Annotated in this window: 51 protein-coding genes and 1 pseudogene (2 of these 52 cut by a window edge); 32 read left to right on the forward strand and 20 right to left on the reverse strand. The window is 36.3% G+C overall.

The genetic code is table 11. The annotated features are described in order from the left end of the window. Window positions 1-211 carry the 5' portion of a septation protein SepH gene (gene sepH, locus K9E37_RS00220; RefSeq protein WP_248893315.1) on the reverse strand. The gene continues 998 nt to the left of window position 1, outside the view, so the window shows 211 of its 1,209 coding nt (coding positions 1-211); it begins with the start codon at window positions 209-211; its stop codon lies off the left edge, out of view. A gap of 158 nt (window positions 212-369) precedes the next feature. Here sepH and K9E37_RS00225 point away from each other — a divergent pair, with 158 nt between their 5' ends. The 3 genes from K9E37_RS00225 (at window position 370) to K9E37_RS00235 (ending at window position 3,617) form a co-directional block, all read left to right on the forward strand. Beyond that, on the forward strand, window positions 370-663 hold the full coding sequence (locus K9E37_RS00225; RefSeq protein WP_004111484.1) for a DUF4193 domain-containing protein: 294 nt from the start codon (window positions 370-372) through the stop codon (window positions 661-663). Then, entirely contained in the window at window positions 664-1,143 is a 480-nt protein-coding gene (dut, locus tag K9E37_RS00230) for a dUTP diphosphatase (protein WP_004106773.1), read from the forward strand. A 122-nt stretch (window positions 1,144-1,265) separates the two neighbouring features. Next, window positions 1,266-3,617, forward strand: coding sequence for a RelA/SpoT family protein (locus tag K9E37_RS00235; protein ID WP_012914125.1), 2,352 nt, complete (start codon window positions 1,266-1,268; stop codon window positions 3,615-3,617). Window positions 3,618-3,706: 89 nt separating this feature from the next. On the opposite strand, the gene K9E37_RS00240 is transcribed toward K9E37_RS00235, so the two are convergent. From K9E37_RS00240 to K9E37_RS00295, 12 genes are all read right to left on the reverse strand, one after another. Then, window positions 3,707-3,988, reverse strand: coding sequence for an HU family DNA-binding protein (locus tag K9E37_RS00240; RefSeq protein WP_004119480.1), 282 nt, complete (start codon window positions 3,986-3,988; stop codon window positions 3,707-3,709). 205 nt (window positions 3,989-4,193) lie between these two features. Then, a complete protein-coding gene (locus tag K9E37_RS00245) occupies window positions 4,194-6,629 on the reverse strand; it encodes a lysylphosphatidylglycerol synthase transmembrane domain-containing protein (RefSeq protein ID WP_248893318.1) in 2,436 nt (811 codons plus the stop codon). Between the two features lie 15 nt (window positions 6,630-6,644). Continuing rightward, window positions 6,645-8,087 carry an adenylosuccinate lyase gene (gene purB / locus K9E37_RS00250; protein WP_248893320.1) on the reverse strand — a complete coding sequence of 481 codons (1,443 nt, stop codon included), beginning with the start codon at window positions 8,085-8,087 and terminating at the stop codon, window positions 6,645-6,647. Window positions 8,088-8,149: 62 nt separating this feature from the next. Continuing rightward, the gene (locus K9E37_RS00255) at window positions 8,150-9,757 is read right to left on the reverse strand and encodes an alpha/beta hydrolase (RefSeq protein WP_248893323.1); all 1,608 of its coding nucleotides are present in this window, start codon (window positions 9,755-9,757) and stop codon (window positions 8,150-8,152) included. A gap of 1 nt (window position 9,758) precedes the next feature. Then, window positions 9,759-9,947, reverse strand: a complete 189-nt coding sequence (locus tag K9E37_RS00260) for a hypothetical protein (RefSeq protein ID WP_041160494.1) — start codon at window positions 9,945-9,947, stop codon at window positions 9,759-9,761. A gap of 110 nt (window positions 9,948-10,057) precedes the next feature. Beyond that, complete coding sequence (locus tag K9E37_RS00265) at window positions 10,058-10,648, reverse strand: DUF6466 family protein (protein ID WP_102155209.1); 591 nt, start codon at window positions 10,646-10,648, stop codon at window positions 10,058-10,060. Next, window positions 10,645-11,760 carry a vWA domain-containing protein gene (locus K9E37_RS00270; protein ID WP_004111501.1) on the reverse strand — a complete coding sequence of 372 codons (1,116 nt, stop codon included), beginning with the start codon at window positions 11,758-11,760 and terminating at the stop codon, window positions 10,645-10,647. Before K9E37_RS00270 ends, K9E37_RS00265 begins: the two co-directional genes overlap by 4 nt. Continuing rightward, complete coding sequence (locus K9E37_RS00275; protein WP_116440619.1) at window positions 11,757-12,893, reverse strand: vWA domain-containing protein; 1,137 nt, start codon at window positions 12,891-12,893, stop codon at window positions 11,757-11,759. Before K9E37_RS00275 ends, K9E37_RS00270 begins: the two co-directional genes overlap by 4 nt. After that, entirely contained in the window at window positions 12,893-13,420 is a 528-nt protein-coding gene (locus tag K9E37_RS00280; RefSeq protein WP_116994771.1) for a hypothetical protein, read from the reverse strand. Before K9E37_RS00280 ends, K9E37_RS00275 begins: the two co-directional genes overlap by 1 nt. A gap of 1 nt (window position 13,421) precedes the next feature. Next, window positions 13,422-14,363 carry a DUF58 domain-containing protein gene (locus K9E37_RS00285; RefSeq protein ID WP_248893325.1) on the reverse strand — a complete coding sequence of 314 codons (942 nt, stop codon included), beginning with the start codon at window positions 14,361-14,363 and terminating at the stop codon, window positions 13,422-13,424. Beyond that, window positions 14,360-15,484: an AAA family ATPase gene (locus tag K9E37_RS00290; RefSeq protein ID WP_033888761.1), complete on the reverse strand. Its 1,125-nt coding sequence runs from the start codon at window positions 15,482-15,484 to the stop codon at window positions 14,360-14,362. The genes K9E37_RS00285 and K9E37_RS00290 overlap by 4 nt, the downstream gene beginning before the upstream one ends. A 90-nt stretch (window positions 15,485-15,574) precedes the next feature. Beyond that, window positions 15,575-16,291 (reverse strand): uracil-DNA glycosylase, encoded by a 717-nt coding sequence (locus tag K9E37_RS00295; protein ID WP_004106746.1) that lies wholly within the window; start codon window positions 16,289-16,291, stop codon window positions 15,575-15,577. A 127-nt stretch (window positions 16,292-16,418) separates the two neighbouring features. Between K9E37_RS00295 and K9E37_RS00300 the strand changes: the two genes are divergently transcribed. Together K9E37_RS00300 and groL are read left to right on the forward strand one after the other, a co-directional pair. Continuing rightward, complete coding sequence (locus tag K9E37_RS00300) at window positions 16,419-17,087, forward strand: LytR C-terminal domain-containing protein (protein ID WP_248893327.1); 669 nt, start codon at window positions 16,419-16,421, stop codon at window positions 17,085-17,087. A 200-nt stretch (window positions 17,088-17,287) separates the two neighbouring features. Continuing rightward, window positions 17,288-18,913 carry a chaperonin GroEL gene (groL, locus tag K9E37_RS00305; protein WP_248893329.1) on the forward strand — a complete coding sequence of 542 codons (1,626 nt, stop codon included), beginning with the start codon at window positions 17,288-17,290 and terminating at the stop codon, window positions 18,911-18,913. Between the two features lie 106 nt (window positions 18,914-19,019). Here the strand turns inward: groL and K9E37_RS00310 are convergent, their stop codons facing one another. Continuing rightward, complete coding sequence (locus K9E37_RS00310; RefSeq protein WP_004111519.1) at window positions 19,020-19,313, reverse strand: WXG100 family type VII secretion target; 294 nt, start codon at window positions 19,311-19,313, stop codon at window positions 19,020-19,022. Between the two features lie 52 nt (window positions 19,314-19,365). Between K9E37_RS00310 and K9E37_RS00315 the strand changes: the two genes are divergently transcribed. The 6 genes from K9E37_RS00315 to K9E37_RS00340 all read left to right on the forward strand — a co-directional run bounded on the left by K9E37_RS00315 (window position 19,366) and on the right by K9E37_RS00340 (window position 27,787). Beyond that, complete coding sequence (locus K9E37_RS00315) at window positions 19,366-20,271, forward strand: hypothetical protein (protein ID WP_103014019.1); 906 nt, start codon at window positions 19,366-19,368, stop codon at window positions 20,269-20,271. Between the two features lie 78 nt (window positions 20,272-20,349). Continuing rightward, window positions 20,350-21,090 carry a response regulator transcription factor gene (locus K9E37_RS00320; protein WP_004111521.1) on the forward strand — a complete coding sequence of 247 codons (741 nt, stop codon included), beginning with the start codon at window positions 20,350-20,352 and terminating at the stop codon, window positions 21,088-21,090. Between the two features lie 2 nt (window positions 21,091-21,092). After that, a complete protein-coding gene (locus K9E37_RS00325; protein WP_012914138.1) occupies window positions 21,093-23,039 on the forward strand; it encodes a sensor histidine kinase in 1,947 nt (648 codons plus the stop codon). 191 nt (window positions 23,040-23,230) lie between these two features. Continuing rightward, on the forward strand, window positions 23,231-23,620 hold the full coding sequence (locus K9E37_RS00330; protein WP_012914139.1) for a cold-shock protein: 390 nt from the start codon (window positions 23,231-23,233) through the stop codon (window positions 23,618-23,620). A 17-nt stretch (window positions 23,621-23,637) separates the two neighbouring features. Beyond that, window positions 23,638-25,026 carry a DUF3027 domain-containing protein gene (locus tag K9E37_RS00335; protein WP_033888762.1) on the forward strand — a complete coding sequence of 463 codons (1,389 nt, stop codon included), beginning with the start codon at window positions 23,638-23,640 and terminating at the stop codon, window positions 25,024-25,026. A 151-nt stretch (window positions 25,027-25,177) separates the two neighbouring features. Continuing rightward, entirely contained in the window at window positions 25,178-27,787 is a 2,610-nt protein-coding gene (locus tag K9E37_RS00340; RefSeq protein WP_076002825.1) for an ATP-dependent Clp protease ATP-binding subunit, read from the forward strand. A gap of 92 nt (window positions 27,788-27,879) precedes the next feature. Here the strand turns inward: K9E37_RS00340 and K9E37_RS00345 are convergent, their stop codons facing one another. Both K9E37_RS00345 and K9E37_RS00350 read right to left on the reverse strand, forming a co-directional pair. Next, a complete protein-coding gene (locus K9E37_RS00345; RefSeq protein WP_004111526.1) occupies window positions 27,880-28,563 on the reverse strand; it encodes a DUF4190 domain-containing protein in 684 nt (227 codons plus the stop codon). Window positions 28,564-28,871: 308 nt separating this feature from the next. Continuing rightward, on the reverse strand, window positions 28,872-29,012 hold the full coding sequence (locus K9E37_RS00350; RefSeq protein ID WP_004111528.1) for a type IIL restriction-modification enzyme MmeI: 141 nt from the start codon (window positions 29,010-29,012) through the stop codon (window positions 28,872-28,874). A 419-nt stretch (window positions 29,013-29,431) separates the two neighbouring features. Here K9E37_RS00350 and K9E37_RS00355 point away from each other — a divergent pair, with 419 nt between their 5' ends. From K9E37_RS00355 to K9E37_RS00380, 6 genes are all read left to right on the forward strand, one after another. Next, the gene (locus K9E37_RS00355; protein WP_248893331.1) at window positions 29,432-29,695 is read left to right on the forward strand and encodes a hypothetical protein; all 264 of its coding nucleotides are present in this window, start codon (window positions 29,432-29,434) and stop codon (window positions 29,693-29,695) included. A 659-nt stretch (window positions 29,696-30,354) separates the two neighbouring features. Beyond that, entirely contained in the window at window positions 30,355-30,936 is a 582-nt protein-coding gene (locus K9E37_RS00360) for an ImmA/IrrE family metallo-endopeptidase (protein WP_248893334.1), read from the forward strand. After that, on the forward strand, window positions 30,926-32,077 hold the full coding sequence (locus K9E37_RS00365) for an FRG domain-containing protein (RefSeq protein WP_248893336.1): 1,152 nt from the start codon (window positions 30,926-30,928) through the stop codon (window positions 32,075-32,077). Before K9E37_RS00360 ends, K9E37_RS00365 begins: the two co-directional genes overlap by 11 nt. Window positions 32,078-32,610: 533 nt before the next feature. Then, window positions 32,611-32,838 (forward strand): recombinase family protein, encoded by a 228-nt coding sequence (locus K9E37_RS00370; protein WP_276517888.1) that lies wholly within the window; start codon window positions 32,611-32,613, stop codon window positions 32,836-32,838. A gap of 197 nt (window positions 32,839-33,035) precedes the next feature. Further along, entirely contained in the window at window positions 33,036-34,436 is a 1,401-nt protein-coding gene (locus K9E37_RS00375) for a hypothetical protein (RefSeq protein WP_248893338.1), read from the forward strand. Window positions 34,437-34,735: 299 nt separating this feature from the next. Further along, on the forward strand, window positions 34,736-35,437 hold the full coding sequence (locus K9E37_RS00380; protein ID WP_248893340.1) for a hypothetical protein: 702 nt from the start codon (window positions 34,736-34,738) through the stop codon (window positions 35,435-35,437). Window positions 35,438-35,538: 101 nt separating this feature from the next. Here the strand turns inward: K9E37_RS00380 and K9E37_RS00385 are convergent. Next, a pseudogene (locus K9E37_RS00385) lies at window positions 35,539-35,835 on the reverse strand (hypothetical protein); the annotation flags it as partial. A 188-nt stretch (window positions 35,836-36,023) separates the two neighbouring features. Here K9E37_RS00385 and K9E37_RS00390 point away from each other — a divergent pair. From K9E37_RS00390 to K9E37_RS00410, 5 genes are all read left to right on the forward strand, one after another. Then, on the forward strand, window positions 36,024-36,884 hold the full coding sequence (locus K9E37_RS00390; protein ID WP_012914156.1) for a hypothetical protein: 861 nt from the start codon (window positions 36,024-36,026) through the stop codon (window positions 36,882-36,884). A gap of 457 nt (window positions 36,885-37,341) precedes the next feature. Then, window positions 37,342-38,643, forward strand: a complete 1,302-nt coding sequence (locus K9E37_RS00395; RefSeq protein ID WP_004109077.1) for an ABC transporter permease family protein — start codon at window positions 37,342-37,344, stop codon at window positions 38,641-38,643. A 139-nt stretch (window positions 38,644-38,782) separates the two neighbouring features. Beyond that, on the forward strand, window positions 38,783-38,923 hold the full coding sequence (locus K9E37_RS00400) for a hypothetical protein (protein WP_004109059.1): 141 nt from the start codon (window positions 38,783-38,785) through the stop codon (window positions 38,921-38,923). A 69-nt stretch (window positions 38,924-38,992) separates the two neighbouring features. Continuing rightward, window positions 38,993-39,160, forward strand: a complete 168-nt coding sequence (locus K9E37_RS00405; protein WP_012914158.1) for a hypothetical protein — start codon at window positions 38,993-38,995, stop codon at window positions 39,158-39,160. A gap of 261 nt (window positions 39,161-39,421) precedes the next feature. Beyond that, the gene (locus tag K9E37_RS00410) at window positions 39,422-40,759 is read left to right on the forward strand and encodes an ATP-binding protein (protein ID WP_102155180.1); all 1,338 of its coding nucleotides are present in this window, start codon (window positions 39,422-39,424) and stop codon (window positions 40,757-40,759) included. 267 nt (window positions 40,760-41,026) lie between these two features. Here the strand turns inward: K9E37_RS00410 and K9E37_RS00415 are convergent, their stop codons facing one another. Beyond that, window positions 41,027-41,359, reverse strand: a complete 333-nt coding sequence (locus tag K9E37_RS00415) for a type II toxin-antitoxin system RelE/ParE family toxin (RefSeq protein ID WP_076002872.1) — start codon at window positions 41,357-41,359, stop codon at window positions 41,027-41,029. Next, on the reverse strand, window positions 41,356-41,670 hold the full coding sequence (locus tag K9E37_RS00420) for a type II toxin-antitoxin system RelB/DinJ family antitoxin (protein ID WP_248893342.1): 315 nt from the start codon (window positions 41,668-41,670) through the stop codon (window positions 41,356-41,358). The genes K9E37_RS00415 and K9E37_RS00420 overlap by 4 nt, the downstream gene beginning before the upstream one ends. 464 nt (window positions 41,671-42,134) lie before the next feature. Between K9E37_RS00420 and K9E37_RS00425 the strand changes: the two genes are divergently transcribed. The 8 genes from K9E37_RS00425 to K9E37_RS00460 all read left to right on the forward strand — a co-directional run bounded on the left by K9E37_RS00425 (window position 42,135) and on the right by K9E37_RS00460 (window position 51,267). Then, window positions 42,135-42,893, forward strand: coding sequence for a hypothetical protein (locus tag K9E37_RS00425; protein WP_248893344.1), 759 nt, complete (start codon window positions 42,135-42,137; stop codon window positions 42,891-42,893). An 885-nt stretch (window positions 42,894-43,778) separates the two neighbouring features. Then, window positions 43,779-44,381 (forward strand): hypothetical protein, encoded by a 603-nt coding sequence (locus K9E37_RS00430; protein ID WP_248893346.1) that lies wholly within the window; start codon window positions 43,779-43,781, stop codon window positions 44,379-44,381. 105 nt (window positions 44,382-44,486) lie between these two features. Beyond that, a complete protein-coding gene (locus K9E37_RS00435) occupies window positions 44,487-44,777 on the forward strand; it encodes a hypothetical protein (RefSeq protein WP_248893348.1) in 291 nt (96 codons plus the stop codon). Next, window positions 44,755-48,150 carry an Eco57I restriction-modification methylase domain-containing protein gene (locus K9E37_RS00440; protein ID WP_248893349.1) on the forward strand — a complete coding sequence of 1,132 codons (3,396 nt, stop codon included), beginning with the start codon at window positions 44,755-44,757 and terminating at the stop codon, window positions 48,148-48,150. Before K9E37_RS00435 ends, K9E37_RS00440 begins: the two co-directional genes overlap by 23 nt. Before the next feature lie 171 nt (window positions 48,151-48,321). After that, window positions 48,322-48,849 (forward strand): hypothetical protein, encoded by a 528-nt coding sequence (locus tag K9E37_RS00445; protein WP_248893352.1) that lies wholly within the window; start codon window positions 48,322-48,324, stop codon window positions 48,847-48,849. Window positions 48,850-48,862: 13 nt separating this feature from the next. Next, entirely contained in the window at window positions 48,863-49,417 is a 555-nt protein-coding gene (locus K9E37_RS00450) for an SLATT domain-containing protein (protein WP_174182589.1), read from the forward strand. 18 nt (window positions 49,418-49,435) lie between these two features. Then, window positions 49,436-50,722 carry a nucleotide-binding domain-containing protein gene (locus K9E37_RS00455; protein ID WP_174182588.1) on the forward strand — a complete coding sequence of 429 codons (1,287 nt, stop codon included), beginning with the start codon at window positions 49,436-49,438 and terminating at the stop codon, window positions 50,720-50,722. Between the two features lie 176 nt (window positions 50,723-50,898). Continuing rightward, the gene (locus tag K9E37_RS00460) at window positions 50,899-51,267 is read left to right on the forward strand and encodes a DUF2513 domain-containing protein (RefSeq protein WP_012914167.1); all 369 of its coding nucleotides are present in this window, start codon (window positions 50,899-50,901) and stop codon (window positions 51,265-51,267) included. Between the two features lie 80 nt (window positions 51,268-51,347). Here the strand turns inward: K9E37_RS00460 and K9E37_RS00465 are convergent, their stop codons facing one another. Next, window positions 51,348-52,745 carry an ApeA N-terminal domain 1-containing protein gene (locus K9E37_RS00465; RefSeq protein ID WP_248893354.1) on the reverse strand — a complete coding sequence of 466 codons (1,398 nt, stop codon included), beginning with the start codon at window positions 52,743-52,745 and terminating at the stop codon, window positions 51,348-51,350. 555 nt (window positions 52,746-53,300) lie between these two features. On the opposite strand from K9E37_RS00465, the gene K9E37_RS00470 reads away from it, so the two are divergent. Both K9E37_RS00470 and K9E37_RS00475 read left to right on the forward strand, forming a co-directional pair. Next, window positions 53,301-55,580, forward strand: coding sequence for a KAP family P-loop NTPase fold protein (locus K9E37_RS00470; RefSeq protein ID WP_248893356.1), 2,280 nt, complete (start codon window positions 53,301-53,303; stop codon window positions 55,578-55,580). A 546-nt stretch (window positions 55,581-56,126) separates the two neighbouring features. Further along, window positions 56,127-57,671, forward strand: partial view of a CRISPR-associated helicase/endonuclease Cas3 gene (locus K9E37_RS00475; RefSeq protein ID WP_033888432.1) — the 5' portion only. It continues 1,311 nt past the right edge of the window; only the first 1,545 of its 2,856 coding nucleotides appear in the window; the start codon lies at window positions 56,127-56,129; the stop codon falls past the right edge of the window.

Consider the following 57,671-nt stretch of genomic DNA (forward strand, 5'->3'; position numbering starts at 1 on the left):
ATGTTGCATTAGATTGTATAGAATTTGTGCCAGCATCTGCTGAGTTATGTTCATCGCTGTTTTTACTCGTAATTTTATGTGAACCAGCGATGGCGCGTTCCAGCGTGTCGTCCACTTGAATACGTAACGGCGTGTTTTCACAAATGAAAATCAAATTACCGTCTGCGTCAATATGGTCGAAACTCGCCTCTTTTGGCGGATTTTCAAGCATTATGCACCACTTTCTTCGCTTTTAACAATACTATTTATATACTTTAGTCCATACACTGCATTCTTTACCATTTTATTTAAAATAAAAAATGTGTAATATACGGGGTAGCATTCGTGTATGCTATGCGCGTAAGTAGCTTTAAAAACGAAAGGACCATAATGGCACAGGATTATGATTCTCCTCGTAGCAAAGATGAGGACGAAGAGTCGTTGGAAGCTTTGAGTAAAGGTTCTCAAAATTCAAACAGCGATATTGACGATGATGAAAATGCTATTGCTGAAGACTACGAGTTGCCAGGTGCTGATTTAAGTAACGAAGATGCATCCGTAACTGTTATCCCTATGCAAGGCGATGAATTTATTTGTTCTGAATGCTTCTTAGTTAAGCATCGCAGCCAGTTAGCTGAAACTAATGCTGATGGTCAGCCTGTTTGCAAGGAGTGCGCAGCTTAAATGGCATATGACGAGACCTATACTGGCCCCGAACAGGTTGAGGTATTAATTAAGTATCTCGATGATGAAACATCTACATTACAGCCGCTTTGCTACGCGCATGCAGGTGATGCAGGTGCCGATTTAAGAACTACCCAAGATTTTACTTTGCGTCCTTTCCAGAGAGCGCTTGTTCCTACTGGAGTTGCTATAGCTTTACCTGCAGGTTACGTTGCTTTAGTGCATCCTCGTTCTGGTTTAGCAGCAAAACAGGGTGTGACTGTGCTAAATGCACCTGGAACAGTTGATGCCGGGTATCGTGGTGAAATTAAGGTTCCTCTTATTAATTTAGATCCTGAGAACACAGTGCAATTCCATAAAGGTGATCGTATCGCTCAAATGGTTATACAACGTTATGTAGAAGCACAATTTATTCCCGCATCTAAATTACCTGAATCTGATCGCTCTGATAAAGGTTTTGGCTCCACTGGCGTACAATAATCTTTTTATAAATATCCGACCGGTTTTTAAAACTGAGTCGGATTTATTGTATGTATTTTTTGTTTTGGTAGTGTATTGAGCGAATTGCAGGTAGGATAGTAAAAAGTACCAGGAGGTGCCAAATGGGTGAACTTCAAGAGGATGTAAAAGGATCCAATAGGCTCGGATGTGAAATCAGCGAAGATTCTCAAAATCCATTATTGCCAATATTGAGCATGTGCAAATGGCATCATCCTAATGAGGATATGAGCATTCTTCATAGAGCTTATGATCGTGCTGTAAAGCAGCATACAGGTCAAAGACGCAAATCTGGTGAGCCATACATTATTCATCCTCTTGCTGTAGCTCAAATTCTTGCAGATCTTGGAATGGGACCAATTGTTGTTGCTTCAGGATTATTACACGACACTGTAGAAGATACAGATTACACGCTAGAAGAATGTCGAGCTGAATTTGGCGATACTGTAGCAGGTCTTGTAGATGGTGTTACAAAAATATCCAACATGGAATATGGCGAAAGTGCTCAAGCAGAAACTATTCGTAAGATGGTTGTTGCAATGAGCCGCGATGTGCGAGTGCTTGTAGTAAAGCTTGCGGATCGTTTGCATAATGCTCGTACTTGGAGGTATGTTAAGCCATCAAGTTCACATAAAAAAGCAAGAGAAACTCTTGACGTATATGCGCCTCTTGCTAACCGTTTAGGCATGAATGCAATTAAAACTGAACTTGAAGAGCTGAGTTTTAAAGTATTGTATCCAAAAATTTATAATGAAATTGTTGTTTTAGTTGCTCGTAGAGCAGGTCAGCGTGAAGTTTATTTACGACAAATTCTTGAAGAAATTAATGCAGATCTTGCAGAACAACATGTTAAAGCATCGGTAAAAGGTCGACCAAAAGATTATTTCTCTATTTACCAAAAGATGATCGTTCGAGGTCATGATTTTGCTAATATTTACGATTTAGTTGGTGTGAGAATAATAGTCGATTCTATTCGTGACTGTTATGCAGCATTAGGTGCAGTGCATGCTCGATGGAGCCCTGTTCCAGGACGTTTTAAGGATTACATTGCAACTCCAAAGTTGAATATGTATCAAAGCTTGCATACTACAGTTGTAGGCCCTGGTGGAAAGCCAGTAGAGATTCAAATACGCACATGGGATATGCATAGGCGTGCTGAATTCGGCATCGCAGCTCATTGGAAGTACAAAGCTAATGGTCAGGCTGGTCGCGCTTTAAGTAAGCCTGATAATGATGATTTAAAACGCGAAAATAATATTGATGACAAAAAAGAGCTTAGCGAAGCAGATAATCTTAAGTGGATTCAACAGCTTGCTGATTGGACTAGTGAGACTCCAGATTCAGATGAATTCTTAGGTTCATTAAAACAAGATCTTGGTGCTTCTGAAGTTTATGTTTTTACTCCAAAGGGGAGTATTGTTGCGCTTCCGCAGGATGCAACTCCTGTTGATTTTGCATATTCTGTGCATACTGAAGTTGGTCACCGCATGATGGGTGCGCGTGTAAATGGACGCTTGGTTCCTCTTGATACGAAACTTTCAAACGGTGACACTGTAGAGGTGCTTACTTCAAAGTCGGATACAGCTGGACCATCTCGCGATTGGCTGAGTTTTGTAAAATCTCCTCGTGCTCGAAATAAAATACGTCAATGGTTTAGCAAGGAACGCCGCTCTGAGGCGATTGAAGAGGGCAAGGATGAGCTAACTCGCGCTATGCGTAAACGTAACTTGCCTTTAACTACTTTGATGACGCAGCAGGCATTAATTGGCGTTGCTGATGAATTGAATTTGCCTACTAATGTTGAGTCTTTATATGCGGCTATTGGCGAAGGTCAAGTTTCTACACAGAATGTTATTTCGCGTTTAGTAAAAGATGCGGGCGCTGATGAAGTTGCAGAAGAAGTAGAACAAGAAGCATTGCCTTTACGCCATGTTGAGCGCAGCCATAAGTCTAACGGTGCTTTGGGAGTATCAGTTAAGGGTGTTGGAGACGTTTGGGTCAAGCTTGCAAAATGTTGCATGCCAGTTCCAGGAGATATGATTATTGGTTTTATAACACGAAACCAAGGTGTGTCTGTGCATAGGACTGACTGCCAGAACATGCTCGATTTGCAAAAAACTCAATCAGAGCGCGTTATTCCTGTTCAATGGACTAGCGATAAAGGCTTGTTCTTGGTTAAGGTCCAAGTTGAAGCATTGGATCGACAACATCTTCTTTCGGATGTTACTCGCGTTCTTTCAGATCATGGAGTAAATATTCTTTCCGGAACTATTGCTACAGGCGATGACCGTGTTGCAACAAGTCAATTTACCTTTGAAATGGCAGATCCTCAGCACTTAGCAACTCTACTTGCTGCTATCCGTAAAATTGAAGGCGTTTTTGACGTTTACCGCATTACGGGAGCAAAAGATAGCGCAGAGCCGCGTTTGCGAAAAATGGAACGAGGAAATCTATAAAAGATGGGCACCCCAGCTTTGGAGTGCCCATCTTTGTTTTTGCGCAAATAGTATTTGTTTAATGTAATAAATACGAAAAACGCTTAATTTCAGGCAGTAACAGCCTTCTTCAACAAGGAGCCAGCGGAAATACGTACACCGTAAGAAGCTGGAATCTTGATGGTTTCACCGGTACGCGGGTTGCGGCCAGTGCGCTCAGCACGCTTTACGCGTTCTGCGGAGAACAGACCAGTAAGCTTCAAACCTTCACCGGACTGTAAAGCCTCAACGAACACATCCTGGAATGCGTTGACGGCGGCTTCGGCCTGTGCCTTGGTCAGGTTGGACTTCTGTGCGATCTTAGAAACGAGATCAGACTTGTTGTATGCCATGCAGCATCCTTTGTGTCAGGGGACCTTCTCTTCAAAGGTCACGTTCATACTAGATATTAGTACATTTTCCCTACAAATGTAGCCATTTTTGCAATTTTCTTAATATTTTTTATTTATTTTTTGCTATTTTTTATTTAAAACGTACTTGCATTGAAACAGATACGATATTTGCTAATAAAAATACACAAATGTTTGTAAATCTCACTTATATAAGCTCATTATTGCTGAGCCACTTCATTGCAAACGCGCCTAACGGAATTCTTAACCAGTAGAACATAAGTCTATACAGAAGGGTAGCAGACAAAGCAACTGTTGGAGGAACACCTACAGATGTAAATGCGAAAGTAAGAGAAGCTTCAACAGCACCCAAGCCGCCTGGTGTAGGCACTGCCGATCCAGCTGCATTAGCAAGTAAGAATAGTAAGATTGTTTCCCAAGGATTTGCGTAATATCCAAATGCAAGTAAAGAAATCCAATAACCCAATCCAATGCATGAAACAAGCACAATAGCGCCAAAAGAGCCTGCAATAAGTTGCATAGGATGTGAAATAAGTTCCTTAATTTGACGACCGTAATCAGATAATATTGGCAAATAATGTTTGCGAATTGTTTTACGAGCGGACGGGATAACCATTAAAACACAAACTATAAGTGTGATTATTCCAATGAAAGTAATGAGCATATGGGTAGGAATCATTCCAGAAAGCACATTTTTACCAGTGAAAACGCCTATAGAAAGTAATACTAAAGTTGTCATTAATGCTTGAATAAGCCATACTGCACTAGTAATTGCTGTAGCTTGAGCTGAAGTGTACCCGCTTTTCTTTAATAATTGCATATTTACAAATGCAGGACCAACACCAGCAGGCATAGAAACTGCTGTGAAACCAGTAGCTGCTTGAGATGCAAACAAAACATGTGCAGAAGGTTTTTGATCATCCATGAATGAGCCGAGAGTAATTGCAGATCCAATCCAAGCAAACATGCTGCAAGCAAAGCACATAAATACCATTACATTATCTGCGTGACGCAAGGCAGCAAATACTTCCTGAGGATGCCACTGTGTAGCAATAACAGCGACAGCAACAATCGAAAGAACCAAGCTAACAAAGAAACGTATATTGAAGCGCGCTAAACGCACCGTATCATAATCTTCTTCATCTGTGTGTAAAGCAACTATTTGACTTAACTTATTGCAAAGATTTTGGAAAACTTTTTTATTCCAAGATGGCAAAGATCTCGTGGAAGCAGGAATAGCAGCTTTCTGCATAAAAGGCAATAGTGCAGATAACTTTTCTGCACCCCATGTGTTAATAGCAGCTTTAAGAGCAGTGTCAATATCTGTGCAAGATGCAATAAGCGTTAAAAGCTGAACTTTATCAAGTGCAATATTTGTATCATCGCTGGCAACGTCGCCGTTTTGCCAACCTGCAATAACTGGTGTTCCGTCTTCAAGCCTAGCAATAGTTTCAGGAGTGATGCGTCTATGCGTAATACCGCGAGTGTTAGCAGCATCTACATAACGCATTAATTTTGCTGCATCATCAATAGTTAAAGTGTTCAAATTGCAAGGCAGTAGAGCGTTAGAAGCGTGAAAAACCATTATTGAAGATTTATCACTGTCGCTTACTCCATAAACATTCGCTGTTGGCAAATGCATATTTCGTAAAACAAGAAGCATAGAAAGGTGGTGATGAACAGAATGTCTAGCAGAACGATCTCTACGAGTTGGTATATCTACTAAACGCACCCACTGCCATAATTGATTTAAATAACCTGGTAAATGAACTTGATTATCTAATACTGAAATTACATAACGTATGCCGTGGATGTCTGTTGCATCATACAATCTTGAATTTTCAATTAAATCGTCATCAAGACTTGAACGAAGAACTCCAGTATGATCAGCTTGCTGAGTTCTACGAGTTAATTGAGTAAGATTATCTATGCCAATATTTTTTAAAGCAAGAACAATATCGTCACCCCAAGCACCCTTACTGCGTGTGCCTTTTGCGAAACGAATAAGCGTACCAATTGCTCTTCCTAAGCAACATGATACAAGAATAGCAGAGTAGGAATCCCAAGATGAAAATAGAAGTATTGCTGTAACAATGAATAAAGCATTCCAGCCCCACATTACATGCTTATATTCGCGTCTAGGACCACTAACTGTAAGAAAAGCAACCAGAACAGCATACATGTCTGGAAGCAAATCAGCCCAAGTGTTATTAGACCGCATTTGTAAAGATTCAATCAAAGCTATATTGTGTGTAGAAAATATCGCAATAGATAACAGCCATACTGAACCATAACTTATAAACAGCGTAATAACAGAAATAGCGGTATCAATCCAACGCCTGTCAGAAACCATGTGTGCAATAACTTCTGCAACAACAATAAGAGTAAGACCTTGCTGTATCAGAACAAATGAAAGATTATTAAAAGACAATCCTATAATTTGAGTAGCACTTCGTGCATCAATCTTCATAGCATCAGCCGTTGCTGATAAACACATTGACGACAACAAAGTAAAAACGCCAATTACAACTGATGATATTGCATACAACAAATCAGCCCAACTACGTACTAAGCTAGGCTGAGTATCTTCAATAACAAGATTTGGATTTATGCTAGATTGCATGGCTTTACCGTCTACTTAATCAATAAAGTCCACCAATTGTGAAGCAAATCCAGTGTAAGATTCTGGTGTCATTGCTTGCAAACGAGCTGCAGTATTGGCATCAAAGCTACGAGATTTAATGAATTCTTCTACGTCACTTTGTGAAATATGGTGACCGCGCATTAATTCTTTTACTTGCTCATATGGTCGTTCCATACCAGGTACGCCAGCAATTTCTTCAGCACGCATTGCTGTTTGAATTGGCTCTCCAAGAACTTCCCAATTTTCATCTAATTCTTTTGCCATAAATTCTTTATTAGGATGAATAGACTTCAAACCGCCTAAAAGATTATTCAAAGCAAGAAGAGCATAACCGAAAGCTGAGCCAACATTCCTTTGAGTAGTAGAATCTGTAAGATCACGCTGCCAGCGGCTTTCAGTAAGAGTTGCACATAATGTGTCAAACAGTGAGCAAGAAATCTCAAGATTAGCTTCAGCGTTCTCAAAACGAATAGGATTAACCTTATGAGGCATAGTAGAAGATCCTGTAGCTCCCTTCACAGGAACTTGTACAAAAATACCTCTAGAAATATACATCCATACGTCAACTGCAAGATTATGCAGAATATGGTTTATGTGACTTACAGTGCTATAAAGTTCAGCCTGCCAATCGTGGCTTTCAATTTGAGTCGTTAATGGATTCCATTGAAGACCCATTCTATTTTCAACAAACTCTTGAGATACGCTAATCCAATCAACTTCTGGGAAAGCAGCTAAATGAGCTCCAAAAGTTCCTGTAGCACCATTCAACTTTCCTAAATACTCTTGATTATCAAGATGACGAAGTTGACGACGCAAACGATATGCAAACACTGCCAATTCCTTACCTAAAGTAGTTGGAGTAGCAGGCTGGCCATGAGTTAACGAAAGCATAGATAAATCTCTATATTCGTTAGCATTTTTAACTAAATAATCAACTATCGCTTCTAAATTCGGACGATAAACGTTTAAAACAGCTTGCTTTACGCAACGCGCAATAGAAAGATTATTAATATCTTCACTTGTGCATGAAAAATGTACTAAAGTTTTTAAATTTGAAAGCTCAGTAGCACGACCAAGCTTATTTTCTGCTTCGTCTAACGCATCGTCAATGTAGTATTCAACAGCTTTAACATCGTGATGAGTAATAGCCTCATGCGCAGTATGACGAGCAATTCCTTCAGCATCAAAATTTTCAGGAATAGAACGCAAATATGAGCATTCTTCATCAGTTAAAGGATTAACACCCTTAACAATTGGCTGGAATTGATTAGCTTCATAACCATTTGCGAGAAGAATCATCCACTCAACTTCTACACGCATGCGCTCGCGATTTAACGCAGGTTCGCTTAAATATTCAACGAGTGCGGATGTTTGATTATGATAACGCCCATCGAGAGGAGTCAGAGCTATTGCAGGAGAAATATCGGTAAGCTTCATAGTTTTAAGGTTACATCATGCTGCGAATTAGCTTAATTTTACTCAATAAGAATTTAATTATTTTATTTTTTCATTACTCCTTGCCACAATGTAGTACTTTGCAATTTGCCATTAATAGTATTCTGAAAATGTCGATCTTGCTCGCGCACACTTTTAGATCCGAGTTGAAGAGCATCTTCATAAGCTGCAGTATGGTAATGCAAATCATGAGTTAAAGTTCCTTCTTCTGGAACGTCATTAACGAATATTCCGTCATTATCGAATTTTTTAGTCGAATATTGTTTGCCAGAAAAACGCGTGACTCCAGGAGGTAAAGAACACTTAGATTCTTTAACATGAATTGCATGACCGTGAATAGTCACCCAATTATTTCTACGAGGATTCTCTTTGCCATCTAAAGAAGGCACAATCTCATCGTCCATCTCAATACTAGTAACCCAAGTTTTCTTAGGAATTGGATGATTTGCAATAGGAGATCCAGCAGTAACAACATGCTGTATGTTGTACTGTTTAGAGTAATCGCTTGCAATGCTTGCTGCAACAATACCTCCTTGAGAATGTCCTACTAAAGCAACAGGCTCGTTAGATTTAATTCCAGAACGTTTCATAGCTTCTACAACCATTCGAGTGCTATCAGCTTGTTTTCTAACTAAAGAACTATGACTCATTACTTCTGCGTTTTGTGCCCAACCAAAAGGAGAGTGTGCTTTACCGTCAGTTCCTGGAATTATTACTAACCATGACGAACTGCCATCGCTGCGCCTAAAACGTTGAATTGCAATAGTAGCAGCATCTGGATTAACAAGTGGTGGTCTAACGCCCAAATTTTCGCTTCCAAGTTCCGTTAAATTTTCTAAAGTTTCAAGCAGATTACGTCCAGGTCTAGCAAGAACAGATTCAGGTTTTCTCCACATCTCATTTACTTTAGTGAGAAGTAAATTATTACCTTGCTTTCGATCATTAATAGGCGCGCTTACGAAGCTAAGAGCACTAGAAATAAATGGAATAGCTTGTGATAAATATTTTTGAGCATTGGATAAAAAGTTTAGTGAGGTTTCACGCTCTTTTTTATTTATGGGGCCTTTCGCATTTCCGGCAATAAATATTGGCAAACTTGTAATAGGATTTAAAATAAGGTGCTGCGATAAACCTCGAATAATTCCTTGTTGTATATTCTTAGTTGCGTAGGACCATCTAGCAAGATTTTGGAAACCTGAATGATTTTTATTATCTTGATTAACGGCGAGACCTGCGGAGAATAAAACATGTAAAGCAAAAATAGGGTTTGCAAGAGCCAAGAAAGAAATTTTATTGTCTAACTCGTCTTTTGCACGAAATTCTGCATCTTCATACAAATTATTTGCTCTTGCAATAAGAAAAGCAAGATTTTCTAAATTTTGAGACATTAAATAACATTTATGAGCATATTCATGACATATGCTTTCAGTTAAAAATGATTGCGAAGAATCATGAATATATGCTCCTGATTCTTTTTGTATACCATAATTTTGACCGGCAATAACCATCGCTGCATTAAGCCATAAATTTTTTAGCGTAAGTAATTCTTTAGCAATATTATTGAGTTTTCTGGAAAAACTAATATACGCTTCTCTATCAGCAACGCTAAGCGTCATTCCACCTACAACAGAGGACTTAACTTTCCAAGACATACTATATTCCTCCGCGAATGTTATATAACGCATACGCTTGTGCAGAAATATTTTTCATACTATGACGAAAATGTTCGGCTGCAAGCCCTTGCCAATCTTCTAATTCAGTCGCTGCGGATTCTGCCATAACGCAGCGAGCGCACTCTTGAGTGCGTTGTATAAGCCATTGCCATTCGTAATATGTGTGCATAATCGTTATTACACACGTTTATTAATGAAAAGTCACTAAAAAATATTCAATGTGGTTAAAAGGTTATTAATGCTTATTGCTTCGCTTATAGATAATCGTTGAAGATTTAATTACCAAGGCTTATTGCTGCTTTCATCAGTTTTAGTACGTTTTTCTGTCTTTTCTAAACCTTGCTGGTCTTCTTGATTCTGTGAAGATTGAGAATCCACATGATCGTTCTGTTTTAGCAAGTTTTCAACTTTATTGCGCTGAGCATTGCTCAATTGAGGCTTAGACGAATCTGACTGCTTTTTATCTTTAGAAGAATTGTTAGAATTATCGTTTTTAAAATGATTGTTATGCTTTTTCGGTTTCTGTTGCTTATTAGTATTGTTTTGATTCTGCTTTAATTTTTCTGTTAACTTTCGTGATAATTCAGCATTTTTGTCAATACTATTTCGAAGTTGAGGAAGCAGTATCATTTCTTGAGATTTAGCATCATCAAATTGCGCATCAGTTTGCTGTTGCTGAGTTAAAAGCACATTCTTGTCGCTATCGATACTCTTAGCAGATTTTATGTTAGAAATAAGGCTATCCGTAGCAGTATTATACGCGTATTGTGCTCTCCAATTTACGATAGCAAAATACGCTACGAATATCGCAATAATCAAGAACAAGAATGTAACAATGCGAATAATTGTGCGACTAGACATGTGCTTCATACTAATTTCCTTGAAGTTATAAACCACGACATTAATTCCCAAATTAAAAGTATCGACGCAAATATTGCAAACGGCCAAATAATTGGTTCAGGTCTCAAACGAGGTTTTGCTGTCTCGTTCATTCTCCATTGGTGTGAAAGAATTGGTTTTGCTTCGTCTCCAAATGTTACGTTTAAAGATGAGTGCATATACTTGCCGCTAAGCTCATCGGCAATATTTCGCAAGTTCTTTTCATCAAGCTTTGAAATTCCAGGATTTCCTGTAGCAGGATCAATAACCCATTGATTAGAGGTATTGTCTTCGCTGTAGTCGTCAAGTTGCAGCTGTGTTTTTTCCAAAGGTATTTTAGCTCCTTTAGATGAGCCTATTCCAATAACAAATGCGTTAGTAATATAAGCTCTGAGCGATGAAAATGTGCGGCGCTTTCGTTGTGTTGTTTCCTCACCATCGCTTAAAACATACAAAACTGTTGTATCATCTGGATGAGCATCATGTATAGCTTTTGCAGTAAGCAAAGTTTGATCTATAGGAGCGTCAAGACTAGTTCCAGTAGCTACGCTAGTTGGTTCAGTTCGTAAAGTATTTATCCAATTGTCAACTGCTCTAGCATCAGGCGTTAATGGAACATCGACAGACGTAGAAGCACCAAAAGAAATAGCAGCAAAACTTGAGTTAGCATAGGATTTTGTTATTTGACGAATAATATTCCTTGCTGCATCAATACGCTCAATCTTACTATTTTTTGCATAATCAGCGTCTTTTGCTCTCATTGAACCTGTTATATCTAGAGCAATAATCACGTTTGTTGCATTTACTGCTCTTTGTAAAGTTGAACGCATAATACTTGGAGATAGCACGCAAATTATTAGCATTATGCATATGCCAATACGTCTTAATCTCATGCAAAAAGTTTCATCACTTGATCCTGGTTTCCTACGTATAGGCACAATTTCAAAAAACATTGCTGCCAACAAAACTAATATTGCAATAATCGCAATAATCCAGCCATATGATGGAGAAAAAACCAACTGACCTGCTTGAGAAGTGTCAGAAGCTTCAATTTTAGCGTGTGCAAACAGTAGGGTAGTAGCAGAAAATAGTGTTGTTGTCATCGCTTCATCCTCTTTGCAATAGCTAACCAAATCACAACGCTAAACACAGTAAGCAAAACCCAAAGACCAGGATCGTCGCTAAATGCAGACTGAGCAGTGCCTTGAGGAATTGCAGTATGTCTTTTTTCAATTTCTTTTACTAAATTAATAACAGAATCAGAATTGCGTTGAGAAAGGAAAATTCCACCATGAGATTCAATAAGCTGTTTCATTTCTAACGTAGCATCATCATTCTCATTCTGTTTTGCGCCGGAATATAACCCGTCGACAGTAATTTTAGCTTGCTTTGTTAAATCTAAAGCTTGCTTTAATGAGTAAGTTTGTTTTCCAGAAACAACATTATCTGTAGCAAGAACAATGGAAGCACTTCTATTAAAACGGCTTTGTATTTTATGGTTATTATGAGCAGAACCATAAATAAAACCTGGAAGCATTGCTGCGCAACTAACTAAACCGTCTCCAATAAGAGATGTTGCGTTTTTGCGATTTTGAGTTCCTTCAAGCCAGTCAGAAATTTCCTGATATTGGCGTTGTTGTAAACGATTAATACGACTTTGCGATTGAACTCCGCCAAGCAAATTTGCAGCATATTGCAATTGTTTTTTAGCTAGTCGATAATCGTCAGTCAGTGGAAAAACTGTTCTAGATGTGGAGTTAAAAATGCTTAATCCAATGCGTTCACCCTGAAAATGCTCAATAAAATTAAGATACGCTTGAATTACTTCGCGATCATATGGTAAAGCAGAACCTGAAACGTCTAAGCATAAAACAATGTCTCTAGAACTAACTTGCTCGTTCGCATTAAACACTCGGGCTGGTCTAGAAGCAACAGCAAGCGAACTGCATAAAGATACTACCAATGCAGCCGCAGCAAACCTTCTAAACATTCGCCACATATACCATGAATGACTAGTAGTAGTTCCTTGTAGATCATTGTCAAAAGTAAAAGTATAGAATTTTCGCGTAATATTACTAGTTTGACTCTTATACTTCTTTTTTAAAATATTGCTACGAATGGAATCTAAAATTAGTAAGATAGCAAAAATTGCTACAGAAATAACAACGCCTGCAACAAAAAGCAAAGGCCATTGCCATCTCCATGGCCATATGTATTCCCAAACATTATTACTCATCAACGTTTGTCCTTCGTTTGCCAGCCTTCAAGCAATACTAAAACCCATTCAGCAGCCTGCTCAACAGTAGTATTTCGCGCTTGCTCGTTTGCTTTGCGATCAGCAAATTCTGGAGGATACAAAGCAGATATTGTTTGGCGTAACATATCAGCACCTTTTTTATTGCGCCATTTCAAACGCAAAGAAGCCAATTCTCCCAAAGTGTGAGTTTGAATATCTTCACCGCTCATCTTCGAAACATATAATCTAGCAATAGAAGCCAATTCTGCACAAGCCTGATCTTTAGTAAGTTCATTGTTATGATACTTCTCAACAATCGCATCAATATCTTTACGCCAAGCTTGTTTGTCTACATTATGAACGTGAACTGCTTCTGTAGAATTGCTACTTTCAGTTAATTTTTTTGGCTTTTTAAAAGAAAAATATAAAACCGCAAAAGCAATAAAGATAACAACAAACGATGCAGAAAGTAGTATTAAAAAAAGCGTTTCATCATGTAAGGGCTTTTGAATATCTTCCAGGCTCATTCTATTCAACCTCCTTGTTAAATGAGTCAGCAAGATAATTTGTACGGCTCACTTTTTGTGCAGAAATATGGAACACTTCTTCACTTGAAGAACCATGAATTATTGAAGATTGAACACCAAGCAGCATATCGTATAAAGCGTTTATTCTAATATTTCTACGAGCTTCGACTTCATTTTTATTTGATTCTTTTTTCAAAAACGCCGGTACTTTACGTAAAGTAATTCCATCAAATATTTGCAAATCAATTGCAGAATCAAAAGGATTAATAGGAGAGACAACAATAACTACAAGCTTATGATTTTGCGTAATTTTACGCAAAGATTCAGAGTTATGAGCTTGTAATGCATACTCATCAGTTATTAAAACTACCAGACCATTATTGTCAATATTTTTTAGTAACGAAGTAAGCAACGCATCAATGTCTCTGGTATTCCTACGAGTATTAAGCAACGTATAATCTAGATTTCGCTCAAAATCAGAAAGATTACTAGCAGAATGAACATTGATAACGTTTTTTCCATCTGCACACAACAAAGAAACAGCATCATGACGTTTTAAACTCAAAGATGCAAAAAAGCATGCAGAGTTAGACGCAACTTCATACAGAGATTCTCCAGAAACACAAGCTCCATTCATATTGATGCTTGTATCTAAAGCAATCCAAGTATGAGAAGACGAAGTACGCTCTCTAGAAGACACCATAGGTTGTCCAGTTCGAGCACTCGCAGACCAATTCATCATGCGAGCTTCATCTCCTGGCTGCCACGCGTGTATGTCAATAACATCACCTGTGCCAAAACGTCTGTGCGAAGGATGGTCTCCCTCTAATAAGCCTAAAGCTTTACGCGCAATAGGCAAATCAATTCGCTGATCCAAAAGCTCAATTTTGCGACGCACGGCTTTAGCAGGTTCAGATAATACTAACCGCTTCGTACGCATCATGGCACAGGAACCGTCTTAACTAATGCATCAATTACTTGATCTGTAGTAATAGAATCAGCTAAAGCTTCAAAAGTTAAAAGTATGCGATGCCTTAACACTTCATGCGCAAACAATTTAATATCTTCAGGTATCACATAATCGCGTCCAGAAAGTAAAGCGTGAGCTTGAGCAATACGAATAAGTGCAATTGATGCACGCGGGCTAGCTCCCATACGAACCAATGAATTAATTGTAGGAAGTGGATGCGTACCTTCACCGCGAGAAGTTGCAACAAAATCAACTACATATTTCATAACTGCTTCAGAAACGTGTATGCGACGCGCTGCAGTACGCATAAAAACAACATCTTGCAAACTTATGCGTTGAGTATTTAGCTTTGAAGGATCAACGACATCCAATCCGCGTTGAGTAAGTAATTGCAGCATACGAACTTCCTCTTCAGGATTAGGGTAAGTCATAACTGCCTTTACCATAAAACGATCCATTTGGGCTTCTGGAAGATTAAATGTTCCTTCTTCCTCAATTGGATTTTGCGTAGCAATAACCATAAATGGTTGAGGCAGAGGAATTCTTTCGCCTCCAATAGTTGTTGCTCCTTCTGCCATAGCTTCAAGCATTGCAGATTGAGTTTTTGCATTTGAGCGATTAATCTCATCCAACAAAATAACATTTGCATGGATAGGACCAATTTGCGTAGTAAAATGTTGAGAAGCAAAATCAAAAACTTGAGTACCAACTAAATCTGCTGGCATTAAATCCGGAGTACACTGCACACGACGGAAACTACCTGACATAGCTGTTGCAAGAGTTTGAGCAGCAGTAGTTTTTGCGAGACCTGGTACTGATTCAATAAGAATGTGTCCGCCTGCAATAAGAGTAAGAATAAGAGACTCTCGTAAAGCGTCTTGACCGACTAAAGTTTGTGCAAAACGTGCGCGCAAAATATTTGCAATTTGCTGACAACGACGTATGTCATCACTCGAAATAGTTGCAGTGACTTGCGCACTTGCATTAGAAACAGCAGACGGTTGAGGTACAGCTGATCCAATGCCAAGCTTAGAAGCAATTGAAGTTTTATCGGTTAACGGTTTCTTCTGTGGTTGCGGTGGAAATAATGCCATAAGAGACATTTTAACCGATATGCAGTACTGACATGTTCAAAAATGGCATTTTTATTGTCTTTATAAGATAATTTGCAATATTTAAGACAATTAGATTTCTTGAGAATCTAGGGACCAATTAATTGGCGAAACTCCCATATTAATTAAGGCCTGATTAGCTCTTGAAAATGGATGCGATCCAAAGAATCCTCGCATTGCAGAAAGAGGACTTGGGTGCGCTGAAGTAATAAGAGTTGCATTCGTCAGCAAAGGAGCCAAACTTTGCGCATTACGACCCCATAAAATAGCTACAAGCGGCAATGGATTACCATTGCAATCAGTTCTATTGTTTAATGCTCGAATAGCTGCATCGGTTACAGGCTCCCAACCTTTTCCTTGGTGGCTATTTGCCTTACCGGCCTCAACAGTTAAACATCTGTTAAGAAGCATCACACCCTGCCTGGTCCACGGTGTTAGATCTCCACTTTTTGGAGTTTCTACACCTAAATCGTTTACTAATTCTTTATAAATGTTTATGAGACTTTTTGGCAGTGGGCGCACTTTTGCAGCTGTGCAAAAACTTAAGCCTACTGGATGGCCCGGCGTTGGATATGGATCCTGGCCAACAATTAAAACTTTAATGCTTTTTAGTGGAATAGAAAAAGCACGCAAAATGTTGTGGCTAGCAGGAAGAATATGATGTCCGCTTTCTATCTGCTCTCGCAAAAATACTCCCATTGCGCGTATTTGTGGCTCAACTGGCTTTAATGCTTCAGCCCAATCAGGATCCATTAGCTCGTTTAAAGGTTTAATATTTTGAGGATTCATATTGCTACTGTATGTCAAGGCATACCATAAAAGGAAATCAATCAAATTTTCTAAATTTGTGCTTTGTGCTAAGCATTAGATAGTATAGATTCATTATTGTTTAAATGATTTTATAAGGAGTGCAATTATGGCGCGAAATAATCAGAACGTGTCGTATACGCCTGATGCTTTTGATGAGCCACCAGAGGGACCGATTGGAGTTCATCGTGGAAATCCTGCGTGGTATGCCGTAATACTTCCTTATTTTGCTGCATTAATTGTTGCAGCGGTTGTTGGTGTTTTGGTTTGGGCTATCGCTTCTGGCGAAATCTCACATCTTCCGTTGCCTTGGAATCATCAGCAACAATCATCTCAATCAGCATCGTCTTCTAAGACTTCTGAAAACAAAAAGTCAGTTAAAAGCGACGAAGATAAATCTTCTGAAGGCGAAGATGACGACGATAATAAATCTGAAGAAAATAAATCAGATAGGAAAGATGCTGGTGACTCTAAGGATAATTCAGCAAATGATTCTAAGACGCAAACTTCACTAGATAAATCAGTTGCTGTGAAAGTTCTTAACGCAACCAAGATAAGCGGTCATGCTGCTGCTGGCGCAGATAAGTTAAAGCAAGCGGGATACGCAAATGTGACAGCTGGAAATCCAACTGGTAAAGTCCCAGGCGAGTCTGTTGTTTGGTATAAAGACGATTCACAAAAAGCTGCAGCTGAAGATATTGCAAAGACTTTAGGTATTAGTGCTGTCGAAAATGAAAAACAAATCGTTTCTCCGATTGTAGTTGTGCTTTGCAGGTAATATTTTTCGCATAAAAATAACCGGCTAGAATTATTTTCTAACCGGTTTTTATGTATAAACGCCAAAAAAGTTGGCACTCGGGTACATAGAGTGCTAATCTTCAAATTAGCACTCAAGCCTTGAGAGTGATAATAAGCAGCTGACGGCTTATTGCTCAAGATTGCAGTGAAAAGTTCATAAATAACGTATGTGGAGGAACTATGGCAAAGATTATTGCCTACCAGGAAGACGCCCGTCAGGGTATGCTCGCCGGTTTGGATAAGCTTGCAGACACTGTTAAAGTTACACTTGGTCCAAAGGGTCGCAACGTTGTATTAGATAAGACTTACGGTGCACCAACTATCACAAATGATGGCGTTTCTATCGCTAAGGAAATCGATCTTGAAGATCCATACGAGCGTATTGGCGCCGAACTTGTTAAGGAAGTAGCTAAGAAGACTGATGATGTTGCAGGCGACGGTACTACAACTGCTACTGTTTTGGCACAGTCTTTGGTGCATGAAGGTTTGAAGAATGTTGTTGCAGGAAGCAACCCAATCGCTCTTCGCCGCGGCATCGAAAAGGCTGCTGAAGCAATCGTCAAGGAATTGCTTGCTTCTGCAAAGGATGTTGAGACCAAGGAACAGATTGCTGCTACTGCTACGATTTCTGCAGCTGATTCTGAAGTTGGCGAAAAGATCGCTGAAGCTTTGGATAAGGTCGGTCAGGATGGTGTTGTCACAGTTGAAGACAACAACAAGTTTGGTCTTGACTTGGACTTCACTGAAGGTATGCGCTTTGATAAGGGCTATATTTCCCCTTACTTCGTCACTAACGCTGACGATCAAACTGCTGTTCTTGAAGATCCATACATTTTGCTCACTTCTGGCAAGGTTTCAAGCCAGCAGGATATTGTCCACATCGCTGAGCTTGTTATGAAGTCTGGCAAGCCATTGCTTATTATTGCTGAAGATGTTGATGGTGAAGCATTGCCAACACTTGTTTTGAACAAGATTCGTGGCACTTTCAACACTGTTGCTGTTAAGGCTCCAGGATTCGGCGATCGTCGTAAGGCTATGCTCCAAGATATGGCTATTTTGACCGGTGCACAGGTTGTTTCTGACGACCTTGGCTTAAAGCTCGATTCTATCGACGCTTCTGTGTTTGGTCACGCAGCTAAGGTTATTGTTTCTAAGGATGAAACAACTATCGTTTCTGGTGCTGGATCTAAGGAAGATGTTGATGCTCGCGTGGCTCAGATTCGCGCAGAAATCGAGAACACTGATTCCGATTACGATCGCGAAAAGCTTCAGGAGCGTCTTGCTAAGCTTGCTGGCGGCGTTGCTGTTATTAAGGTTGGCGCTGCTACTGAAGTTGAAGCTAAGGAGCGTAAGCATCGTATTGAAGATGCAGTTCGTAACGCTAAGGCTGCTATTGAGGAAGGTTTGCTTCCAGGCGGTGGCGTAGCTTTGGTTCAGGCTGCTGCAAAGATTGAAAAGTCTCAAGCAATCACAGAGCTTAAGGGCGAAGAAGCGACGGGTGCTGCAATCGTGTTCCGCGCTGTAGAAGCTCCAATCAAGCAGATTGCTCAGAACTCTGGCGTTTCTGGAGATGTTGTGCTCAACAAGGTGCGTGAGCTTCCAGAAGGCGAAGGCTTCAACGCTGCAACCAACACTTACGAAGATTTGATGGCTGCTGGCGTTACTGACCCAGTTAAGGTAACTCGTTCTGCTCTACAGAACGCTGCTTCTATTGCAGGTTTGTTCTTAACCACTGAAGCTGTGGTTGCTAACAAGCCAGAAAAACCAGCTTCAGCACCACAAGCTGGTGCCGACATGGGCTACTAAATTAAAAGTTGTAAAAATTTTATAGCTGAATAGCTCATAGTAAATGGCGGTATGCTCACAAGTAAAGTATACCGCCATTTATATTTCATTAGATTATTCAGACTATTCAGCCCATTCCAAATAGGGAAGTAGCTTGAGCTTCCGCATCAAGATACACTCCTGACGCATGTTGCATAGCTTGCTGAATTGCTTCTAATGATTGTTCCATTTGTTGTTGCGCCGCTCGCCACTGCTGAGCGGTCGACGCAAATTGTGTAGCCGCCGATCCAGTCCACACGCTCTGCAATTGCTGTAAATTGGTATACATCCCGTTGACTGCATCTCTAATTGCACTAACCGAGGTTCCAACGGCTGCCGCAGCCTGCTGAATTTGCTCTGAATCAACTCGAAATTGTGCCATATTTCCCCTCCATTTGTTTTGCGTCTAAATAAACGCTTTTTTATAAATTATTTTGCGAAACATTCCAAATAAATTAAGCAAAGATTTTTATAATGCTACTTTTACTTGTGTGATGTCACGCTATTATGAATATATGCCATCAAAAAACTACGAAAAAGATTTATGCACCAATGTGGTTAAAAGCTTAGCTTGCATGCGTATTGCAAATTTTAACTACCAGCATTCTTATTCAAAACTATTTTTAGCTAAACGCGTATTGCTTTTATTAATGGCATTTTTATTTAGTTTTTCTTTTATTCTTCCAACTCTTCCAATAAATTCGCTCATATTTTCACCTTTAAATAGAGTAAATACAATTAATGCATATGCTGAAAGTAATGAGCAAAATTCTGGAATAGTTGCAACAGACTCAATAACAGACACAGAAAATTTGCTTGGGGATTCTGTCAGTAAAGTTGCTGACATGATTGAGACAACAAAAAAGCGTACAGGAGTAAATGTTAGGCTCTTATATTTGTCTACTTTTGGAAATACAAAAAATCCATCAAAATGGGCTAGTGATTTGTTGATTAGTACGCTTCCAGCTAAAAATACTGTGCTGCTTGCAGTAGCAACTCATGATGGAAGATTAGTTGTAGCTGTTTCGCCTAATTCCGATGAATGGCTCAAAAATAAAAATACTGTAGACTCGTTATCCGATGCAGCTTATAAGCCATTAGTAAGCACAACTGGAACGCATTGGGATCAATCTGCAATAATGATGATGAAACAAATAATGCGTGCAAAACGTACGTCAACAACTTCTTCTGCAAGTCTTATTTCTACAATTATTATGCTATTAATATTGTTGGCATTATTCTCAATAGTCGCGATTATTCTGTTTAGAAAGAATCGCATACAACGTCAAATACTTGCTGGTATTAGAAAAGCTCGTAGAAGGCACGCTCGTCACAGGTAGACAAAAATATTCGATAACTTGTTTTATTTTCAGCAATTATTCAGGAAACATTCAGCTTGATAAGTGATGCTAATCAATATGAGTAAGAACGTTGAAGCATCTATTGTCGTGGTCGATGACGAGCCATCAATCCGTGAACTTTTGGTAGCATCTTTGCATTTTGCTGGGTTTGAAGTAGAAACTGCTGCATCCGGCTCAGAAGCTGTTGAAGTAATTGAACGAGTAAATCCAAATCTTATCGTTATGGATGTTATGCTCCCAGATATTGATGGTTTTACTGTTACGAGGCGTATTCGTCAAAATGGAATTAAAGTTCCTGTATTGTTCCTAACTGCAAGAGACGATACACAAGATAAAATTATGGGTCTAACCGTTGGTGGAGATGACTACGTTACAAAGCCATTCAGCTTGGAAGAAGTAGTGGCAAGAATACGAGCAATTCTTCGCAGAACACAAGAACCTGATGAAGAAACTCATATTATAAAAGTTGCGGATCTTGAGATTAACGAGGATTCTCATGACGTAACTCGATGTGGCGTGCCAATCGAACTTAGCCCAACTGAATACAAACTACTTCATTATCTTATGGACAATGAAGGTCGAGTTCTGTCAAAAAGCCAGATTTTGAATCACGTATGGCAGTACGATTGGGGCGGAGACGCAGCAATCGTTGAATCTTATATTTCTTATTTAAGAAAGAAGATTGATGGCATTGAAATTACTGATGATTCAGGAAAACAGCAAAAAGTAGTTCCTCTTATTGAAACTAAACGTGGCATCGGTTATATGATTCGAGAGCCTAAGGCAGGTCAAGCCTGATCATGCAATCTAGTAATAATAACTACAATAACGCTGAATCAACTATTAGCAACAGCACAAATAATAACTCTAAAGATGATTCAGATGTTAGAACTGCTGGAAAAAGTGTTGCGATAGAGCTAAGTGAAAATAACAAAAAAAACAAAAAGCCTCGTAAAACCTGCTGGCTACGTCGTCGCATAAATGCAATACCACTGAGTACGCGTTTAGTTGCATGTACTCTCGCTATTTTAACTGTAGCCGCTTTTTGCATATCACTATCAATTCAGCAGCTCGTAGGAAATTATTTGCTAGAAAAAACTGATGTACAATTAGCAAGTCAAGCGCAATTTGTTTATGACAATGTTGATTCATTGCGCATGAAAAACTCAAATCAATCTTCAGTAGGTCCAAATAATTACTTTATGCAAGTTAGAGATACGCATAATAAAATTATTTCTACTCCATTAATACCAATTAAAGGATCGGTTGTTTCGGTTCCTAAACTTCCTGCAGACGGTTTTGATAGTAAAAAAATTGTTACCCACAAGCCTTACACAGCACCTGCAATCGTCAAGGGGAATACTAATAAAGTCGATGCAATCACTAAAAAGGCTGCAACAGCTCCATGGAGAGTTTTAGTATTAACGTGGGGTCAAAAAAATAGCTATAATTCAGAGTTAAGTGTTAGCGGTTATGTCTATATTGCTTTATCTCTTAGCGATCAAATTGATACCGTTAGCACACTTACTCGTTACTGTATAATGGTGAGTATTGCAGTTATTTTGTTTGGAGCAGTATTTTCAGCAATTATTATTCAATCAGCTTTAAGACCGTTAAAACGAATTGAAAAAACAGCTTCAAAAATTGCTTCTGGAGATTTAAGCAAACGAGTTCCATCTGCTCCTGAAAATACTGAGGTTGGATCTTTAGCAGCTTCTCTTAACTCTATGCTTGCTCGTATTGAAAGAGGATTTAATGAGCAAGAAGATATGACAGAAAAAATGAAGCGATTCGTTTCAGATGCAAGTCATGAATTACGTACTCCATTAGCTGCAATTCATGGATATGCTGAGTTATATACAATGTGGCGCAACATGCCAGGAGAGCAGGAGAGAGCAGATGACTCTATTGCCCACATTAAGGCTTCTAGCGAGAGAATGACTGAACTAGTAGAAGATTTGCTTTCTTTGGCGCGTTTTGATGAGGGTCGTGGAATTAATATTTCACAGCAAGTTAGCTTATCTCCAATACTTTCTGACGCGGCTAATGATCTACATGCTCTTGATCCTGCTAGATCCGTTCAACAAGGCTATTTAACTATTTCGGATGAGTGGAAGCTTATGAGTTGCACAAATTGCGATTTTGAGCGTAAGCTCCAATTCCATGTTGGTACACTTCCAACTGTTACGCTACTCGGTGATGGTGCTAGATTACGCCAAGTAATGACAAATATCGTAGGAAATATTCATAGATACACCCCTGTTGATTCTCCTGTAGAAATTGCAGTAGGAGTTATGAAGGCGTCTATAACTCCAAATGAATTATCTAAATTACCTTCTGTAAAAGAATCACTGAAGGAGTTTTTGGAAGCAGCGGAAGTCAGCCAATCTACTGATACGGGTCATAAGTATGCTGTAATTCGAGTTGTTGACCATGGCCCTGGAGTTCCAGAAGAATCATTGTCTAGAATTTTCGAGCGTTTCTATATTGCTGACCCATCAAGAGCTAGAGAAAAAGGTGGAACTGGCTTGGGTATGGCAATTGCGCAATCTGTAGTAAAAGCACATCATGGTTTTATTTGCGCAACTATATCTTCTCCACTAGAAGCATCGACCAATTCTAAAACTAATCTTGATGACACTATGGATGGGTCTGAGCAAATAGATGTTAAAGCTCATGGCCTAACTCTTACTGTAGTTCTGCCAGTTAATGAAATCGATGAGCCTTCTAAAATTGTTAGCGATTAAAATATTGGCATTAGCAACACTTGCGTAGGTTAAAAAAATTTTATTGCCCGCGTGTATGCGCTACAATGTAATAAGGAAACAAGTAATAACAATATTTGGTACACTATCTATAAACCTATCGCATATGCTGATACTTTATGCCTTGTGCACTTCAGCGTGCGAAATGAGAATTATTTGGAGTGAGGTGTGTTATGCCCAATGGGCGCGTGCGTTGGTACGATACGCAGAAGGGGTACGGCTTTATTGTTGGAGATGATGGTAAGGATGTTTTCTTGCCAGCAGCAGCATTGCCAGTTACTGTAAAAAGTTTACACAAGGGTACACGAGTTGAGTTTTCTGTAATTGAAGGTCGCAAAGGACCACAGGCTATGGGCTTGAATGTTATTGCAACAGCACCATCGCTTGTAAAGGCTACTCGTCCTAAAGCCGAAGATATGGCAGCTATTGTAGAAGATCTTATTAAGCTTCTTGATTCTGCTGGTAATGGTTTGCGTCGACGTCATTACCCATCAACTGCTGAAAGCAAAAAACTTGCTACATTGTTGCGTGCAGTGGCAGATAATTTTGACGTTCAGGAATAGTGTCTGGAATATTATTTATGACTGATGAAGTGATGGATCCACAAGAACTAGCTAGAAGTATAGCTGTGGAAACTTCAGAACGTACTGATGCAGTAGGAGATTTTGTATCTTCTATAGAGCTTGGCAACGGAGTTACAGACTTTCGTTTCGTAAGCAATTTAGTTGGGTATGAAGGCTGGCAGTGGTCAGTTACGTTGTATCATGATGAAGAAACGCAACGTTGGACCGTGAACGAATCAACGCTTGTTCCTACTGAAAATTCTTTGCTTTCACCACCATGGATTCCGTGGAAAGACCGCTTGAAACCAAGTGATCTTTCTGTAATGGACTCTATTGGCACATCTGAAGACGATTCTCGACTAGAAGATGGCTTCCGTCAAGTAAATAATATTGATGATAATAATTCTGAAAAGAATATAGAATCAGCAAATTCAGATGATTATTCTGAGTCTAAAACTGAAGATGACGCTAAAGCTAATACTAGCGAAGAAGATGCAGACACAAACGCAAACGCAGAAAAAGATATTAATCAAAATCAAGAATCTTGCGATGCAAATAATGATTTTGACGAAGATCTTGAAGAAGCTGTTTCAACGCTAAGACTGTCTCGCAGACGAGTAATGACTGCGGAAGCAATTTCGCAAACAGCTAAACGCTGGTACGCAGGTCAACATGGCCCAAAGTCGTTATCTACAAAAATTGCCGATGGCAAAGCATGTTCATCATGCGGATTCCTCATTCCTCTAGCTGGAAGTTTAGGCTCTATGTTTGGCGTATGCGCAAACATGTGGAGCCCAGACGATGGGCGAGTTGTATCGCTTGATCATGCTTGTGGTGAGCATTCTGACATTGAACCACCTGAGCCATCGCAGCTTTGGATTCAATCTGAGCCTGCATACGACGATTATCATATTGACATTTTGCAACAAGCTCCACGAGATGAGCGAGCAGACGTTGAGCTTATTGAGGAAGCAATCGAAGACAGTAAGATGCATCGTCGTAAGCGCAGAAAATTAGATTCAAAATTGCGCAACAAAAGAGAAGTCTCAACAGACAACGATGAACAAAATAATTTATCTGAATCTGATTTAATAGACAATTCAACTATTGGCGAAAAATCATATGAAAATAATGATGACAAAAATCGCGAAATTGAAGTTGAAAATCAAACTGAAAAAATTGAAGAGACTGTAGCTAATGAATCTGAAAAATTTGAAAAATCCCAAAAAGATACAGATTATCCTGATTCTTCAGAAGTAAACTTAGTAGACGAAAATTCTGTTACAGAAGAAATACCGTTAACAGGAAAAGTGGAAGAGTCACAAGAATCTGAAGACACTTCAAAAACTACAGCATTCACATCAATGCGATTATATAAAAGAAAATCTCGCAGACAACATAAGTAATTATGCAAGAAACGAGAATATGAATATTTAGGTTCATCATTCATGATTATTGTGATGCTATGGAATGCTGTACGAATGAATAAATATATACGACGCTTCGCGTCATGGCGACTCGTTACCATGGAATGAAAGAAAAGAACGGAAGGCAGTTATGTTTGAACGGTTCACTGATCGCGCACGACGCGTGATTGTGCTAGCTCAGGAAGAGGCTCGCTCACTTCAGCACAATTATATTGGTACTGAGCATATTTTGCTAGGGCTTATTCGCGAAGGTGAGGGCATTGCCGCGAAAGCGTTAAGCTCAAAAGGCGTAGGCCTAGAAGGCACTCGCAAACAGGTTGAAGAGATGATCGGCAAAGGCACTGTTTCGCCTGCTGGTCATATTCCTTTTACGCCTCACGCTAAGCAAGTGCTTGAACTGAGTTTGCGCGAAGCTCTTCAGCTTGGTCACAGTTATATTGGTACTGAGCATATTTTGCTAGGGCTTATACGCGAAGGCGAAGGTGTGGGCACGCAAGTACTTATAAAGATGGAAGTTGATCTTGGAGACTTGCGAAGCACTACTGTTGATTTAATTCGTGGAGATAATGCTCCTAATGGTAGCGAGAAGGGCGAGTTAGCTAATGCTGGAAGTGTGCAAGATAAGCGAAATCAATCCGGCTCTGCTCTTCTTGATCAATTTGGACGCAATTTAACATTTGAAGCTCAAGAAGGAAAGCTTGATCCTGTTATAGGTCGTTCTGAAGAAATTGAACGCGTTATGGTTGTACTTAGCCGACGCACGAAGAATAATCCTGTGCTTATTGGAGAGCCTGGAGTTGGTAAGACTGCAGTTGTAGAAGGTCTCGCACAGAAAATCGTTGAAGGCGATGTGCCGGAAACGTTAAAAAATAAGCAAGTTTATTCTCTAGACTTAGGTTCAATGATTGCAGGATCTCGCTACCGTGGCGATTTCGAAGAGCGCTTGAAAAAAGTGCTTAAAGAAATTAAAACACGCGGCGATATTGTGCTTTTTATTGATGAGATTCACACTATTGTTGGAGCAGGTTCTGCTGATGGAGCTCTTGGTGCATCCGATATGCTTAAACCAATGCTTGCGCGTGGAGAGCTACAGACAATTGGTGCTACTACTACTGACGAGTATCGCAAGTATATTGAAAAAGATGCTGCTTTGGAGCGTCGTTTCCAGCCGATTCAAGTTCCAGAACCTACAATTGCTGAAACTATCGAGATTCTTAAAGGATTGCGTTCTCGCTACGAAAATCACCATCATGTAACTATTACCGATGGAGCTTTACAGTCTTCTGCTGAGCTTTCTGATCGTTACATTCAAGATCGTCACCTTCCAGATAAGGCTATTGATCTTATTGATGAAGCTGGTGCGCGCTTGCGTATTAAGCGCTTGACTCAGCCGCCTGAGCTCAAAGAATTAAACCATAAGATTGCTAAGATTTCCGAAAAGAAAGATGAAGCAATCAAGCAGCAAGATTTTGAAGAAGCTGCCAATCTTCGCGACGATCAAGAAAAGCTTGAGAATGAAGCTGCAGAGAAGGAAAAGGCTTGGCGCGAAGGCGAGTCTAACGTCAAGATGGTTGTTGATGAAGACATGATTGCTTCCGTTGTTTCGAGCACCACAGGCATTCCTGTAGTAAAGCTTACTCAAGCGGAATCACAGAAGCTTCTTCAAATGGAATCTGAACTTCACAAGCGTATTGTTGGTCAAGATGAAGCTGTGTCTGCTTTAGCTCGCTCGATTCGTCGTGCTCGAGTTGGTTTGAAGGATCCTAAACGTCCTTCTGGCTCGTTTATTTTTGCTGGTCCTACTGGAGTTGGTAAAACTGAGCTTGCCAAGGCACTCGCAAACTTCTTGTTTGATGACGATAATGCCTTAATCAGAGTTGACATGTCAGAGTTTGCAGAAAAGTATGCTGCGTCTAGGCTTTTCGGTGCTCCTCCTGGATATGTTGGATATGAAGAAGGTGGCGAGCTTACTGAAAAAGTTCGCAGAAAGCCATTCTCTGTGGTGCTTTTCGACGAGATTGAAAAAGCTCATCCAGATATTTTCAACACGCTTTTGCAGGTACTCGATGACGGTCACTTAACAGACGGTCAGGGTAGAAAAGTGGACTTCAAGAATACGATTATTATTCTTACCACCAATCTTGGTACTCGCGATATTGCGAAGGCTGCAAACACTGGCTTTACACTTGGAAATAACGCTGATTCCACGTATCAGCGCATGAAAGATCAGGTTAATTCTGAGCTTAAGCGTCATTTCCGTCCAGAGTTCTTAAACCGTTTGGACGACACTATTGTGTTCCGTCAGCTTACGGAGCCAGAAGTTCGTCAAATTGTTGACATGGACGTGAAGTTGCTTAACGACAGGCTGTTTGATCGTCACATGTCTCTAGAAATTACGGATGCCGCTAAGAATTTGCTTGCACAGAAAGGCTTTGATCCTTTGCTTGGTGCACGTCCGTTGCGTCGCGTAATTCAGCGAGATATTGAGGATACTATTTCTGAAAAGATTTTGCTTGGTGAACTTTCTGACGGCGAACACATTAAGGTGGATGCTGAAGGCGAAGGATTGCTGGGGGAGTTCACAATTAAAGGCGAAAAGTTTGAGACAATAGACACAACTGCTGTTGTTGCTACTGAAGAGAACAAATCTGAGGAAAATAAGTCTGAAGATAGCGAAAAGGAATATAGCGCAGCTAAAGAAGATATTACTGCTAAAGAAGATAGCAATAAGAATAAGTAAAGTTACACAATAACTAACTGAATACACTAAAAGCCCGGCGCATAAATCTCGTCGGGCTTTTAGTTTTTATGGATTTTATAAAAACGTATAAATTACTTAGCAGTTATGTCAGACGCAGTGCACATTACATTAGCAGAAGTTCCAGTTGCGCTCTTATGAGACACTTCTTTGCCATCAACAGTAATTGAACATTCAACTTTGTAATTGTCTGGCGTTGGATTATCAACGTCTATTTTTGGCGATGCCATGATTGTCCAATCCTTTTGAGCATCCTTGCCAGTAAAGACTTTCTCCCAAACACCATTATTTGTGCTTTCATTGCTGTTAGAACCAGAAACTAATAAGTTAATATCAGTTGGAGCAGTGCCCTTAACTTGAATCTTCATCTCTTTAGCATTCTCATTGGCAATACCTTTTGCCATATTGTCTAGCTTTTTACTTGCTTTATCTAAGCCAGACTTAGCTTTATCTATAGAAGCACTAAAACTTGCTTGCATAGATAAAGTAATTACTATTGAAAGGATACCTAGAACAAGACCAGCGATTACCATTCCATGACCACGCTTGTGTCCTTTTTTACCAGTTGATTTCCAAGAGCATCCAGCAAAAACTATTGCTAGAACTCCCAACACTATGCACAAATTGTTAATAATTGGAACTACAGAAAATACAATGCTAATAATACCCAATACAAGCGCAGATACTCCAAGCCCACTCAAATGCTTGTTATTGTTATCATTATTCACTGGAGGCATTTCCATATTCTCCCCATTCATCTTTCTTCCTTTCTTAATTCGATTTGAAAATTATGCAAAATTAGAGTCAGCCCCAAAATTTGCATACATCACAATAAAGTTTATTCACTTAAAAAAAAAAGCAATATTTTTTTCGAACTATGAGGATAAAAGGTTCAGTTACGAGTTTCACAATTCAACTGCGTATTGTTTCAGAAGAATGAATATGCTAGAAGGTCACACAAAACTTGTGACCCTCTGCTAACAGCAATCAACACTTCTTAATATAAATCCTGACTTGTAGAAACTACAGATTTGTTTTTAGTTTTGTGGGTTTGTTTATATTAAATTCATTCCTTAGTCATGTGAATATAGGATTTGAAGAGAATTTCTAGGCGCTCGTCGTTATTAGTGCAAGGCTTTGTAGCACCAAAAGCAACATCTACTATTTTATCTAGCTCGTTGTGAGCTTTGCGCAAATCTGGAGGCATGTAGGTCGGTCTAGTTTCTTAACTCTTGGATACTCTGAAACTGTTTGCTTTCGTACTCTGAAACTGTTCCTTCTAAACTCTGAAACTGTTTGCTTTTATACTCTGAAACTATTGCTTTCTGTGTTATATATCCCAACACTCATCACGTCGAGAGTGTTGTATTGATGTCAAAGGCTGATTAGGTGGGTGCAAGTTTGCCCTTGTGTAGCAGGGCTTAGCGAGGGCTATCGTTAAAAGGTTTAATGCGAAGCGGCTTTAAGCTGGGTTCTCGCGGTTTTTGAGCGTGATTTTGCTGTATGAGGGAACATGTCGACGCTTTAGGGTCGAGTGCACAGGATGTTAACGTTAAAAAGTGCACCCACTTTGCACCCAGCTTGTAAGTGGAAAAAATTTATGCAGAAGGAAATGTACCGTAGCATATGTGGGAGAAAAAATATGCGAGTTTAGTGAACAGGTTTAATACTGTAGAGTCAAGGCTTAAGGAAGTAAAAGCCGGCATTGTTGAAAAGCAAGCAAGACGTGATGAGGTTGAATATTTTATCGAGGACTTGAAAAAGCAGGATTTGCTAACAGTTTTCGATGAAAACGTCTGGCTGAGCATGGTTGACTATCTAACCGTGCATCAAGATGGAAAGGTTGAGTTTACCTTCCTTGATGGGAGTGTAATGAAAATAGACGAGTAAACAACAAATACAGAATGTATAAAGGCTAGTCAATCTAGGATTTATCTTGTATAATCAGCTTATTAAAAGTTACGTATAAAAGGTTGACAAGGCTATGGGAAATCTGACAAAATCCTTGACAGACAGACAGACAGACAGACAGACAGACAGACAGACAGACAGACAGACAGACAGACAGACAGCATAACGCTGTCTCTTTTCACATAGAATTTTTTTAATAGGCAGAAATATATACCTAATGGATAGGCACGTGTTTCTGCCTATTTTAGGGTAATCGGCAAAAAAGTGTGTCTATTAGTTTGGCGTGTTTTGAGTGAGAAATCGGCTTATTACAGTAAGTGGATGTGTTATAGAGTTTTTTAATGTTTGAAGCGATACTAAAACATAGTTTTGCAAGCCGCTCGTGAATGTGTTCTAAATTCTAGTAGTCAGAATGTTTACGTATGCTGTCAGTTAGGGACGTACGGTACGTTTAAGACAGTTGTATATGCTCGATATGCGCGATCGCGTGTTTAAGAAAATGTCAAGTAATACTGACTGTTAAGCTTTTTAGCTTAGCTGCACCTATTTTTCCTCCTATTCCAACGAAAACTCGGATTTTTAGACACACTTTTTCCGATTACCCTATCTGGTATAATTACATAAAAAGGAGGTGCGGCATGCTATATAATGAAATATTTACTGATGAATTTTTGAATAAATTTGGTAACTATAAAGATGGAATTTCAAAGCTTAGCTTGGACGATAAGTCGCATGAAATTGATGTAGATGCTATTGCTGAAAAATGTGAAGTTTCATTAGAATATGATTGTGTTGAATCTTCTGGATTTACTATTAATAATGGAATGAATTCCAAAAATGGGAAGAAAGTAATTTCAATTAATAAATTTGAACCAGATTATAGACAGAGGTTTACGATTGCTCATGAATTAGGGCATATTATCTTAGGTCATGAAGGAATTTCATATAGATTTTCTGATACGTCCAACTATAAAAATACGATTGCTAGAATGAATGAAGTAGCTGCTAATAAATTTGCAGCGGAATTAATAATGCCTGAAAAATTGGTGAAACTGGTATTAATAGATTCGATTCAAGAATTGGGCTTTTCAATTCATCAAAAATTTGATGAAAATGACATAAATCAATTGGTTGATTTATCTTCTAATAAGATGGGAGTATCAACTCAAGCCTTAAATTATAGAATTAAAAATCTAGGAGTTTTTGTCGATGAAAAATAATCAAGAAGTTGACAAATTATCTTATAATGATCTCCTTGATAGCTACAAGCAAGGTGATTTTTTTGATGAAGCTGTAATAAATATTAAATATACTAAGAATATACTTTCTAATGATAATGGTGAGCGTCTATATAAAATTGTAGGATTGGAACTAGATATTTCAGATAGTGATGAAAGAAAAGAAAAATTAAACCGATTTATAGACATTTGTAATGAAGCAATAAATAAGAATAAATATCCCACAGATTGGCAGATTTTTTATTTATACAAGGAACTGTTCCAATTTTTCATAAATGATAAAATAAAATATAATTATTTTAGAGGGCAATCGAGCAAACATGATCCATTACCAGGGATACTAAGAAGTACGATTCAAAACTCATATAGGTTAAATTTTGAAAATTTATATAGAAAAATATCTAAAGAATTTCCAGATAAGATTGAATATATAGAATTAAAGAATGATGAAAGTATAGAGAAAAGAGAAAATCAGCTATCATTATTGCAACATTATGGCTTAAAAACGAGCCTTCTTGACATAACTAGCAATCCATATATTGCGCTTCTATTCATGTTATCTGGAAGATTTGATAAATATAAAGAACCATCTTTATTTATGTTTAAAATCGATGAAAATTATGATGGAAGTGACTATCTTTTTACAGAAGTTAGAAAAGATAAAATAAATGAAAGAATAATAGCTCAAAAAGGGGCTTTTTTGAATTTTGATAAATTATGTTTCAAAAAGAAATTAAAGAAGATTCCATTAGTTAAAATTGTATTGCAGTTTTCTACCGAAAAGCTATTAGATGAAATTCAGTCAGAAAGAAACAAACTGGAAGAAATAGCGTCTGAAATAAACTTGTCTTCAGGCGAAAAAAGAGATGCTCAAATAATTGAAGAAAAATCAGAGTATTTAAAAATCTTAGAAGAAGAAAAAAATAAAATAGAGGAATCTAAACGTATTTGTTTAAATTTCATGCATGATGAATTAATAAGAAAATTGAGGGAATATTATTATTTTGAAGAAGATTTATTTCCAGATTTTGAGAAGAGAATTGATTATTTATCAAATAAGTATCAATCAGAATCAACAAAAAAAGTTGTTTCTGATGAGATGAAGCCCGATAATAACAAATAAACATACTATTGGGTTTTTATTATTCGTTCCAAAAATAATGAAAACATTTCATTAAGTTATAAAAGCTTGATATATTCCCACATACGAGTCTTCCTTAAAAATTATAATTTTATCCATACTGGCCACTCAAGCCATACAGAATCAGTAGTGCTCCTTTACAAATCGTACTGAATCAAGATATCGTTTTGATGACGCCTACTTGCGTATAGTCTAGTTGCTGCGTTTTAGGCTTTATGTAGCAGCGAGGACTATTTATTTTAAAAGGTTTAATGCGTGGCGGCTTTAGGCTGGCTTTGCGCGGTTTTTGAACGTATTTTGGCTGTTTGAGGGAAGATATCAACGCTATAGGGTCGAGTGCACAGGATGTTAACGTTAAAAAGTGCACCCACTTTGCACCCATGGTGGTTTATGCAAAAGTAACCATAAAAGTAATTACAATAGAAGTCCAAAAAAGTCCTAGTTTTTGCTGTAAGAATTCCCGTGAAAGGGACAGCATATGAACGTTACTAATTAATTCTATATATTTAGTAGATATTTATGCAGATGAAGGTATTTCTGGGACTAACATGAAGAATCGGCGAGAGTTTAATCGAATGATTGAAGAGTGTAAAGCAAGGTATATAAATCTAGTGATTACTAAATCTATTTCACGCTTGGCCAGAAATACTTTAGATTGCTTACAATACGCTCGTGAGCTAAAGGCTAAACAAGTTGCTATTTACTTTGAAAAGGAAAACATCAATACGATGGATGCTAGTTGATGAAGTACGAGCAAAAGATGCTAGTTTAGAGTTAAAGCTGAAAACAGGGCAAGTTATCAATATTAAAAAGTAAGAGAGTCATAGACCTATGTAGGATTGCCTTCTTACATAGTTCTGTGTATCTCTTTTTTGTATAGTATAAGTGATGAGCATGTATAATATATAACAAATTAAAAGTTGGTCGGGGGGTACAAATATTGACTAATTATTTTTTGAATAATGTGATACAAATAAAAAAATATGAGGATTATTATAAACATAATTTTGATATCGATAAAATTAAGCAGGATATTTGCACAAACAAAATAGATATGAATTTAGTAGATTTATTCAGATTTCGAATTTTTTTAGATTCTTGTGTGATGTTGTTTAACAAAGAAAAATTAGAAAAAGATTATTTAAAAGATACTTTTGATCCTAAAAATTATATTGCTAGTATTAAGAATAAATATGGAGAAACGATTAAAGAAATTGAAGACAGATTTAAAATAACTGTTGATGACACGTTTTATTATGAGTTTAATGAATCAGAATTAAAATATAAACCTAAGTCATTATGGGATAGTAGAAAAATTTTAAGAAATTCATTTGCACATATGCAGTACGGATGTTTTATGAGTTATGGAGAGAACGGCCCAATTCCATATTATTTTGCATTCAATAAAGATAAGGGGATTTTAAAAAGCAAGGGATTGGTTATAGAACCACTTTGTCATGAATTAATAGGAAAACTATACTTAAATCAAATGACAAAATCTATTGCCTACAAACATACCTATATTAAATTAAGTGAAGAACTTTCATATTTTATGGAAGTTAAATATAAAGGAAAGCGAAAATATACTCTTGATAATCAGCTACATCCTATGAATAATAAGGTCTTTTCGAGTGGAGAATTTCAAGCTTTAAAAGAATTTTTAGTTAATAATGAGGATTGCTTTGAAATTACTAAAACGGAAATTACAAAAAAAGAATTAACGAAGTATTGTGAAATGTTACATAAATATCTAGGTAAAGATATTACAAAGAATGAGCTAGGATATTTTGTCAAAAGCATCTATGATATAGAAACCGAATTTTCAAATTTTTTAACTCACCTAATTCAGTTGAATGATAGAATCATAGATTATAAAATTGCTATAGATTCAAAAAAAGCTAAGATGATCGATCGAATATTGAAAAGTATTGATGAATTAAAAGAAGACAGTGATTCATGGATAGAATTCCGATGGTTCTTTAAAATTATATATATTATTAATTTTTCATTGAGGTTGGAAGATACTGACCTAGAATCGATAAAATATTCTGTTTTAAACGTAGATGACTTTGAATATGATAGTTCACAAATGGCATTGTTTGTTAAAAAGAAAATATCAGATGGTACGATTAGAAGTAGGGATGAAAAGTTTGGAAACACTATATATATTCTACATAAGATAAGAAATGCAATAGCACATGGTAGAATAAAATTAGAAGTTATTGATGATAAAGTATATTATGTATTTGAAGATTATTATTATAAAAGAACTGAATTAATAAAAATTGCTGTGGAAAACATGAATCAATTTATAAATAATGTGAATGCGTTAATAAAATAGCAACATGTTTAAGTTGTGTAAATGATGAGTTTAAATGTAGGAAAATAGTATCAGTAATTTGTGGCATCTAAACCACCTACACAACATATCAAATTCAATCCATAGTTATAACCCGACACACGTGGAGTGTGTTTGCCTAATGTCCAAGGCGTAATGTCGAGACGCGTGGAGAGTGTAGTATTGATGTCAAAGACTAGTATCGAAACGAGCTGAGTGTACAAGATTGATGTAAGAAAAATGCACACCATTTGCACCTGGCTTTGTATGTGAATTTTACGCAGAAGGAAAGAGAGTTTATTATGGGTAACGATAGTTCGAAAGAAGAGTTAGCTGCTGAAATAAATAATGCTAGAGAAGCATATTCTGAGATAAAAACATTGAATAAGTATTTAAGTAAATTTAAAACAATTAAAAATAAAATTAAGGTGCGTAGAGGTAGAGGAAAATTATTAAAAAATTTATATTGGTGGGAAATAGAACTAAAAAATAATGTGGATATTTACGAGATTAAATATAACAAAATTCTTTTAATGCCATATACTTTTGGACTTACAGAAGATGATTTAAATACAAATACAAGTACGGAAATAGATTTGAAAAATTATGAAGAAGATGATTTCTTGGGAGATAATCGCTTATTTGATATCATAAGTAAGGAAAATAGAAAAGAAAAATATAAAAAAGCTAAAATACATTCTAACAATTATAACGTAGATATAACTACAGGTAATTTTCACCCGCATGATGCTTTGAAGGTAGTAATAAAAGGAAAAGAAATTAAACAGATCATGCTAGTAAGAAATACTAAAAATCAATCTCATTGCGGAGTTTTATGCGAAAAAAACAATTGCACTGAAGGCGAAGAAAAAAATTTCATAGTTTTAAGAGATGAAGCCAATAAATTCTACTACATTCCTAAAAAATGCATAAAACTAGTAAAAGAAAACGAAGAACTTGGAAAAACACTTATTGATTTTTTAAATTCCATAGGAGTTGAATAAATAATATTATTTAGAACTAAGAAATAGTTATCAGATGTAAATGTGATGTGCCCCCCCCCCAAAAAAGTTAGACTTTTGTGTTTGAAAAAATAGGGGGGGTATTTTTCATATTCGTGTATAACACGTTTTATAAGAGCGTCTTTGCCAGGGCCTGGTTCAATCATTGATAAGAAATGACGGGATGAAATTGTGGCTAGCAGATCAATTAGATATCGCACGCTTTCATCAGGTCCAAGAATAGTATCTTCTTTACCAATATGTTTAAGGATGTAATGCTTGTAGTATTTAGCCGTACTATTAGGTTTCCAACCATTTTCTTTTAGTTCATTGTATAATTTGTCAAGATCTAAAGTAATGGTGACCTTCGTAGGTAAATTAATGTTTTCATTTTTATCCATGAATTTGTACCTCCTATTGCTGATAACATACTTCAATGTAGAAACAAAGGCAACAAGTAGGTATGTGGAAGGCGCGAGTGGATGGGAAAATGATTGAGGGGTTGCTAAAATGTTGGAAGTATTAAAGGTATATGATATAACATTCACAATTCACAATTCACAAAGATTATTAAGTAGGTGCAATCATTATGGAATTATATGACGGTAAAAAAGAATTTATCTCATTGTATATAAAAAATAGATTCAATAAAGAAGAGCTTGAAAAGTCTTCGAGTTTATTATGGGCAGCTTATTGTAAAACTAATAAAGAAAAGAATAACATAATAGATGTAGATGTATCGAAGTGGGCTATCGATCAATATTTGGAAAAATATTCTTATTTAAAAAATGGTAAGTGTAAAAAACAATATGAAGGTAAGAGTAAACACAAATTTGAAATAGTAAAAGATGGCATAGTGTATCACGGGGATACAATGACTTCATTTGGTAATTTTATAAGAAAGTATTTTGTGTTAACTGAAGGACTTAAAGGTATGCGTAGTGTTGGCAAGATTAGATGCGCGGACAAAATCATTGCGGGTTCAAAATTGCCAAAAAGGATGGAGGATTTTTCAAAGTTAGCACATTCGAAGGGCAATTTAATTCCAGTTCCTTTGTATTTTAATAGAGAGAGGAGTGGAGAATATGCCGATTCTGATTATTGGGATATAGTCATGTATTGTATTTTTAAATGGTGTCATTCATATGATGACAAATATCTTTTTGAATTGCTTAACAGATATAATGGAAATGATCATATGGCTGAGTCTGTATTTAGATTCAAGAAATGGATGGATAATTTTAACAATAATTGGAAGGAATTTGTTCGTTTAAATTACTTAGGTGCATTTGTTGATCAACAAAGTAATTCTTGGTATCCAAAAGAATTTTGGACAAATCATTTTGCGTTTAATAGAAAAATTGATGAATTATCATCTGATGAGTTTTATAAAGCTGTAGATTTAATTTGCAATTGTATTGAAGATCGTAACAAGAATCTATCTATTTGATGAGAAAAGTTTATAGAAACGGTTTTTGAGGTTTATTTTCTTAAGGTAGATTGTTTTATAAGACCTTGAGTGATGCGAACTTAAGGTGAGTTGAATGATTAACTGGAAAATGGTATTACCGAGGTTTCTGATAAGAATAAAGTAAATCTTGGTTGCATAATATTGTGTGCAAAACAGATGGATGTGCTCACTGCGTTGTGCACTGTTCAATGTGTAGAATTATGTGATAAAAAACACTAAAATATGTATAATTATGTGATTAAATGCACCAAAACATGTGATACACGATAAAAGATAACGCAAAATATAACAGAACAGCAGTGAAACTAAGCGTAGAAACAGCCGAGCGTTAATACGGCTGCAATATCTAATAGTGTAATGCAAGATGAAAGGTGAGTAATCATGAAAAGGCTGATTATACAGATAAACTTATAGAACTTGCGCTGAAGGAGAATAATTGAGAAAGAAAGATAATCTACAAGGGGGAAGAGAGAAAGAGAAAGAAAAGCAGGAACATACTCCCACAGATGAGAAAAATCCTCTATATTGTGAATCACATGAGCAAATATGTGAAAACCTTCGCAGTGCAAATAAGGAATTATCCAAGTATAAGGTTTTGCAGCCGAGTGCGGAAATCTTTTCCATCTTAATGATTATTGGAACTGTTTTTATGGCATCCAATAAGCTACAGCTTTTTGGATGGATCACCTATTGTTTTGCAATTCTGCTTCTTGTTGTAGTTTCTCTTATTTGGGTTATTGGTGTTATTTGGCAGCGCAATCTACACAGCCGTTTTAGTAGTGCAAATGTAGAGCGTAATAAATCTTTTCTTAGCTATGGCAAGCAACGGTGGAAGGGTAGAATCTCGCTAATTCTTTGTTGCTTTTTTGTGTTAAGTGGTATTCTAACTGCATTCTTTGGAATAACTGCGGTACGTCTTCCAAATCAGTGGCTTTTGCAGACTTGGGTATATGTTATATGCGCGGCAATGCCAGTTGTTTGGATGATTACGATTGCTCTTGTATGTGTCTTCTATAATCTCTATCTTATTTCGCGTGTACGGAAGATAGGTATAAGAATTGTACTTCGTTGTCTACATGTTCTGCTTTGTGTATTGATTATCTTAGGTCTTGGATTTTTTGACGTTTTGTTTATTGTTGGCAGATATTCTGTGAAACAAAATGATAATGGTACATACACAGAGCACGTGGACGATATGTATGCTCCTTTTGAGTATTATCTTTATAAGTCTGAAGGCCCGTTTTTCCTTAAGTATCTTCGACCAATGAAAGATTCAACTGATACTGATCCAAAAATAAGTGAATCTGAGTGGTATAGCAGAATTGATCGTAATAACAGGAAAGATACAAGATTAAAAGATACAAGATTAAAGGTTGAAGAGCCAGATAAAAATTACGATTTGCATGATTCCGCTGAGCATGATTTAGAATCAAAGAAGGAAAGAAATGCAGCGCTTAAGATATTTGATAAGTATTTTGCGGCGAAAGGCTTTGCGTTCAAGGAGAACTATACCGCCAAGGGAGATATGTACTTTGTTCTGAGTGAAAGCCGTTCGGACATTACTTATCTGCAGTATAACAGGGACTCTCAGGATGGAAAATGTGGTCTTTATATTCTGTTTAAGGCTTCAAAATCTTCAAATGGAAGCTGGTCGCCGAGTGATGCTCATATGCAGAGCACCTACACGTATGAATATAGCACTGGAGTAATTGCAGAGAGCAGTAGGGCATATTGGTAGTGGGGCAGAGTGGTTATATGTAGGAATATAAGACTATCGGAAGATTGCCAGATAGTAGCATCCATAGTTGTGTACTCTAGTTGCTTATGTTTTGGAGAACAAAACGGTGTAAAAATTGTAAAAAAGTTCTCTACATTATTTGATTTCTCATGGCAGGGGCTTGTTGGTTATTCCAGAAAATAAGGTTCCTGAGTTTAAGAAGTTGCTTGTTGAGTATTATGAGTGTGAAGATTTGCATGTGATTGCTTCGTTTATGAGGGAATGTTGTTGGAGGCGTTAAACGCGCGCGATGATATTGGTTCTTCTGTTTCTGTAAATCTTGCTGTTTATGAAAGAGTATAGTTTGCTAGTGAATGAAGAGATTAGCGTTGATAATAGTTTTAGTATTGCTTGTAAGTATGTTAAAAGTTTAGGCTTGCAGTCTGTGACGAATGCGTTTGCTTGCGTTCGTGAAGATGATTGGAAAGCACGGTATGTGAAATACATGTTATCGAGTCATAAAGGGCAAGATATTTAGTGCGTGTGAAGTAATTTTTGCTGCGTGTTTTTACGTGTTTTTATGCTCAGCATTGCTCAATGCGTATAATTATGTGATAAAAAACACTAAAATACGTATAATAATGTGATTAAATGCGCCAAAACGTATATAATAATGTGATATACGATAAAAGATACCGCAAAATATAACAGAACAACAGTGCAACTCGCGTAGAAATAGTCAAGCGTTAATACGGTTGCAATATTTAATAGCGTAGCGTCAAGTGAAAGGTGAGTAGTCATGAAAAGGCTGATTATGAGTAAACTTTTAGCATGGAAGAACTCACCGTATCGTAAACCATTGATATTAAAAGGCGTGCGTCAAGTTGGTAAAACTTGGATACTAAAAGAATTTGGTAAGCTTTACTACAAAAATATTGCTTATTTTAACTTCGATGAAAACAAAGAATATAAGCAATTCTTTGAAACCACTAAAAACGTGGAGCGAATTTTACAAAATCTAATGCTTGCAAGTGGTCAAAAAATCGAAGCAGAAAACACGTTGATTATATTTGATGAGGTTCAGGATTGCCCAGAAGTAATAAACTCGATGAAATATTTTTGTGAAAACGCTCCGCAATATCATGTTGCTTGCGCTGGATCGTTGCTTGGAATAACACTTGCAAAACCATCTTCATTCCCAGTTGGAAAAGTTAATTTTATGCAAATAAACCCAATGAATTTCACTGAGTTTTTACTTGCTAATGGAGATGAAAATCTAGCGAAGTATATTAAACAAATCGATAAAATAGAGCAGATTCCAGACGCATTTTTTAACCCTCTATGCGAGAAATTAAAAATGTATTATGTTACAGGGGGAATGCCTGAGTCAGTTTTAATGTGGGCTAAAGCGCGAGATGTAAACGCAATGCAAGAAACGTTGTTTGAGATCATAACAGCTTATGAACGAGATTTTGCGAAACATCCTAGTGTTAGTGAGTTTCCTAAAATATCAATGATTTGGAATTCTATTCCGTCTCAACTTGCGCGTGAAAACAAAAAATTCTTGTATAAAGTTGTTAAAAATGGTGCGCGAGCAAGAGAATATGAAGATGCTTTGCAATGGTTGGTGTCAGCACAATTGGTGTATAAAATTTATAGAAATACTGCGTCGAGTTTACCTATTGCTGCTTATGATGATGTATCTGCTTTTAAGATTTATTTGGCAGATGTTGGTTTGTTAAGGCGATTATCTCAACTTGCTCCGACTGCGTTTGCGGAAGGCAATAGACTGTTTACTGAGTTTAAGGGTGCTTTAACAGAAAATTATGTTTTGCAAGCGCTGCTTACTCAATTTGAAGTGATGCCTAGATACTGGTCTCAAACGAATCCGCCGTATGAAGTGGATTTTCTTATTCAACGAGAAAATGATATTTTCCCTATTGAAGTTAAATCTGAAGCAAATATTAATAGTAGAAGTTTGAAAAAGTTTAAAGAATTATTCCCTAATCAAACGAAATTACGTATACGATTCTCGCTGAATAATCTCAAACTAGACGATGATATGTTGAATATTCCGTTATTTATGGCTGATTACACGGATAAGCTTATAGAACTTGCTCTGAAAGAGAACGATTGATAAAGAAAGATAATTAAAAAAGGAACGATTAGAAGACATAGAAATAAACTAGTGCAAAAGTTAAAAAGAGTGTCAAATCCTACGAAACGTTACGACCAGCCTAGGGGGGCTTCTAGGCTGGGTTCATTCCCAAAAATCAAGCTATTAAGCCAATCTTAAACCTTTTTGCGATATTTTCCTATCGTTAAAAAGTGCACCCACTATCCATAGTGTGCACTCAAAAAAGTGTGAATACGTTGCCAGTACTTTTCTATCCCAAATCGCGCATTAATTGTTTGAGTCGTTAACAATGTTTTCAATATTTCTGCCTGAGTAGAAGATACGAATAACTGTTACAGTCATTTGGTTTTCGTCTACTTGGTAAAAAACTGTGTAGTTATCGACTGAAACTCTGCGTATTCCCACAGAATGCCAGGGTTCCCACGCTACAGGAGGATATCGCATAGGCATAGTCTCAAGAGAACGTATAGCATACTTAATGCGGTTGACTTGTTTTTCAGCTGTTTTTGGAACTTGTGATGTAAAGCGAATGTATTCGTATAGTTCTGTAAGATCAAGGAACGCTTGCGGAGAATAGATGATGTTATAAGTTGTACTCATGCACCATATTCCTTTGCAAAGAACTGATCTACTTCATCTGCACTATATTGTTTGCCAGTCGAAATAGAGTCGATGCCCTTTTGCAATTCCTTATCCAACTCATCTCTTGTTAAGCTGCCTAAAGCAAGCGACTTTTCTTGCTTATTAGTTGGCAAGCGAAGTTCAAATGGCATGCCTTTTTGTAAAACAATCTGGCTGTAAAGCATTTGAATCGCAGAAGACGGTGTTATGCCAAGCTGGTTCAATATGCTTTCAGCGTTTTCTTTAAGATTTGTATCGATTCTTGCATATACAGCATTCGTATTTGACATTGTGTTCGCGTCCTTTCTATGCTTATTTTACAAAATAGTTGCAAGCATACGCAAGCAATTGAAAGCAAAAGTTTAATCACCTGTTCTCGTGTTAAATACTTCATTTGGCAAGTTCCTCATAGACTTTATTAGAGATTTGGAGATAAGGAATTTATGAGGTTGCTCAGCCTTGTAATAAGTAGTAAATGGGCAGGTCTAGTTTCTTAACTCTTGTATGCAATGAAACTTTTCCTTTTGTACTCTGAAACTGTTGCTTTCTGTGTTATATGTTTCGCAAGTATCACGCTACTTGAGCCTTTTGTTAACACGTTAAAAATTGCAGTGGGGTAGTACAAAAAGGACTACATATCAGTTTTTTGTCTCAACAAATTCGTACGTACGCTGATCCTATTAAATACGTACGTTGTTTCTATTAAATTATTTTCATAATCTGTACGCACTTTTAAAGAGGAGAGTGTTTAGTTATGGGATATTCAGTTACACAACGCATTAAGAGCATTAAACAACCTTATGGTGGGTATTTGCCACGAAAAGATTTTGTTGAAGAATCGTTAGGTGATGGAATAGAAGACTTATACGATAAAGAGAACATTCACCCAAATTTAGTTGGTATAGTAGTTGACTACATGACTCGTTTAATGTCTGGATCGAGTGCAATAGACGCGTTTAAAATTTCTTTACTGGGCGCAATGATTATAAACGAACGCGATAATGCGTTGAAACTTATGTCCGGCATTAAAGGACTTAGCGATGAAGATATAGTTAACGCCGTCAAACTTGTTGGATTCGATGTATGCTTTAGATATGATCCTATTGGCTACAGGCCTTTTGATGAAATCAATCCCGATGAGCACACAATCCAAAACATTAGAGTTATGGTTCAACGCTCGCTTCATTTTCTTGAGTGTTATGACCCGAAGGTGCTTGACGGTTTTACGCTAGAGGGCGGTTACACCGATACGGTAAGTGCTGGCGATGGTGATTTTATAACAGCTGATACTTTGTGGGATCTCAAAGTTTCTAAAGAAAAGTTGGATAAGGATCAGACTCTTCAACTGCTTATGTATTGGCGTATGGGTTTGCATTCTATTCATCCAGAGTTTCAGAATATTAAGTACTTGGGTATTTATAATCCTCGCATGAATAAGGTCTATCGTATTGCTGTTGAAAACATATCCGAGGACGTTATACGCGAAGTTGAGAAAGATGTAATTGGGTATTAGAATCAGACGATTTTGCGTGCTTTAGGCTGTTGTTCGTACTTAGTGAAGACTATCGCTAAAAAGTTTAGTGCGCTGCGGCTTTAAGCTGGTTGATTCAGAAAGTAGTATGTAGCAATCGTTAAACACCGTTATTTTCTCAGTTCGTTGACCGAGTTAGTAACGGTGTTTAGATCTTGGATTATGCCCCAATAATATTCACCAGATTGGTTTTACACACTTTTTGGCCTATAACCCAAAAAGAACCCCCTGATTTGAGCACTGTTAGTAGGCTTAGGGGGCTGTTGTTACCAGTGAGTTTATCACTATTTCTAGATATTCGCTATTACTATTCAACGACTCAAAATAAAAGAGGGAGCCGAAACTATGTCAGCTCCCACAGGTGTGTGTCCGCAAACGCACACCGCAATTACATTTTCGTTATACCTTATAGTGTTTAAAAAGCTAATTAATAAGTTCTTAGTAGAAATGCAACAGCAATCAACACTTCCTATAGTGAAGTGAGCTTGTTGTACGTATGAGTATGTACAAATTTTGATGTTTTTACAAATTTTATGACTGTGTTGCTGCAGTCATAATTGTTAAATATAATAATAGTAGATTTATCTGATTATTCTTCTCATACTGAGTAGGGATATGTGATGCTTATATGTGTTTATAGGGGAAGAATGAGAATTATAAGCAGATTATATAAATGCACTTTAATAAGTATAAGTGATATATAACTTAAGAAGAAAGTCATTGCGGCAGTAATTTGATTACTAAGTTTAGAGGGAAAAAGAGTTTGATTATATGAATATATCAACAAAATTATTTGCTTCATTTGACTAAAAAATTGAAGACTGATTGAAATAGTGGCTAATTTTAAGGAAATGAGTAAATGAGTAAATGAGTAAATCAATTCTTGATTATACTTTTGAGCAAAATGTTGATGAACAAACATTCTATGAGAAATATCCTAAGGTTTTCTCCACTTTATTGTTAGATCATACAACAAAACGCAATATTTGCTGGGCAACGAATGATTATAAAAATTATGGTCATATTCATCAAGCGCATTCCGAAATAACCATTGCTTCAATTACTGGTAAATATGCAGGATTGATTGCACCTAGAACATCAAAATCTCGTGAATTGCAAATATCTCGAACTAAAAATAAGGCTGAGGTATTTACTCCATCTTGGATTTGCAATGAACAAAATAATTTGGTTGATGAGGTATGGTTTGGCAGATCTAATGTTTTTAATCGTACTAATGACAAAAGTTGGATTTCTACCACAGAAAAAATCGAGTTTTCAGATAATCACTCAAAAAATTGGATGGCGTATGTAGATGAACGTCGAATGGAAATAACATGTGGAGAGGCTCCATATTTAGTTAGCAGATATGATGCAACAACTGGCGAAATAATTCCACTTAAGCAACGTATCGGACTTTTGGATCGTAAGCTTAGAGTAGTTAAAGAGAATACTAGTAATGAAATAGATTGACTCAAGTGGTCTAAACGCGCATTTGAATCTATATACGGTTTTGAATATCAAGGAGACAGTCTGCTTCTAGCAAGAGAAAATCTTCTTGCGACATATGTTGATTATATGCGTGATTCGCTTAATAGAAAACCTACAGAATCAGAACTCTTAAGCATAGCAACTATTATTTCGTGGAACATCTGGCAAATGGATGGTCTTACAGGATGTCCCCCTTACTGTAGTGAGATACCAGCAAGCGTACAACCAACTTTATTTGATTTTGAAGAATCTGAAAAAAATATAGATTCTCAAACTTCAACATCCTGCCAAATAAAAGATTGGCGAACTAATAAAACCAACACATTTAATGACTTACTTTTACAGGAGAAAAACGATGGAACAAGTAGACAATCTTGAATTGCTAGATAATCTTATTTTTGGTAGAGTTACACCTCACATTTATGCTTTCCGAACAGGCACAATACCAAACTATCTCAAAGTTGGTGATACTTATCGGCCAGTCAGTGTTCGTTTAAAGGAATGGGAACAAAAGTTCCCTGACCTAATCAAAAAATATGAGCATAAAGCAACAGTTTCGGATAATGTATATTTTCGCGATTATGCTGTACATGATTATTTAGAAAATTCGCTTGGCAAAAAACGTCTTAAACCAGAAGATTTATCTACAAATAATGTTTACTATAGTAGGGAATTTTTTAAAGATGTTAATACTTCTGAACTAGATGAAGCTATTAACGATATATGCGAACAATATAAATTGAAAAACTCTACATATGACTACTATGATTCCAATAAACGATTGCCTGTTACGATACATTATGAGCGCGGCACAAAGTGGACACTACGCCCAAATCAACAAGAAGCAGTTGACAATTTTATAAAGGCAATGAACTTAGGACGTACAAATCTTTTAATGTATGCTGTTATGCGATTTGGTAAATCATTTACATCGCTTGCATGTGCCAAAGCTATAAATGCAAAGACTGTACTTATTGTTTCTGCTAAAGCAGACGTTCGCGAAGAATGGAAGAAAAATGTAGAACAGCCTGGTAATTTTGAAGGCTATAACTTTTTAAGTTCAAAAGAATTATTAGAGAATGATAATGCTATTTCAGATATTCATGCCAAAGATGAAACGGCAGTTATTTTCCTAACATTACAAGACTTGCAAGGTACCGAGATTAAGGCAAAGCATGCACAAGTTTTTGAAAATAAAATTGACTTATTAATTGTTGATGAAACACATTTTGGCGCTCGCGCTCAAAGTTATGGCGAGATTTTGCGTAATATGCAAACAGACGAGAAAAAAGACCTAAAAGAAAATATTAAGTTTCTTGATAAACAGGAAGATGATCAAATAGATCTTGAAGATGCAGATAAACAAATCAAGGAATTAAAAGCTAAAGTTCGATTACATCTCTCTGGTACTCCTTATCGAATATTAATGGGCTCAGAATTTGAACCGGAAGATATTATTTCTTTTGTTCAATTTACTGATATTGCTCGAGAACAGGCAGCTTGGGATGCTGAAAACTTAGATAAAGATGATGTTGAGGAATGGGATAACCCTTATTTTGGTTTTCCTCAGATGATTCGTTTTGCGTTCCACCCAAGCAAGCGAGCTATAGAAAAAATGAACGAACTGAAAAAGCATGGAGTTAGTCTTGCTTTATCTGCTCTTTTTAAGCCTCAATCCATTAAGAAAGACACAAAAACGAATAGGCATCAAAAATTTGAACATGAGGAGGAAATTTTTGACCTTCTAAAAATTATCGATGGTACTTCTAGTGACTCAAAACTTTTAGGATTTTTAGACTACGATAAAATTAAGCAAGGTCAAATGTGCAGGCATATTGTAATGGTTTTGCCATATTGTGCTTCTTGCGATGCAATGGAAAAGATTATTAAAGATCGTGCTTTAGAATTTAAGAATCTTGGTGAGTATGAGATTTTAAATATTTCAGGCGTAGATGCACAACATCACTTCCATACGCCAACAGATATTAAAAATCGTATTGCAAAACTTGAATCAGAAGGTAAAAAGACACTCACTTTAACAGTAAATAGAATGCTTACGGGCTCAACTGTTGAGCAATGGGATACGATGATTTATCTGAAAGATACAGCGAGTCCGCAAGAATACGATCAAGCGATATTTCGCTTACAAAATCAATATGTCCGTGAACTAAGTGACGGCACAAAAGTTATCAAAGAGTGCCTAAAACCGCAAACGCTACTCGTAGATTTTGATCCACATCGTCTTTTTACTATGCAGGAGCAAAAATCTTTAATTTACAATGCTAACACTGAAAAGAATGGTAATTCATTGCTTGACAAGCGTATTGCTGACGAGCTTCGTATATCGCCAGTTATTACAATGAATCATAACCGCCTAGAACAGGTGCAAGCTACTGATATCTTAAAAGAGGTTAGTCATTACAACAATTCTCGTTCAATTAGCGACGAGGTAATAGATTTACCGATAGATTTATCAATCCTAAATAACGAGCATATGCGGTCTGTAATTGAAGCACAAAATCCATTTGGATCTAAGACAGGCTTAACTCTGGAAGCCCATGCAAGTGAAACAGATGGCCAGGATTTTGATGTTAATGATGATACAGATGAAACATTGGATGATCATAATGAGGACATAGAGCCACATAAACAACCATCTTTCACAGCTATAACTGATGATAAAGAAATCAAAGATTTAGAAAACAGGATACGCACATATTATCAGCGTATCCTCTTCTTCTCATTCCTTTGTCCAGAATCAGTAAAGTCATTAGATGACATTTTAGAAACATTGCATAACGGTAAAAATGATCGACTCGCTAAAAACCTAGGTATCAATACGGATGATATCGAGGTTTTGCGAAATTCACTCAATGCTTTTAAGCTCAGTGCTTTAGATTATAAAATCCAAAATATATCTACACTTGCCACTGACGAAAACTTAAAGCCCCTTGAGCGTGCAGTAACTTCACTTGCTAAATTTAGTCGTATGTCTACTTCTGAAATCATAACTCCGATAAAAGTAGCTGATGAAATGGTGGCGATGCTTTCCGAAGACCAATTGCGCAATATCATTAAATCAGGTGAAAAATTACTTGATATTGCATCAAAGGCAGGCGAATATACAGTAGCGCTCGTAAAACGTCTACAGGCATTAGGTTTTTCGCTTGACGAAATAAGAAACAGTATCTACGCTATTCCTACTTCAAGCGTTGCTTATGAGTTCACAAGACATTTCTACGAAATACTTGGACTAAATACCGCTTGTATTGCTAAGAACTTTACAAGTTACAAACTTCTCGATATTAAAAACGATAAAGAGGAGGTGGACTATAATCGAATAACTGAACTTCTCAGTCAGAAGAAAGATTTTGATAAAATTACGCTGACAGATAAAATTCAAGGGGGTGAAAAAGTGAAATTCGGAGCAATCGTAGGAAATCCGCCGTATCAGGCTTCAGCGCAAGGTACAAGCTCAAGCGATGATCCAATATATCATATGTTTCTAGAAATATCGCATCATATTGGGAAAATAGTTATTTTAATTACTCCAGCAAGATTTTTGTTTAATGCAGGAAAAACTCCATCAGAATGGAATAAAAAAATGTTAAACGATACGCATTTGAGGGTTCCATTTTTCGAAAATGACAGTACAAAAATATTTAAGGATATACTTATCCCTGGCGGAATTGCTATAACTTATAGAGATTCAAGAGTGGAATTTGGTAAAATAGGTAAATTTGTTAGCTAGCCTAAGTTAAATATAATTCGAAACAAAGTTTGGGAAAAAGAGCATGATAGCATAAGGTCTATAATTTATAGCCAAAATAGATTTAATTTAGATTTATTATATCGTGATTACCCCGAATATGCGTCAATTATTGGCAGCAATGGCAGGGATAAGAGATTTAGACAGATAATAATGGAAAGGTTGGATGTTTTTACGAAAGAAAAAACTGAAGATAGCGATATTAGGGTATTAGGTTTAATAAAACGATCTAGAGAATATAGATATATTTCAAAGAAATATGTAGAAGATGAGATTTGGATTGATAAATATAAAATATTTGTTCCATTTTCTAATGGAGCTTCTGGAACTCTAGGAGATAAGCCTGCAAGAATGATTAGTAAGCCTGTACTTGGACTTCCTGGAGATGGGATAACTCAAACATTTATAGGTTTTGGCGCATTTGATAGTCAATTTGAGGCAGAATCATTACTTAAATATATAAAGACTAAGTTTTGTAGAATTTTATTAGCAATATTAAAAGTAACTCAGGGTAATAAATCTGAAACATGGGAATATGTACCAATGCAAGACTTCACATGCGCATCCGACATCGACTGGTCAAAATCCATCGATGATATCGATCAGCAACTTTACCGTAAGTATGGTCTTAATGATGAAGAAATTGCCTTTATAGAAGAAAAAGTACAGCGTATGGAATAGTACGAGGCATGTCATGGAAAATAAAAGCAAACTAATTCATTTACTTGATGCTCGTGCAGATCGTCTTTTATACACTTATCGCACACAAGAAAAAGCTGCTGATAGATGTGAAGCTTGGGAAAGATGGCGCAAAAGATTCTCAATTGGCTTAACTGTCGTAACTACAGGCACACTGATTACAAGTGTTGCTGGTATTATGTTAAACGAAATTTGGGGGAATTTTGCAGTAGCACTTATAGCGACTTTAGCAACAGGTGCTTCTTTTTCGGGTGAATTCTTCGATTTTAAGGTAAAAATAGCAGAACATCAAAAGTCCGCTGTTGAAATCCGCTATCTATTTGAAAGATATGAATCATTAATTTCTGATCTTGAAGTTTCAGCCATTTCAGATGAGGACGCACGTAAAATTCGAGATGAGCTAGAACTTAAAGAACACGACGTACTATCAACAGCACCTAGAACAACATCCAGAGATTATAACAAGGCTAATGCTGCTATAAACGGTAACGAAAAACCCCAATCATCACAAGAAGAAATTGATAACAGAACCCCAGGAAGAATAGAATAAGGAAGAAATATCAGTTACATGAGTGCATTAGACATTTTTGATAAAATCTTCGACAATATTCAAATTTCTAATAAAGAAGAAATTCGAAAGCTTAGAGATGAAATTACAAAAGCTCTCAATAAAGAATTTAGAAATTCATATTCAAAATCAGACAATCGGTTAATGGTAGGTTCATGGGGACGTCATACTGCCATAGATGGTGTTTCTGACTTGGATTTACTTTATATTCTGCCTTCTAGCTTATGGGATGATTATCATACAATTGATGGCACAAAAAAGGTTTTGTCCAAAGTAAAACAAGCTATAGTTACCCATTATTCACGAACTGATATTCGAGTAGATCGACTAGTTGTTGTAGTTAATTTCAAAAATTATAAATTTGAAGTACAACCTGTCTTTGAACAAGATGATGGTTCATTTTTGTATCCAGATACTTATTCCGATTCTTGGAAAACAACCAAACCTCGAGATGAGATCAAAGCTATATCCAATCTCGACGAAACATCTATGGGGAATGCTAGAAAAATTTGTAAGTTAGCCCGCGCATGGAAAAATAAACATAGCGTTCTTATAGGTGGTCTTCTCATAGATACTATGGCATGGAGATTTCTCAATGATAACGATGAATATTTTAACACTGCAAATCATCCTGATTATATGATTAGGGATTTCTTCGAATATATAAGCAATTTACCAAAGCAAGAATCATGGAATGCTCTAGGTAGCAATCAAAGAGTAAAGGTCAAGAAAAATTTTCAAGAAAAGGCTGCAGAAGCTTATAATCTATGTCGTGCTGCTATTGATGAAGTAGATGAAGATAAGTCATACATGAAATGGCGGGAGGTCTTTGGAAGATTTGTTCCATTAAGTGACTACGAACAAGTAGCCAAGGATCTTTTTACGTCGTATGATGACACGGAACAGTTTATCGAAAATTTTTATCCTATTGATTTACAATATGAGCTTAATCTTGAGTGCAAAGTAACACAAGATGGATTTAGACCAGCTAGTTTAAGAGATATGATAAGAAATCATATTTGGCTTAAACCAAACAAAAAACTAGAATTTTATATAACAAATACAGATCTCTCAACACCATATAGTCTCAAATGGAAAGTATGCAACTGTGGAGAAGAAGCTAAAAAACGAAATTGTATAAGAGGGCAAATTATTGATGGTACAACCTCTAACACCAGAGAAGAACATACGGTTTTTCGAGGGGAACACTATGTTGAATGCTACGCTATACACTACGGCGTGGTAATAGCAAGAGGTAAAATCTCTGTACCAATCACTACAGACTAGGCTTATGAAACCTAAAATTTCTAAAATCAAAACTTACTAAAGATTCAATATATTTGGATAACCTTGATATAGAACATAAATTAAACGGCTTAGATATTATTTATACGTTTGTGCTAAGTCGTATATGATATTTATATGAAAATTTAAACAATAATCAATAAAGAGGGAATGAGCTTATGAGAAGAAATATGGATTTGGTTCGCGAAATTTTAATTGAAGTTTCTAAAAGTGATAAAGAAGTTAGAGCAAGCGAAATTGCCGAGAAAAGTAGTAAATACTCTCTTGAAGAAATTATTTACAACATGAAAATAATGGAAGAAGGTAATTTAATTAATGTATGTATCGGCGAACGAGAAGTTGGTGTTGTAGATGTTATCGTTCTAGATATAACTTGGTGTGGTAATGACTTTCTTGATTCTATAAGCTCTAACGAAATATGGGAAAAGATAAAAAATAATTTTTCGGATAAAATTATTAATATTCCTTTTGATATACTCGTTAGTTTGGCTAAATTGTACCTAAAAAGTAAATTAGGCTTATCTTAATTATTTGTTATTCTATTCATCATTTTATCTTGCATAAAATTAATATTTATGCAAGATAAAATGATTCAGTATGCGTGTTTTTATATAGATGTTTCATTGTATTTAAATATGTTCGAATTAAGTCTTTTAAGCATTGTTGGTAACTCAACTCCAAGCTGCTTGCCAATCCATAATCTAATAATATTTATAAAGCAAACATTAATTCTGTACATTTTTTCATAATCTTTCGGAGTTTTTTCCATATTTTCGTTAGCATCATCATGTTTATTTTTCTTATAAATATCATTCATTTCTTTTAACCAATCAAAATCCTTGATATCTACTGGAAAATATTCGCCAAATTCGTCTTTTATCGCGCATAATGCGCACATAAAACATGCCAATCCACCGTTTTTGTTCATTCTATTTTTCTGGCCTTTGCTTTTTATTATTTCCCACCCAATATCTTCTAGCGCAACACCTAGGCTTATATTCACAGATTCAACTGGAAGATTATTTTGTTCTTTTGCTAAGCGAGATATTATTCCCATCGATCTTCCATATCTTTGCAATAATTCAAACCATTTTTCTATTCCACAAATATTAATATCGTCAAAATCAAACAAGAATTGTTTATTATGCTTTTTATAAATGTTTTGCGCATAAGCATTTAAATGATGAAGAACAGTGAACCATTTTACTGTTGAATCATTGCAAGTATTATTGTTTTCCACGCCTACTTCCATTTTTGAAAATTCGCATCGCTCTAATTTAGATATAGAGATAAGATTTAAAATCCAATTATGAATTGAAATATGCTTTTCCCAATTCAATTCATCTTCACTATGAGTCTCAATAAATGCTTCTTCTTCAAAGCTAACAATACTGCCATTTTTTGATAGTTTTCTTAACTGCTGATTAATAACAAGCGACAGACTGATGCACGAGTTATCGCTTTCATTTTGCATTGGATTTATTTTACATAACTCTTTGCTGCAAGATTTTTTAATATCTATTCTTATACTTTCGTCATTATCTGTAAGATTGCTAACACCAATTCCTCCAGATGTAAACCAATCATATAGGTTTGAACAACTCATTCGCAAATGAGTTATTTTTTCGAATTGTTTTTCATTCGAACCAACGATTATATAGTCGCATGTAATTGTCCCAATTCCAATTTGACGCATTACATTCGTAGATGATTTTACATATCTACATCCAACTAACGTATATGTTTTACTTGGTGATAAAACTTGCAAAATATGAGGTATAGGTAATCTATTTATTATTTCATCTCCTGCATCAGAATTTACATATATAACGCTATTCCCTAAAAACCACCTAAAAATTTGACCACTAAGTTCTTTGAATAATACAGACAGTTCAAATTTAAGTCCGTTATCATGTAACATAACTACAGTTTCAGAAGGATCATTATTCTCTATTTTTAAAAAACCAAGAACTGGTGTAGTTAAATCAAGACTTTTATCTTCCATAATCTCTTAATCTCCAACTAAATTGTTGCTTTTAATGAGAATATTTTAGTATACAAATATAAATATCCACAATTTACTGTTTGCAATTTTAGAGATATAAACCAATCCAGCAATCGATAATTTCTTTTGAGAATACCGAACTTTACGTATCAAAACTGTTTCCTTAACGCAACAATTTTGATACATCTTCACACTAACTTTGTAAATTAGATTTGGTATACAAACAATATCAATGTTGTGCAATAATGCAATATTTACTAATATCCTTTATAGGAGTCTTCCTGCGTTGAAAGTCGGCTCCATGCCGTCGGTTGATTTACTCACCTTAGGCGTTGTGTGGGCTCCTTTATTTTTTTGATTTTCAACCATCAATACTCTGTATGCCAGTTTGTATTTTATGTAATAGTATTTTCAAATTTTGTGTTTATAACCTTATAATTCAATCTTTTAAAATACCTAACATTGTAAGGATTAGCCAAAGAATAATTTGCATAAATGATTAGAATATAAATTATTATACGAAATACTGCAATTGCAAAAGTAGGGAGAAAGCATATGAGCTACGTTGCGGATAAACCTATTGAAAAAGCTGATGAAGATTTGTTGGGAAGATCTGATTTTGCGAAACAATTTGGAAAATCTATTTGTGGATATGATAGCAAAGATGGTCTTGTAATCGGCTTGTATGGAAAGTGGGGAAGCGGCAAGACATCTATTATAAATATGGCAATATCTGAGATTCCAGTAGACGAAAACGAATCCCAAAAAGTAGAAAAAGAAAGATGGTATTCAAGAGTATACAAAAGAATCAAAAAAATTTTTACTTCACAAAAAACTAAAGAAGAAGATCAATGTCATTATCCAATAGTTATTAAATTCTCACCATGGAATTATTCCGACAAGAACAATTTAATCAGTTTGTTCTTTTATGAATTGAAGAATAAATTAGGTGTTGCTAGGGGAGAAGAGAATAAAGGAAAAATCGGAAAGGCTATAGGTCAGTATTCCGATATTATTGACGTTTTATCATTTATTCCAGTAGCTGGGCCTGCAATTGCTCCTATATTGAAAACTATTTCCAAATCAAAAGGAGCTAAATTGATGCAAGCTCCTAGTTTGTATGAAGCTAAAGAGAAACTGTGTGAGGCACTAGAAGATTTTAACCACAAAATAATTGTTTTTATTGATGATATAGATAGATTAACTACTCCTCAGATTAAAGACATTTTCCAATTGGTTAAGCAAGTAGGCGATTTTCCAAACATAATTTATGTTCTTACAATGGATAGGGAAATTGTTTGCAATGCTTTGTCTGAATATCACAATATTGACGGGGATGAATATTTAAAGAAAATTGTTCAAGTTTCTTTTGAAATTCCTGAAATTGATAAATCACTATTGCCTGAAATATTAAAAAGTAGACTCAATAAAATTGTATACAAAAATGATTGCGAAGAAGAATTTGAAAACAATGATTATTTTGAAAAAGTGCTTGAAAATTGCGTGAATCCATATATCAAAAATATAAGAGATACTAATAGGTTGCTAAATTCTTTCCAATTCAAATATACCGCTTTATGGAAAGAAACATCATTTGTTGATTTATTAGCTATTACTGCAATAGAAATCTTCGAGCCGAAGTTATATGAATGGATTATTAATAATGCAATCTATGTATATGGGCCACAATCATATAACGATTTAAATAAATATGAAGAAAGAACTTATGAATACTATAAAAATGAATTTAAACAGCTGGGTTTAAATCCAGAATCATCTATGCAGATTATTATATTAATGTTTCCTACATTTGCTAGATTGATTCATTACAATGGTGAATATTCTCATTCAAGCAATCTGCAACTTTTAAGATATAATCGCATCGCGTCTGTTGAAAAATTTAGTTTATATTTTATGTTCGATATAGGTAGAATTAAGGTTTCAAGAGAGAAAATTTATGATTGCTTGTATAAATATGACAAAGATCTTTTAATTAGTACTGTTAAAAATATTAATTCACAAGGCAACCTTGACTATTTTTTAAGAAGCATGGAGTCATTGTTTGATAAAGAATATTATGAGCGTTTTAAGTTCGTTGTATTTACGCTTATAAATTTGTATGGAGAATTTGTAAATAAAGCAACAGAAATAAATAATATAAATAATATTTCTGATTCAGTATCTGAATTTGTACTCTATTTTATTCAAACATTAGACTCTGAATATGAACGTTATGAAATAATTTATTCTATTCTTAAAAATTCCAATAAATCTAATCTTGGACTTATTGCAGATATTCTTAGTCGAGAAGAAATGGCATTCGGAAGATTTAATAAAACCGAGCGTAAGGATTTGCATTTAGTTAGCTTAAAGCATTTAGAATCTCTCGAAAAAATTTATATTGATAAAATTAAACTCATTGCAAAATCTGAAAATATGATAAATATGCGAGTATTTAACATAGTATTTCATTTGTGGGAAGATCTTGATAAAGAAGGATCTGAAAATTATGTTAAAAAACTATTTAACGATAAAGTGAGTAAACTTAAATTTATATGCACTAAAGCATATTTCTTCCGTGGTTTGAATGATTATGGATGGAATTTTAATTTAAAAAGTTACTCAAAGTATATTTCTAGAAAAGATCTTTACAATGAAATTAAAGATTTTGACAAAAATCATTTAGACGAATTCACTAAGGAAGAACAAATAATATTAGCGTCATTTGTACTAAATTATGAAAATAATAATGACGACTTTAACCATGTATCTGAGAATGAAGTACTGCAACTCGTAGAAAAGTGGAAATCTGAAAGCAACATAGCAAAGCAATAAATCATATTGGGCACTAGAGCACTGCAGTTGGTGCCCAATATTTTTTTGTCGCTATAATCTAACCGCAAAGTATTTAAAACCGCTCGCACCCGCGTATCAAAACTGTTTCCTTAACGCAACAATTTTGATACACTTGCGTTATATCTATTTTTGTGAATGATACTTTTCTTACGCATTAAACATCTACATCTGCTTTACTTTTGTAAGAGTTATACCACTTTGAACAATTTTAAATTTATACTACAAACGGATTAACTGAAGGCGTACAAGATCTAGATTCAAGGAATCACAATAACAATGTTGTTTGATGTATAATCGCTTTTGATAGTCTTTCCTGCATGCGCGGGGGTGATCCTTCTATGTTTTGCGATATATAGTTTTTCCCGCATAAGCGGGGTACAATGGTTGAGCTTCAGATTGCATTGTGTATTTGAAGCTCAACTAATTTTTAGTAAATAAATTTTCAACACAATCTTCCTTAAAGCTCTTATTGAGAGTATATTTGCCATTATTTAATAATCATTGTGGATTAAGAGGATGGTAGGTATGAGTTGTAATCACGTTGTTAATCCTGCATTATGGGGTAAAAAGAGAGAAGCTAATGGAGTAATGCAATGGCTTCCTCTTGCTCAACATCTTGAGGATACTAGAAATGTTATTGGCCAATTATGGGATCATTGGCTTAGTGATGGTCAGCGAAAATTGATTGAATCCTCATTAAGTAAACATGTTGATGCAAAAAAATTATCTCAATTTTTAGGATGCATACATGATATTGGTAAAGCTACTCCCGTTTTTCAGTTTCGCAAATCGGCTTCACCTTCAGAAGATTTAGATATTGCGTTAAAAAATAAGTTAGCTACTGTTGGTTTTACAAATATTGATTATTTTATTAAAAATGCAAAGGGTCGCTCGAGTAGCCATCACACTATAACTGGTCAAGCTATTCTTTCTAATGCTGGAGTTCCTGAAGGAATTTGTGCAATCGTTGGAGCTCATCATGGTAAACCTTTAGATAATGATTCTGTTTGTAAAAGTAACGAATCTGCGTATCCTGACCATTATTATCAAAGTGAAACTGAGAGTGAAAATAGTAAATTATGGAAAAAATTGCAGAATGATATTTTGGATTGGGCTTTAGAAAGAAATGATTTTTCTAATGTAGATGATCTTCCTGAAATAAGTGAGACAGCACAAGTTTTATTGTGCGGATTAGTAATTATGGCTGATTGGATTGCTAGTAATGAACACTATTTTCCTCTTATTCCAATAGAGAAAGATTTGATTGAAAATCAGGAAGAAAGATATAGAAAAGGTTGGGAAAAGTGGTTGCAACATGGTTCTAAAGACGTATGGGAATCATTAAATTGTTGTAGTAATGTTTCGCAAGTATACAAACATCGTTTTGGTTTTTTGCCAAATAATATTCAGATAGCGTTGTGCGATGCTATTTCTCAGTCTAAAGAGCCTGGAATTTTTATTCTTGAATCTGCAATGGGATCGGGGAAAACAGAAGCTTCTTTAATTGCTGCTGAGCAATTAGCAAATCTAACCGGAAGAAGCGGAGTATTCTTCGGTCTTCCTACTCAAGCAACTTCTAATGGAATGTTTAGGCGAGTTGAGGATTGGCTTAAAAGCGTGAACTGTGATTTTCAGGGTGAAATTGGTTTACGTTTAGTTCATGGTAAAGCTGAATTGAATGCAGATTATGCGCATTTGCCGCATGGAATGCAAAATATGAATGATGGTTGTGAAAGTACTTCTAATAGTAATGATGTAAATAATAATGGAGTAATACTTAATGATTGGTTTACTGGGCGAAAAACCGCAATGTTGGATGACTTTGTGGTTGGTACAGTAGACCAATTTTTGTTAGCTTCGTTAAAGCAAAAACATCTTATGCTTCGTCATTTGGGATTAAGTAAAAAAGTTGTAATTATTGACGAAGTGCACGCTTATGACGCTTATATGAATAAGTATCTTGAAGAATCTCTTATTTGGATGGCAGCATACGGTGTTCCTGTTGTGTTACTTTCTGCTACTTTACCTGCTAGGCGTAGAAAAGCACTTATAAAAGCCTATATGTGTGGA

Source organism: Gardnerella swidsinskii, from assembly GCF_023277705.1.
GTDB lineage: Bacteria > Actinomycetota > Actinomycetes > Actinomycetales > Bifidobacteriaceae > Bifidobacterium > Bifidobacterium swidsinskii.

What these genes read in the sequence shown, in the direction of transcription:
- K9E37_RS00425 (WP_248893344.1), top strand. Translation starts at nt 42,135, where the DNA reads ATGGGATATTCAGTTACACAACGCATTAAGAGCATTAAACAACCTTAT.
- K9E37_RS00310 (WP_004111519.1), bottom strand. Translation starts at nt 19,313, where the DNA reads ATGGCACAATTTCGAGTTGATTCAGAGCAAATTCAGCAGGCTGCGGCA.
- K9E37_RS00340 (WP_076002825.1), top strand. Translation starts at nt 25,178, where the DNA reads ATGTTTGAACGGTTCACTGATCGCGCACGACGCGTGATTGTGCTAGCT.
- K9E37_RS00320 (WP_004111521.1), top strand. Translation starts at nt 20,350, where the DNA reads ATGAGTAAGAACGTTGAAGCATCTATTGTCGTGGTCGATGACGAGCCA.
- K9E37_RS00450 (WP_174182589.1), top strand. Translation starts at nt 48,863, where the DNA reads ATGGAAAATAAAAGCAAACTAATTCATTTACTTGATGCTCGTGCAGAT.
- K9E37_RS00335 (WP_033888762.1), top strand. Translation starts at nt 23,638, where the DNA reads ATGACTGATGAAGTGATGGATCCACAAGAACTAGCTAGAAGTATAGCT.
- K9E37_RS00295 (WP_004106746.1), bottom strand. Translation starts at nt 16,291, where the DNA reads ATGAATCCTCAAAATATTAAACCTTTAAACGAGCTAATGGATCCTGAT.
- K9E37_RS00455 (WP_174182588.1), top strand. Translation starts at nt 49,436, where the DNA reads ATGAGTGCATTAGACATTTTTGATAAAATCTTCGACAATATTCAAATT.
- K9E37_RS00410 (WP_102155180.1), top strand. Translation starts at nt 39,422, where the DNA reads ATGAAAAGGCTGATTATGAGTAAACTTTTAGCATGGAAGAACTCACCG.
- K9E37_RS00330 (WP_012914139.1), top strand. Translation starts at nt 23,231, where the DNA reads ATGCCCAATGGGCGCGTGCGTTGGTACGATACGCAGAAGGGGTACGGC.
- K9E37_RS00430 (WP_248893346.1), top strand. Translation starts at nt 43,779, where the DNA reads ATGAGTAAATCAATTCTTGATTATACTTTTGAGCAAAATGTTGATGAA.
- dut (WP_004106773.1), top strand. Translation starts at nt 664, where the DNA reads ATGGCATATGACGAGACCTATACTGGCCCCGAACAGGTTGAGGTATTA.
- groL (WP_248893329.1), top strand. Translation starts at nt 17,288, where the DNA reads ATGGCAAAGATTATTGCCTACCAGGAAGACGCCCGTCAGGGTATGCTC.
- K9E37_RS00415 (WP_076002872.1), bottom strand. Translation starts at nt 41,359, where the DNA reads ATGAGTACAACTTATAACATCATCTATTCTCCGCAAGCGTTCCTTGAT.
- K9E37_RS00280 (WP_116994771.1), bottom strand. Translation starts at nt 13,420, where the DNA reads ATGAGCCTGGAAGATATTCAAAAGCCCTTACATGATGAAACGCTTTTT.
- K9E37_RS00265 (WP_102155209.1), bottom strand. Translation starts at nt 10,648, where the DNA reads ATGAAGCACATGTCTAGTCGCACAATTATTCGCATTGTTACATTCTTG.
- K9E37_RS00390 (WP_012914156.1), top strand. Translation starts at nt 36,024, where the DNA reads ATGGAATTATATGACGGTAAAAAAGAATTTATCTCATTGTATATAAAA.
- K9E37_RS00360 (WP_248893334.1), top strand. Translation starts at nt 30,355, where the DNA reads ATGCTATATAATGAAATATTTACTGATGAATTTTTGAATAAATTTGGT.
- K9E37_RS00240 (WP_004119480.1), bottom strand. Translation starts at nt 3,988, where the DNA reads ATGGCATACAACAAGTCTGATCTCGTTTCTAAGATCGCACAGAAGTCC.
- K9E37_RS00435 (WP_248893348.1), top strand. Translation starts at nt 44,487, where the DNA reads ATGCGTGATTCGCTTAATAGAAAACCTACAGAATCAGAACTCTTAAGC.
- K9E37_RS00365 (WP_248893336.1), top strand. Translation starts at nt 30,926, where the DNA reads ATGAAAAATAATCAAGAAGTTGACAAATTATCTTATAATGATCTCCTT.
- K9E37_RS00325 (WP_012914138.1), top strand. Translation starts at nt 21,093, where the DNA reads ATGCAATCTAGTAATAATAACTACAATAACGCTGAATCAACTATTAGC.
- K9E37_RS00235 (WP_012914125.1), top strand. Translation starts at nt 1,266, where the DNA reads ATGGGTGAACTTCAAGAGGATGTAAAAGGATCCAATAGGCTCGGATGT.
- purB (WP_248893320.1), bottom strand. Translation starts at nt 8,087, where the DNA reads ATGAAGCTTACCGATATTTCTCCTGCAATAGCTCTGACTCCTCTCGAT.
- K9E37_RS00345 (WP_004111526.1), bottom strand. Translation starts at nt 28,563, where the DNA reads ATGAATGGGGAGAATATGGAAATGCCTCCAGTGAATAATGATAACAAT.
- K9E37_RS00440 (WP_248893349.1), top strand. Translation starts at nt 44,755, where the DNA reads ATGGAACAAGTAGACAATCTTGAATTGCTAGATAATCTTATTTTTGGT.
- K9E37_RS00355 (WP_248893331.1), top strand. Translation starts at nt 29,432, where the DNA reads ATGTGGGAGAAAAAATATGCGAGTTTAGTGAACAGGTTTAATACTGTA.
- K9E37_RS00460 (WP_012914167.1), top strand. Translation starts at nt 50,899, where the DNA reads ATGAGAAGAAATATGGATTTGGTTCGCGAAATTTTAATTGAAGTTTCT.
- K9E37_RS00300 (WP_248893327.1), top strand. Translation starts at nt 16,419, where the DNA reads ATGGCGCGAAATAATCAGAACGTGTCGTATACGCCTGATGCTTTTGAT.
- K9E37_RS00470 (WP_248893356.1), top strand. Translation starts at nt 53,301, where the DNA reads ATGAGCTACGTTGCGGATAAACCTATTGAAAAAGCTGATGAAGATTTG.
- K9E37_RS00285 (WP_248893325.1), bottom strand. Translation starts at nt 14,363, where the DNA reads ATGATGCGTACGAAGCGGTTAGTATTATCTGAACCTGCTAAAGCCGTG.
- K9E37_RS00420 (WP_248893342.1), bottom strand. Translation starts at nt 41,670, where the DNA reads ATGTCAAATACGAATGCTGTATATGCAAGAATCGATACAAATCTTAAA.
- K9E37_RS00275 (WP_116440619.1), bottom strand. Translation starts at nt 12,893, where the DNA reads ATGAGTAATAATGTTTGGGAATACATATGGCCATGGAGATGGCAATGG.
- K9E37_RS00270 (WP_004111501.1), bottom strand. Translation starts at nt 11,760, where the DNA reads ATGACAACAACACTATTTTCTGCTACTACCCTACTGTTTGCACACGCT.
- K9E37_RS00260 (WP_041160494.1), bottom strand. Translation starts at nt 9,947, where the DNA reads ATGCACACATATTACGAATGGCAATGGCTTATACAACGCACTCAAGAG.
- K9E37_RS00225 (WP_004111484.1), top strand. Translation starts at nt 370, where the DNA reads ATGGCACAGGATTATGATTCTCCTCGTAGCAAAGATGAGGACGAAGAG.
- K9E37_RS00290 (WP_033888761.1), bottom strand. Translation starts at nt 15,484, where the DNA reads ATGGCATTATTTCCACCGCAACCACAGAAGAAACCGTTAACCGATAAA.
- K9E37_RS00255 (WP_248893323.1), bottom strand. Translation starts at nt 9,757, where the DNA reads ATGTCTTGGAAAGTTAAGTCCTCTGTTGTAGGTGGAATGACGCTTAGC.
- K9E37_RS00445 (WP_248893352.1), top strand. Translation starts at nt 48,322, where the DNA reads ATGGAAAGGTTGGATGTTTTTACGAAAGAAAAAACTGAAGATAGCGAT.
- K9E37_RS00465 (WP_248893354.1), bottom strand. Translation starts at nt 52,745, where the DNA reads ATGGAAGATAAAAGTCTTGATTTAACTACACCAGTTCTTGGTTTTTTA.
- K9E37_RS00245 (WP_248893318.1), bottom strand. Translation starts at nt 6,629, where the DNA reads ATGCAATCTAGCATAAATCCAAATCTTGTTATTGAAGATACTCAGCCT.
- K9E37_RS00350 (WP_004111528.1), bottom strand. Translation starts at nt 29,012, where the DNA reads ATGCCTCCAGATTTGCGCAAAGCTCACAACGAGCTAGATAAAATAGTA.
- K9E37_RS00380 (WP_248893340.1), top strand. Translation starts at nt 34,736, where the DNA reads ATGGGTAACGATAGTTCGAAAGAAGAGTTAGCTGCTGAAATAAATAAT.